This window comes from Qipengyuania marincola (genome assembly GCF_029688625.1).
Classification (GTDB): Bacteria; Pseudomonadota; Alphaproteobacteria; order Sphingomonadales; family Sphingomonadaceae; genus Qipengyuania.
Genome location: NZ_JARULC010000002.1, coordinates 1 through 57,671 on the forward strand (window position 1 = coordinate 1; position 57,671 = coordinate 57,671).

The following is a 57,671-nucleotide window of genomic DNA, read 5'->3' on the forward strand; positions in this document are numbered from 1 at the left end:
GTGTTGTTCAACAGCGGTGAGTTCGCAGGCAATCCCATGCGCAAGCACATCGAGATTACTGGTCTGGAAGAGCACCACTTCACCCGTTGGCTGGACCACTTCTACGCCACGCTCCGCACGCTCTCGAGCCAACCGGAGTCGATCCGACTGGTTGCCGACCGAGCCCGCGCAATCGCGGACAGTCTCCTGACAGGCATCGCGATCGACAAAACCGGAATTTCGGGGTCAACAGCAGGAAGGAACCTCCCCCATGTTTGAACAACAGACTTTAATTGCGGAAAGCGAGGTTTGTGCAGAAGCGGAAATCAGGGCTCTCGAAGGCCTTCTGCAGCCGCTCTCGGTTGCACCAGTAGCTCCCGCGAATGCGGGCTTTCAGCTCCCGGCCCGGGTCTGGCAGATCATGCTCTCATGCTACGGCATATTCTTCTTCGCGATATTCTTGGCGACTGGCGGCAGTACGGCGGCGCGCTTCGCGATCGTGGTTTCCGTCCTGTACACTGCAATGTATTTCGGGGTCGCACGCCTGGGTGCGCGTCAAGCGGGGCGTGAAGAGACTTCACCGCTCGATTGCGGTGGAAAGCTTCCAACCTGGACCGGCCCAATGGATCGCAAGGCGGTGTTTGCGCAGGTGCTCGTTGTACCGGCAACAGTCTCTCTGTTCGGGGTCGGCATATTGATCATCGTCCTAGCGGTTGGGCCCGGCGCGTGACACAGTCAGACGAGCTGCCACCAGATGTGGTCAAATACGCCGAAAGTCCGATGTTCACCGCAGCGACTGTTCCAGACAAGCTCACTTCCGAACACAATCTGAAACCTGATGTTTGGGGTCGACTGTGCGTAGGTGCTGGCTCGGTTGAATTTCACGTTACCGGACCGTCTCCCTCCAAAGCTACCGTCCGCGCAGGAGAAAGTTTGATAATCGAACCGGAGAAGATGCACTTTGTGCGACCGTCTGCTGACGCGCAATTCAAAGTGGATTTCTACCGCTAATTCCTTTTGGCGTTTCCTTTTCCGCGGCTTTAAGACGATGCGGCGTTCCTGCTGATCTGATGGGAACTTGCCGAAGAATAAACCGGCATGCGTGCCGCTAGGCGCTGGCGTCGACCAATGCGTTCGCCTCCCCCGACATTGCGGCGATCCATATGACAATGCAGGCGATCCACCCGGCATTGAACAGAATCAACGCTGTCCAAACAGCAGCTGGCGTGGCTCTTTTTCGCCCCGGTCCGCGTACCATCTCGCCCGGCCTATCGCCACGGAACAAACGAGCGAGATCGCGTAAATGGAGTAGCAACCAGATTCCGGAAGTTAGACTAATGACGGCGAAAAACGCGATTAGAGCAGGAAAGAACCACAGGGGCATCGAGAAAACTCCTTTAGGACCGCGTCATACGGCCGAACTGAAACGACGGACAGACTGCGGGCGATATGTATCGAACAAAGCAGCAATTACACGCGCATAGGGTAATCCGGAGGGTGTTATAGACAGAAGGCCTTCGTTGATTGTCGCAAGATCAAGATCGAGAAATGGTTGCAGAGCATCCAAGAGCTCCCGGTTCATAACTCGCCGGACTTCAGCACTGCCGCGGCACAAGAGTGACTCGATCATCTCCCCGCGATGGCGGTCGTCTTCGGTCCGAGTGATGCCAAACGCACTCGTCAGTCGGCTTTGCCCGGCCAGCATTCTGTAACGGCCGCTGTTCTTTTCGTTCTGCGCCAAGAGCTGCGGGAAGCTACTTACTGCCGAACTGCCAAGCCCGATCAGGACGGGCGACTGATCATCGGTGAAGCCCTGAAAATTTCGTCGCAACGTTCCCCCAACAGATGCCAGAGCGAGTGGGTCATCGGGCTTGGCGAAATGATCAAATCCGATCGATCGATATCCCTGCTCTGTAAGCAGAGCATGACCGAGTTGGGCCATCGCAAAGCGCTGCTCCGAACCTGGTAGCGCATTCCCATCGATGACACGCTGTCGCGCAATCAGATGCGGAACATGAGCATAGCCGAAGAGCGCGATGCGGTCCGGACCCATGGCGAGTGTGCGCTGCAGACTATCATTGAGATCTTCCTGCGACTGGTGCGGAAGGCCATACATCAAATCGAAATTGAGCGAAGAAACTCCGTATTTTCGGAGAAGATCGGTGCTGTGCTCGATAAGGCTCTCGGGTTGCACGCGTCCAATGGCTACTTGGCAGTGGGTAGCGAAAGTCTGCACGCCGAGGCTTGCGCGTTGGATGCCCACGCTCCCGATCGCCTCTGCCCATTCTTGCGAGAACGTTCGAGGATCAAGCTCGATCGAGAAGGTCGGATCATCGATGCTGAAGCATGCGATCAAGCGGTCGACTAGGGTGAGGAATTCGGTCGGGCTAATGGCATTTGGACTACCACCCCCGAATGCAATCCGACGCACTGATGCATCACGAGGCAAAATGCTTGATACGAGATCGATTTCGCAAGACAGGGCGTCGAGATAGGATTCGAGACGCTGTCGCTTTCCTGATTTGCCGGTGTTGCACCCGCAGTAGAAACATATTTTCTCGCAGAACGGGATATGGACGTAGAGCGAAATGGCGCCGAGCACGCCGCCAAGCGCCTCAGCATATTTGGTGGGCGACAGGGGAGCGAACTCGGCCGCTGTGGGATAGCTCGTGTAGCGGGGGACCGGAGTTGCCAGCAGGTCGGGATGATAGGGCCACATGGCGGACTCTCTGCTCGTATCTGGGACCGCATTCATTGCGCTGGATCAATTCGCTTGCGAGAGCAGAGTGCATGACAGCCCTTGCTATGACAGGGAGCGACAGGTGGAGACTCGCGCATCGGGATCGGAATGCTGATGACGCCGCCACCGCAAAGACGCGCTTCGACGGCCTTGGCAGATATGGGAACAGGCCCGAACGATGCCGGAAGTAGCGCTAAAAGGGAAAACATACCGGTCCTCATCGGGGAGGATCCTCACCCTCGCCTATCGCAGTCCGATCGTCTTCCTCGTCATCGATAAGAATGCGGTTTGCCGCACCGTCGAGATCCTCGAACTGGCCGTCGCGCATGGCCCAGAAAAACAGGACAAGCCCGGCGCCACCCAGAAATAGCGCGACCGGAATAAGGAAGACCAAGACGTTCACGGAGCGTGCCTGACCCGGGCAAGTCTTAGGGAATTGCCAACGACTACCAGCGAGCTGAGAGACATGGCGACCGCAGCGACGAGCGGGGTCACGAAACCCGCAAGTGCAAGCGGCACAGCAAGCACGTTATAGCCGATGGCAAATCCGAAATTCTCGCGGACGATGCGCATGGTTCGACGGGCGACAACGATGGCTAGGGCAACTGGCATGAGCCTCTTGCCCAGGAAGACCGCGTCTGCTGCCTGTTGGCTCACGTCGCTGGCAGTGCCGGGTGCGATGGAAGCATAAGCCGCAGCGAGGGCAGGACCATCGTTGATGCCGTCGCCAACCATCAGCGGGCGGCGTCCAGCGCCCTTCAACTCATCAAGCAGTGCTAGCTTGGTGTCGGGGCGCATTTCACTCTCGCCCTCAATGCCGAGTTCGCCTGCAAGTGCCAGAACCGGTAACTGGCGATCTCCTGACACGATTTTGCTTTCGACACCGAGCGCCCGAAGCTCCCCGAGGGTTTCAATCACATCGGTTCGCACCGGATCAGTGAACGCGATTGCGATGGTTTGCTCTGCGATATGCAGCGAGGACGCGAGGCCGGCTTGATCGATATCACCTCGCGCCAATGAAACCGGAGTTTCGCCATGCATCCCGCTGACGCCTCGTCCTCCTGTTTCCGTAATTGCGGTAAGCGATGCAGCGGAAACGCCTGCCTCTTCCAGGGCGGATGCGATACCTCTGCTCAAGGGATGCCGACTAGCCTGCGCTAATCCTAGTGCGATGGCTTTCTGTTCATCTGTCAGATGATCGAGGCTGGGGACCGGCTCTCCAAGCGTCAACGTGCCGGTCTTGTCGAACAATGCCATATCGACTTCCGCCAGCCGCTCGAGCGCACTTCCATCCTTAACCAGCACTCCCCTTTTTGCGAGCGCTCCTGACGCCACGACTTGAGCAGCCGGGACCGCCAGTCCCATTGCACAAGGACATGTGATGATGAGCACCGCGATAGCGATCACCAGCGACTGGTGCCAACCCGCCCCCGCGATCATCCATCCTACAAACGCCAGCAGCGCAAGCGTATGGACGGCAGGCGCATACAGACGGGACGCGCGGTCGGCGATGCGGACATATTGACTACGCGACTGACCCGCTTCATCCATCAGACGCGCGATCTCGGCAATCGCAGTATCGGACGAAGCGGCGGTCACCCTGACGCGGATCGGATCTCCGAGATTGATTGCCCCGGCGTAGACCGTGTTTCCCTCTGCCGCAGCCTCTGGCGTGCTTTCACCAGTAAGCATTGCATTGTCGATCGAAGTTTTTCCCTCTTCGATGACGCCATCGGCAGCCAGCGCTTCACCTGCAGCAACGAGCATGAGCATTCCAGGCTCGAGATCTTGCGCGGCAATGGTTTGGCTTGATCCATCAGCCTTCAGGACCCTCGCTGACTTGCCCATCCGCGAAAGGAGCGCGCCTATGCCTGCACGCGTTTTATTACGCATGGTTGCGTCGAGCGCGCGACCACAAAGCAGGAAGAAAAGCAGCATGACCGCGCTGTCGAAATAGGCATGCTCGCCGCCAGTTGTGGTCTCATAGACACTTAGCCCGGTCGCCAGCAGGACTCCGATCGAGATCGGCACATCCATGTTGGTCCGGCGATACCGCAGGGCCATGGCTGCGCTGGAAAAGAAGGGGCGCCCTGCATAGGCGACCACCGGCAATGCGATCAGAGCTGAGAGCCAGTGAAACAGTTCGCGCGTCACTCCGCCCGCGCCCGACCAGACGCTTACAGAAAGCAGCATGATATTCATCATGCCGAACCCTGCCACGGCAAGCGAGCGCAGGAGCATACGCCTTTCAGTATCGTCTTGGCCTAGTGGATTCGCCTCGGCGATTTGAGCCTCGAAACCGATCTTTCGAATGGCATCGACAAGATCGCCCGCATCGAGCGCCCTGTCGTGCCGGACAGCCACCCTCTTGGCGGACAAATTGACGCGCGCTGCCTCGATACCGTCGAGCTCTTGCAAACCGCGTTCTATCTTGGCGATGCAACCTGCGCAGCGCATACCGGGAACGGTGAACCGGCTATCGATCAGGCCAGGGCGCTCAGGAATATCTAGGGTTGCCGGGGCGTTCACGACAGGTGCTCTTCAGTCGCCCAAGTCTGGCCATCCTCGGACGAGATTCTCAAGCGGACAATCCAACGTCCCGCATCGAGCGGCTCGAGCGACACGTGATTGCCCGGGGTCGCCTCAATGAAACTCAGGGTCGTGGTTTCCGCCTGCCCAAGGGGCCGGCGAGCCACGGCGGTGACGGTGGCGCCAGCCGGCACCGAAGCAGTCTTGATCAAAAGATGCCCGTTCTCGCTCTGGGTCATCTCGACCATCCAACCCAGAGCTTCTTGCTTCTCCGCCGCGTCTAGCCAGTCGTTGAATTCCTGGCTTGCGACATAGGAGTTCTCGACGATTACGCCGCCAAAGCCGCGAACGGCAAGCGTGGCCATGAACAAGTTAACCGCGATGATGATGGCAAAGCCAGACACGATGATAGTCGCCGCATGCTTGCCGGTAAATTCGCGCTTCACTGCTCACCTCCGGGCGTATCGAACCGCGTTTCGGTTGTCGCCGACTCTTGCTGCTCGTCGCGCGAGGTCACTCTGAAATTGAACTCTTGCGTCGAAGTGCCCTCCGGCGCGATGACATAAGCGCGAACCGAGAGGACCTGATCGGCAGGGACCGTCTTGATCTGCGAGCGCGCGGCATCGTCTCGTCCGATCGTATCGGTCCACATAAGTGCGCCAGGCAGCCCCTCGACAGCGATCTCCATTTCGCGCGGGCGGCTCTCCATGTTGCGCAGTTTGAGCGTGTAGGAATTTCGCACCGACCCGTCGCTCATTAGGATGTAAGGCGGGTTACGGTCGGGCGAAACCGAGACACCGACATGGCTGCGCACACCTAAGGCAAACAGCATGGCAAGGCCGACACTGCCCCAGATCAGGAAGTAAGCTATGGTCCTTGGTCGAAAAATTGCCTTCCAAGGCGAACGCGTGGGTTCGCCGTTCGCCTCGTGTTCGCAATCTTCCAGCGTTGCATAGTCGATGAGGCCGCGTGGTCTGCCGATATCTGCCATAACCTTGTCGCACGCATCGATGCAGAGCGCGCAGGTGATGCAACCAATCTGTGGACCCTCGCGAATGTCGATGCCAGTGGGGCAGACAGCGACGCATTGCAGACAGTCGATGCAATCGCCGAACTTGCCGGGGTTCTTCTGCGCCTTCTTGACGCTGCCGCGTGGTTCGCCGCGCCAGTCCTTGTAAGTCACCAGCAGCGACTTCTCATCCATCATCGCGGTCTGGATGCGGGGCCAGGGGCACATGTAAATACAGACCTGCTCGCGCATGAAGCCGCCGAGCGTAAAGGTGGTAAGGGTCAGGATGGCGACAGTGATGTATGCGGTCGGCGCAGCCTCGCCCGCCCAGAAGTCTCGCACCAATGTTGGGGCATCGGCGAAATACATGATCCATGCACCGCCCGTCCAAAAGCTGATGATGAGATAGATGGTGTATTTGAACGTGCGCTTCGAAAATTTCTTCGGTCCCAGTGGCGCGGCATCGAGCCTCATGCGCGCGTTACGATCGCCGTCGACGAAACGATCCACATGTTGGAACAGGTCTGTCCAGACAGTCTGCGGGCAAGCGTATCCGCACCAGGCGCGTCCAACCGCACTCGTCACGAGGAACAGGCCAAGTGCGGCCATGATCAGAAGACCGGCGACGTAGTAGAACTCGTGTGGCCAGATCTCGATGCCGAACATGTAGAAACGACGATTCGCCAGATCGACAAGCACCGCTTGGTCGGGTGCATAAGGACCACGATCCCAGCGGATCCAGGGCGTGCCGTAGTAGACCGCCAAAGTAACTAACATGACGAACCATTTGAAACGCCGGAAAGGCCCGTCGATCCGCTTGTTGTGGACCTTTGTGCGCTTCTCGAACAGTTTCGTCGGCAGGTGCTGTCGCGGCGGCTCGTGCGGTTCGTGGCGTAGAGTCGTTGCTTCCGGTTCGGCTACGGCGCTCGATACCGGCTCGTTCGTCTTCGCCCGTCCGTCCTCAACGACAACCGACCAGTCACGCTCCTCGCCCTCGCGGCGAGGAGGAACGCTCGACGCGCGACTGGGATCACGGCTCTTCATCGACCTCCACCGCAGGATCTTCAGCGACCTCGACGAATTCTTCGCCGCCGCCGAGAGACCACACATAGGCCGATAGCATCTTGATCGTGACCGGATCGAGACGTCCACTCCAGTGCGGCATGCGACCCATTTTCGGGTTGAGAATTTGAGTGCGCAACTGCTCTGGTGAGCTCCCATAGAGCCAGATGGCATCGTTAAGGCGCGGCGCACCAAGCTCACGATTTCCCTCACCTGAAGGTCCGTGACAAACGGAGCAGTTGTCTTGGTATAGCTGAGCTCCGGAAGCGGTCGACGTCGCCTTCCCGCTTAAGGAAAGAACGTGATTTGTGACTGCAGTGAGCTGGTCTGAATCAAACGCTCCTTCGAATGGAGGCATAACGCTCATTCTTGTATCGTCGACGCCGGGTGCGCGAATGCCGTTTACGAGCGTGTATTCGATGGCTTTAATATCTCCGCCCCAGAGCCAGTCATCATCGTTGAGATTGGGATAGCCAAGGGTCTGGCTGCCGGCCGCTCCCGAGCCGTGGCATTGCGAACAATGGACCTGAAAAGCAGACCGGCCACCAGCCACTGCCTGCCCAAACAGTTCGCTGTTCTCTGGCAAGCGTTCGATCGGAATGCGCGCGAGCTCTTCGCGCACGGTGGCCCGCGCTTGATCGACAACGCTCATCTCTTCGGCGAGCTCTCCGCGGCTGCTCCAGCCGAGCACGCCTTCGGTTGCTTTGTTGACCAGCGGCCATGCAGGATAGAGGATCACGTAGATCACCCCCCAGACAATCGTCGCGTAGAGGGACCAGAGCCACCAGCGCGGCATCGGCGTATCGAGTTCTTCGATGCCGTCCCATTCGTGTCCGACAAATTCCGTGCCGGTTGGCTCGTCGATGCGCTTATTTGCCATCTGGGCGCTCCCCGGTTTCTCCATCATTGAATATCGAACGCGCCGCTTCCTGATTGCGTTGCTTTGCGCCGGGACGAAACACCCAGAGGCAAAGGCCGAGAAACAGAAACAGTAGGGCGACGAGGCCGTAGCTATCGGCGAAGTGGCGCAACTGGTCGTAGAGGCTCATCGGCCTTTCTCCTCGGCCAGCCGCTCTTGTGCTGCCGCACTATCGACGTCGACCAGCGTGCCAAGCATCTGCAAATACGCGACGAGCGCGTCCATTTCGGTAAGCTTGCTCGGATCACCATCAAAATCGCGAACCTGCGCCTTGGGGTAGCGCTGCTGGAAATCCTCGACATCGCCGCCGCTATCGGGATCGGCCTGAAGGATCATGTCCGCCATCGCCTCGCCAATATCGCGATCCGAGTAGGGCACGCCCACTCGGCGCAAGGCTACCAGCATATCAAAGGCGTTGTCGGTATTGAGCGGTGTTTCACCAAGGAACGAGTACTTCGGCATGATGCTTTCCGGCACCACGCTTTGCGGATCCTCGAGATGCTGGACGTGCCATTCGTCCGAATACCGGCCGCCGACGCGCGCCAAGTCAGGCCCGGTGCGCTTCGATCCCCATTGGAAGGGGTGATCATACATGCTCTCGGCGGCCAGGCTGTAATGCCCGTAGCGCTCCACCTCGTCGCGGAACGGACGGATCATCTGGCTGTGGCAGGCATAGCAGCCTTCACGCACGTAAATGTTGCGCCCCGCTTGCTCCAGCGGCGTGTAGGGTCGCATTCCTTCTACTTCCTCGATCGTATTGTCGATCCAGAACAAAGGCGCAATCTCAACGATGCCCCCGATCGACACTGCGATAAAGGAGAAGATCGCGAGTAGGTTAATGTTCTTTTCCAGCTTCTTATGCTGGGTAGCGAGGCCCATGACGATCTATCCTATTCTGCAGGTTCGGGCGAAGCCGAGCCTGCAATGGGTCGGTCTTTATCGGGGTCATAAGCGGGCATGGCTCCCATCGGCTTTTCCTCGCGGAGCCTGCCGCCGATGGTCATCCAGACATTGTAGCCCATGATGATCGCTCCGCTGAGATACATGACGCCTCCCAATGCGCGGATGATATAAAGCTCATGCAGCGCGGCGACCGTCTCTGCAAAGCTGTTCACGAGATAACCGTCAGGCCCGTATTCACGCCACATCAGCCCTTGCGTAATGCCCGCCACCCACATGCTTGCCGCATAGAAAACGATGCCGAGCGTCGCGAGCCAGAAGTGCCAATTGATCAGCCGCAGCGAATACATGCGCTCCCGCTTCCACAGACGCGGAACAAGGAAGTAGACCGCCGCGAAACTGATGAGCCCATTCCAACCCAGCGCTCCGGAATGCACATGGCCAACGGTCCAGTCAGTATAGTGCGACAGCGAGTTCACTGCCTTGATACTGAGCATAGGTCCTTCGAAGGTCGCCATGCCGTAGAATGCCATCGCCATGACCATCATGCGAATGATCGGATCGGTGCGGACTTTGTCCCATGCCCCGTTAAGGGTCATCAGGCCGTTTATCATGCCCCCCCAGCTCGGCATCCACAGGATCACGGAGAAGACCATGCCGAGCGTCTGCGCCCAATCGGGCAGTGCCGTGTAGTGGAGATGGTGGGGTCCAGCCCAGATGTAGAGAAAGATCAGCGACCAGAAGTGAATGATCGAGAGACGATAGCTATAGACCGGTCGCTCGGCCTGCTTCGGCACGAAGTAATACATCATCGCGAGGAATGGCACGGTGAGGAAGAACGCGACCGCGTTATGACCATACCACCACTGCGTCAGCGCGTCCTGGACCCCAGCAAAGGCCGAGAAGGACAGCGACCCGTTCCAAGCAACGGGCACTGCGAGGTTGTTAACGATGTGCAACATAGCGATGGTGATGATGAACGAGAGGTAGAACCAGTTCGCGACGTAGATGTGCGGTTCTTTCCGGCGAGCCAGCGTGCCTACGAAGACGATCAAGTAGGCGACCCAGACAATAGTGAGCCAAAGGTCTACGTACCATTCGGGCTCGGCATATTCGCGGCTCTGGGTGACGCCAAAAAGATAGCCCGATGCCGCCAGGACGATAAACAGTTGGTAGCCCCAGAACACGAACCGAGCGAGCGCCGGAAACGCCAGCTGAGCGCGACAGGTGCGCTGGACGACGTAGAAGCTGCTTGCGATGAGAATGTTACCCCCGAAAGCGAAGATCACCGCAGATGTATGGAGTGGGCGCACACGGCCGAAATTGAAGTAGGGCTCGATATTGAGCTGCGGGAACGCCAACTGCGACGCGATGAAGACACCCGCGAGAAGGCCAACGAGAGCCCAGAACATCGTAGCCAGAACACCCCAGCGGACAGGGTCATCGTCGTATCTTGATGGTCCTTCGGGCATTTTGAAGAACCCCTGCGCCTTACCCAGTGGATCAAAACGTGAGGCGGTCACCCAAATCATCACGAAAGCTAGAATACCCAGAATTGTCGCATGCGCGGCGAAGCCGGTGTCACGGGCAGTCCCTGCGAGAATGACGGAAAGGACTAGGACGACGAACCAAAGAGCAACGCGTCCAAGGGCGGCTTCTGCCTGCATGTAATGCTCCGAAAAATTTTCGGGCAGCCTTATTCGGACGACTCGGATCGTGCATTGATCTGAGTCAATTTTCGAAAACTTTCTGCTTTTCCAGATTTTAGCTTCGCCAGGTCACGGAGGCGATGGGGCGAGAGTATCGAGACTTCCGATCTGCCCTTGGTGTCGATGACCCCTTGCTCCCGAAGCTCGGTAAACTGACGACTTACGGTCTCAAGCGTCAGTCCCAGACTGTCGGCTATCTCGCGCCGGGACATCGGTAGATCGATAGATGTGACGCCCGCCTGCTCGTTGCCGATGCGCTGTCCCATCGACTCGAGAAAACTTGCGACGCGCTCAAACGCTGTCTTGCGACCCAAAAGAACGGACATCTCATTACAGTAGTCGAGGGCGGCGAGCGCGCGGTCGAAAATGACCATTATGGCATCGCTATCCGAAGCAATAGTCCGAACGAGATCATCTATCGGGAATGCAAGGATCTTGGTGTCGGTGAGACCGCTCAGATAATATTGCACTGTGCGGCCATCCGGAAGCAGCAGAATATCGCCCTTCAGTGCGAAAGCTACGATCTGTTCTCGATCGGAACCGGCATGGCCGACCAGTTTCGCCGCCCCATCCGCAACGAAAATGACCCATCGATGTGTTTCGGAAGCAAACTCGGTATTGACACCGCGCGGAAGTTCGAGCTCGCGCCCGGATGATTTCAGGTGCGACATCTTTGATTGCGTTAGGCTAGATGGCAGGATCGCGGTGAAGAAGCGATGCAGATCGTTGTCCGACAAGGTCCAGGCTCCGGGGAAATATTGCCGGCTACCGTGGGAGAGTTCATGGCTGCAGTCTTTGAGGCAGATCAAATTGGTTCGAATTAGCGACCGTTAAACGGTTTCAAACGACTGGATCGAGCCTAGAGTCATTTTGCGAGCGCCTCGAGCACCTCGCGACGTCTTACGGTGACTCTTCTACGTCCTGACATTGCGATCACGCCTTCGTCGCGGAACTTGGTGAATTGGCGACTCACCGTCTCGATTGTGAGACCCAGAATATCCGCAATTTGCTGTCGGGACATGGGAAGCTCGAAATGATCATTATCCTGCGGAGACGCATAGCCGCACATTGGCGCGGTATTTCGAGAGAAGATTTCAAGGAGCAACGTGGCGAGTCTTTCCTCGGCGTTTAAGCGCCCGAGAAGCAACATCCAGCGTCTGGTCTTATCGAGTTCGCTTAAAGTGCGTTCTAACAATTTGCGTTCCAGACGGGGATGTTCGTGCGCAAAGCGTTCGAAATCCATGCGCCGGAAGACACAGACCACGACCTCTCCAAGGGCATCCGCACTGTATGGAGAGGTCTCACCGAACGGCCGACCGATGAAATCCGAAGGATAGGCCAGTCCGAGTATCTGTTCGCGACCATCGCTCGTCTGGGTCGAAAGTTTCATTACGCCTGAAACGACGTTCGCGACAAATATTGCCTCTTCGCCTTCCCATAAAAGCGTTTCGCCCGGGTCTAGGTGCCTTCTGCGCCCGATCCCGTTAAGAAGCTCAACCTCATGATCATCAAGGTCGGCACAGATCGCCCGGTTCCGAACGGAACAGGCCTGACAGAAATTAAGGTCATTTCGCTGCTCTGCGTTTTCTGACAGGACCGATACAGCTTCGTCCGGTGATCTTTCCGAGATATTCGCCATACTGTGATCACTCTGCAATTGAGATATCCGCAACGCGCGGGGCGGACCTAAGCCACCCGATCAGTCCTGAGCGGCTGTCGCACGTCGACGATCCGCAGGCAGCGTTCTCTACCAGAACGATCGGGCCAGTCGATCGCTGACCCTGCTCGCATTCCGATGAGACCGGCGCCCACGAGGGTCAGCACGGAGAGACGGTTCTCGTCCATGTTCGCATCGCGCGGCCATACCAGTTGAACCTTGCGCCGGCCGCCTGATCGCTCATCGACGAATTCGACCTCCGAATCCATGGTCACAATGTCCGGAGGCAAGTCTTCGGCTGCCACCACATCAGCGCGGTCCAGTTCCTCGCAGAGCTTTCCCGCTACATCGGGACTGCGCTCTTCGATAGACATCGCCAAGTCGTAGAGTGCGTCAGCTTCAGAATCGATAACGTGAATGGTCGGCTTCTCGCCGAGTTGAGAGGTAGTCATTTTTCGTAACTCGCTTGGGAGCCGCACGAAGTTCGCGGCAGGGCTGTCGATCGTCCGGGAGCCTCGCCCCGGACCGGATCACGGCCGTAGAGACGAGGCGTGCGCCCGTGCGGGCAGCTGACCTGCGTGCGCGAGATGTCGGTCAAAGTGTAGCGAAAAGACCATGCCGTACATGTGGGCGCGAACTTTGGTTTAGTCAAATGACAACTGACCGATCGTCTCGTCGACAATTGCGAGACTTTCGTGTCAGGGACGCCTATCAATGGGAAATGATGAACTTTCCTTCCTTTGGATCCAAGCGCGGACCAGACCTCGCTATCGATCTCGGCACTGCCAACATGCGTATCATGGTGCGAGGCGAAGGTGTGGTCTTCGACGAACCATCCTTGTGCTATTACGACAAGGCTGGCGGCCAGATGAAGCTGATTGCAGCGGGTCGGGATGTTTTGGCGATGGTTGATCGGGCTCCCGGAACTCATGTGGTCCGCCGTCCTCTCGCCCGCGGCGTTCTGCAGGATATGGAAGCCGCCGCCGCATTGCTTGCGCATGGATTGTCTTCTGTGGTTGGCAAGAAGCGCAGAGGGGGTCTTCCAGCCATGATCGGTATTCCGGCGGATGCCACGAAGGCGGAAGCAAATGCATTGATCGCTGCCGCGGACGATGCCGGCTTCGGGAGGATCGAACTGGTGCGCGAGCCTTTTGCAGCGGCTATCGGGGCAGAACTTCCCGTCCGCGAAGCGCGCGCGTCCATGGTCGTCGAATGCGGCGCCGGAACGACCGAGGTTGCGGTCTTCTCGATCGACGGACAATGCCGTTCGCGCTCCGTGCGTTTGGGCGGTCTCGGCCTCGACGAGGCGATTACCGAACACCTTCATCTGAGGCATCACTTTCTCATAGGCAAAATCACCGCCGAGACGTTGAAGAAGCATCTCGCTCAAGATTGTGCCGAGGACGCGGAAGTGGAAATCAGAGGCCGATCACTGCACAATGGTCTTCCAGGAACGTTGACCTTGCCGGTTTCCGAGTTCCATCCCGTGTTGAAGCGACACTTCGGTCGTTTCGCTGATGCCGCCCGGCTGGTGGTGGGTGAGATATCTCCCGATCTTGCCGCCGACCTGCTGAGCGAGCGCGTTGTCGCCACGGGCGGCGGGATCTGCGCAAAGTTCTTGGCTGAAGCGATCACCGCGGAGTGCGGTGTTCCGGTCACCATCGCCAACGATCCTTCCGGTTGTGTTTCGCGCGGCCTGATGCAGTTATTGGAGGAGCGCGCTGCCTAACTCTCGGCGGCAGTGTTTCGACAGGGTTACTCTTGCAGAACAGTTCTCGCTTTTTTGGAAGCATGTGGTCGCGCGCCTACGTGCTCCTTACCTTCACCGCTCTGTTCTGGGCTGGTAACGCAATCGTTGCGCGTGCGGCGCGCGAACTAGTCCCTCCCGTCGCCCTGGCGTTCTGGAGATGGACGATTGCCCTGGCTATCATTCTGCCATTCGCATGGGGCCATTTGCGGCGGGATGCTCCTGTCATTCGGGCGAACTGGAAAATGCTGCTTGTGCTTGGCGCTCTCGGCATTGGTGCCTTCAACACGCTGCTTTACACCGGCTTGCAGGAGACCACCGCGCTCAACGCCATGTTGCTGCAGTCGGGCCAGCCTGCCCTCATTCTGTTTCTTGGCGCGATCTTCATGGGCGACAGAACGACGCTGCGCCAGATCGTCGGCGCCGCCATCGCTCTGACCGGCGTGCTTTGGATCATCGCTCGGGGTAACGTCGACGTTCTCGGTACCCTGAGCTTCAACGAAGGCGACCTCGTCATCGGCCTCGCAGTGTGCTTTTGGGCGATCTACGCAGTAATGCTACGTCATCGCCCGACGATCCATCCCCTCAGCCTTTTCGCAGTGACCTTGGTCATCGGTATAGCCGAAATTGCGCCGTTCTATGCGCTGGAACTCAGTTCCGACCGACATATCGTTTTGCAGCAGGAAAGCCTGCTGGCGATCGGATATGTTTCGATTTTTCCGTCTATCCTTGCCTACCTCTTCTTCAACAGGGGCGTGGAACTTATCGGGTCCGCCGGAACCGGAATGTATATGAACATCATGCCGATCATGGGAGCTGGTCTTGCGATCGTCTTCCTAGGCGAACATCTGCGAGGCTTGCGCTCTAGAAAAGGGCGTTCGATCGTCGTCGCCTTCGATCAGATACTGTCGAATTTCCGGCCTGATTTTTTCGAAGGCCCAGCGCAGGCGACCGATGATGGGATAGTTGCGGCGCACAGCATGTTTTGTTTGCGTAAGGTCGATGACACCCAAAACGCAGATTAGGGCAAGAAGCAGAAAAACTGGCAATGCCCACGCATCGTCAAGCCTCATGAGGCAAAGATCGAGCCCGCCAGGCTGATGCCGAGCACGGTAAAACGGGAAAAGAACACAAATGGCTCCGGTCTCGCAAATAAAGCGAGAATGCCCTGAGCATGTTCATGCATCGGGCTAGAAAATTGTCGATGCAACGAGCGGCATCACGGCGCATACCCCTAGAGCGCCATACGCGCTCTAGGCATGCAGGCGTGCGGTGCTGCTGGCGGCCGGAACCATCACCCCGAGACCATGATCGACTTGAGCCATGAGTGTGTAATGCGACTTTGATATGACTAATTCAATAGGCGAGCAGTCGAACTCATCGAAACTCGAAAATAAACTTCGTTGTCGTGTTTCCAGTATCTTGTAGATCAGCATTCCTCGATGCCTTCGTCGACAATCAGAAGCTTTGTCACCAAGATCCAAATCGCAGCCCGCACGGTTTCGAAAAGCCACCCTGCCTAACATCAGTGGCAAGTGAACACCCAAGGCCAAGCGTGAGATCCCGATATGTGAGTTTGCAAAATGTGGGAATTGTCAGAACGCCGCGAGCACTTACGTCTTAGCAGCGGATGTTGCGTGACCAGTTTTTTGATTCCCGGCCTTGCGACGTCTTGCTGCATGATAATCTACGCGGCGAACGATCAGTTCTAGGTCATCTGCTCCTATGTCAAACGTTTCCCCCAAATCAGCTAATGCAGCTACTATGTCTTGAGTGTGGGGAGGCGCCAGGTCTCGTTCGAGCAGAAAATGTCCAGCAAGCGGTTGAGGCTTATGGGGATAACTGTGCCCTGACCCCCGGTGAAAAACGATACCGACTATGACAAGGCAGACTGCATTTAGAGCGACTGGCAGAAATGCAAACGCAAATCCTACTGCCGCAACCTGTTGTCCTCCAATAACAGCTGTCAGTGCGGCTGCCCCTCCCGGCGGATGCAAACTACGAGTCAGCGACATACCGAGGATCGCGAGACCGACCGCCAGTCCCGCTGCGACATGCGGGATCGCTATGACTTGAGCGCAAGCCACGCCGATCAAGGCTGAAAGCGTATTTCCTCCGATAACCGGCCAAGGTTGCGCGAGTGGACTAGCTGGCACCGCAAACACCAATACTGCCGATGCGCCCATAGGCGCCACCAAGAAAAGCAGGGCGAGGCTGTCAGGCAAAAAAATCCAAGAAATCAGGCTGGTTAGGGAAATCCCTGCGATACCTCCAACGCATGCGATAAGACGATCGCGCAGAGTGGCTCCTGCAAGGATGGGAGTAAAGAAACGGCTGTAAAACATGGTGTAACCTGGCTCACTGAACGGTGCCAATGAACCTCAGATGTGACAAGTTCGACAAAGAAGGAATTGTCCAGCCCAAAGCGCGAGCTAGACAAATCTCATCGAGAGCTTGCGCAAGGTTTTCATGGAGCACCATATACCGCGCGGACTGATGGAATACCGCGGGGAGAAGGTGGACTTCGCTTCCGTCAAAGGGATGCGAGTTCTGACCGTGGAGGGCGCAAATGACCACCTTTGCCCGCCTGGCCAGACAGAAGCGGCACACGGTATTTCTCGGGGATCCCGGCGAAAGATAAGCACAACCACATCCAGGGAGGACTTGGGCACTACGGTGTCTTCTCCGGATCGAAGTTCGCCGCTGGAATCCTCCCGGAAATTCGAACCCATATCGAAGGCCAAGTGTCGCCTATGGGGCCGATAGCGGAATGTCCGCTCAAAAGTGCAAACGGGTTGGAAATGCCTTTCCGCCACGGCCCATAGCACTCGCGCAACGCGCTCTAAACGCAGCGCATCACTCGACTGGGAGCTGAGAAACACTCGTTTCGATTGTCGTTCGGGTCTGTTTCACCCAAAGCAGCGACGATATGATCGTCAGCAAACATACCGACCAGAAGATTGCGACGAACTGCGCATCGTTGCCAAGTGTCAGGCGTGCAACAAGTGTGGCTGTCATGCCCGCGGGAACGCCTACGACAAAGCCCCACCAACTTGCCCGCAGATAAGCGAATGGCTTGCCGGCCCTGTCACGCTTGTCGAGCCAGATGAACGTCCCGGTCGCCACCACGGTGGTCATCGCCAGGCCGAACAGGATGTAGGCGATTTTGACCGGTAGCCCACCATAGTTGCCGAAATGCAAATTGTAGGTGGAAGCCGCTAGTTGCTGGCCGACGGTACCGTCCGCCATGCCCGCCGTGCCGCGGAAATCGCCGTCACCGGAGAATGCGTAATACTCGCCGAAGATCAGCCGGCGCGGATGTTCGGCAACGATCTGGATGTGCTGTCCCGCCGTGCCGGGGTCGTGCAGGATGACATAATAGGGGCGAGTCTCGGGATATTCGCGCTCCATGTAGGAAAGCGTCGGCGCCACATCCGGAAACGGCGCGGGTGAAGCGTCGCCTTCGGGCTCGCCGCCGAAGACCGGAGCAAGCGCGGCTTCGCTGTCGCCGCCATAGGCGCTTGCTGCAAGACCCGACCCCGAAATGTAGAACAGACCGATCATGGTGCCCGTCAGCGCAATCGCCAGGGCGAAGGGTATCGTCCAGACAGCCAGCCGGTTGTGCCAGTCCAGCGTGGCGACATCGTCGCCTCGCCGCGCGCGAAGGCGAAAGGCGTCGCGAAAGATGCGCGGATGCGCCGCGATGCCGGAGATCGTTAGGGCGACCAGCATCGCGCCGAACAGTCCGACTAACGACATGCCGACTACGGCTGGCAGGTTCAGCCGGTAATGCAGTGCCAGCAGGAATTCGGCCCAGGCATTCTCTTCCGGCATCGCGATACTGCCGCTTTCGTCGATGTGTACCGCCTGCGTATCGGTGGTGATCGTCGTGCGCGGCAGATCTTCCGTCGGCAGATGGACGTAGAGGTGGGTCGTGGTCGGCCTGTCGCTTTCTGTCGCAAGCACGTTCTCGATTCCGCGCTGGATGGCGGCGGGCGCAATTGCCGTCATCTCGGGCGCATCGCGCTGTTCGAACCGCTGCCATTCTTCGTACAGCACGATAGCCGTGCCGGTAGCGCAGATCAGGTAGAGCAGAGCGCAGCACACAAGCCCTAGGGCCGAATGCGCGGAGATCGCCTTACGTACCGTTCCCTTGGAGAGTGCTATGGTCATGCCGGGCCGCCTTGCAGCAAGAGTAAGGACGCCGATAGTGCCGCAATGCCCGCAATCCAGGCAACTTGCCGGGTGCGCCGCGTCATCATCAGAAGGGCGAAAGTAAGGACGGGCCATGCCACCGGAACGGTGGCCAGCACGGCGACGTTGCCGTCCGCCTCCGCGCCCCCGGTCGTCAGGATGACGGCCCTGATGGCTAGCGCGAGAAGTAGGCTCGCAACCAAAGCGAGCGGGCCGGCGATGAGGAAGGTTACCCAGCCGGATCGCTGGGCCACGGTAATCTCGCTGCTTCCCCGATGGCTCGTCCTGATCGTTTTCGCGCGTGCTTTGCGGGCTGGTTTCGCCGCCGCGAAGGCCAGCGCCACGCTGGCCGCGAAGGTTGCGACAAGCACGATCACAGCTACGCCCCATTCGCCCGCCGCGCTGTCACCCACGACTAGCGCCGCCAGCAGGGTAACCCAGCCAGCGATGTTCAGTATCGTCGAACGTTGGGGCTTTCCCCAAGACAGCCGGAGCACGGCCACACCGGCGATCGCCAGCGTAGCCGCTATCCAGATTGACGTATCGCCATCCATCAGAAGCTGACCGTCACCGAACCGTTGATGCTGCGCTTCTCGCCAGGAAAGCAGTCGCCGCGGACCAGGCAGACTGCATAATACTCCTCGTTCGTGACATTGCGCGCGGTGAGCCTGAATTCGAACCGGTCGAAGTCGTAGCCGAGCGACAGATCGCCCACCGTGCGCCCATCCACCCGGTAGGTGAGCAGGTTGCCATCGATCGCCGAGATACCGTTGCTCTCGTTCCCACCGACATAGCGCAGCCCGCCGCCCAGACTGAGCCCGTCGAGCGCGCCCCGGAAATTGTACAGGGCGAACAGCGAGGCCTGCCAGTCGGCGATCGAGGTCAGCGCAAAGCCGTTCGGATCTTCGGCATCGAGATAGCTGACATTGGCATCAAGCCGCAGCCCGCCAACCAGCGCGTTGCCTTCGAACTCGATACCGCGGATCTTCGAGATGCCTTCCTGCTGGCTGTTGCCGCCCACCAGTGCATTGGGATTGGGCAAGTTGGACACTTCGATGTCGAACGCCGACAGTGTGACAAGGGCATTGATGCCGGTCGGCTGCCACTTGATCCCGGCCTCGTACTGACGCCCTTCCTGCGGCAGCAATTGCTGGTTGGTAATCGTGTCGATGCCGACCACCGGCTCGAAACTCTCGGCATAGCTGACATAGGGAGAAATGCCTGCCGGGCCGCGCCACAGTAATCCGAAGCTGAGGCTGGTGGCGTCGTCCTTCTGCGTGGAGCCGTTTTCCACCCGATTGTCGACGCTGTCGAAACGCACACCGGCGTTGGCGACCAGCGAACCCCAGCTCATCTGGTTCGAGATGTAGAACCCCGTCGAGTCCACGTAATTGCGCGGACCGTTGCCCTGGAATTGCCGAACCTCCTCGACGCTCAGCACATCCTGGTACTGTGGATCGAAGGCGTTCAACGTGCCGCCGTTGAAGATGTAGGCGGTGTCGGAATCGGTAAAGACGTCCTGGCGCTGCACCCCGACAAGCAATTCGTGTTCGATCGGCCCGGTGGAGAATTCGCCGCGCAGGCGTGCGTCGAGCGCAAGCTGTTCGCTGCGGTTGTCGGCCAGATAATATGTCCACGCCCCGTCCCCGTTTTCGTCGATGCGCGGCACGCCATTACCCTGAAAGGCGATCCACGCCTGCCGATAATCGGCCTGTGAATCGACGTAGCGACCAACCGCCTCGAACGAGAACGTATCGTTGAATTGCTGTTCGAGAAGCAGGGTAAGCGCGAAGCTTTCCGTATCGTAAGCGTTGAAACCCGGCGCTCCGTGATATGCGTATGGATCGATCTCCTGACCCTCGGCGGTCGGGAAAAGTGTTCCCGTCACTGGCAGGAACTGATGCGCGGTATCGGATCGCTGTTCCGAATAATTGGCAAGGATCGTCACCTCGGTGCCGGTCGCGGGCCGCAGGGTAAGCGCGGGCGCGATGACAAGCTTGTCGTCGCTTACCTGTTCGATCTGCGTATCAGCATCGCGCAGGATGCCTACAAATCGGAACTGCGCCTGATCTTCCGCACCGGGGATAGCGATATTGATATCGGTCGCGATCTGCGCGCGAGCGAAGCTGCCGTAGTCGAGCCGGACCTCTCCTTGTGTGACGCTATGCGGCCGCTTGGTCACGACGTTGATGATGCCACCGGGCGAGCCTGCGCCGTAGAGCACCGATGCCGGACCCTTCAGGACTTCCACTTGCTCGAGCGTATAAATGTCCTGCCGGGTCGTATTGTAGAACCCGAACAGGTACTGAAGATTGTCGCGATATTCGGGCGCATCGAGACCGCGAACCTGTGCGAAATCGCCGCGAGTAGAAAACCCGAAGGGTTCGGCCGTGACGCCCGCCGAATAGGTCAGCGCATCGTCCAGCGACTGGGCGCCCTTTTCCTCGAAATCCTGCTCGGTTTCGATCGAAATCGAACGAGCTGTCTCCACTATCGGCGTATCGGATTTTGTTGCCCCGAAGTCCGTGAGCGCGCCAGTGACGACGATTGTTTGCTCGTCCGCTTCGTCGGTGGGGTCGCCGGTTTGTGCCGAACGATCCTGCGCGTAGGCAGGCGATGCAATTATCAGCGCTAACGTGGCGGTGGCCGTAAGAAAAATAGGTTTCAAAATTCGCTCCATGGACGCAATCGGAGAGCTCGCTAATGCGAGTCATTCTCATTTGCAAGTGTTGTGGGAAATTGGGCGCATTGGGATTCGAAGATCAGGTAGGTAGGAAGAGAGTATCGATGGTTCCTGGAAGCGAGCTGCGAGGTCATGGACCTCTCAGAAAATCGATTGCAGGACCGCTCTCGTGCAATAGCTGATATTGAAACGTCGAAGGTTGGGTGGTTGGCACGCCGACATGAACTGGGCTGGTTGCCGACAGGCCGGTATCGGTCAAAGTGCTGCTCAAAGCAGACTTAGGTCAGCAGCGGATCAAGATTGCTCGCGTGATAAAACTTGACGCCCGTCGCACTCTTCCATATTTCGATATTTATCGAATTGTTGGAGTGAGCGATGGAAGCCGACCGCGTCATCCGCGCACTGTCTGCCCTGGCACAGGAGCATCGCCTTGCCGCGTTCCGCTTGCTGGTGCAGGCGGGCGAGCAAGGCGTTGCTGCCGGGGTGCTGGCTGAAAAACTAAATGTTCCCCCATCGTCGATGAGCTTCCACCTAGGCCAGCTCGCCAATGCGGGATTGGTAACCCAGCGGCGCGAAAGCCGCTCTATCATCTATTCGGCGGACTATGCCGCGATGAACGGCCTGATGGGCTACCTCACCGAAAACTGCTGCGGCGGCATGTCCTGTTCCGAGGACGCTGCCTGCCTTCCTTCACCTCAACGAAAGAGTGCCTGATGAAGAGATTCCACGTGCATGTTGGCGTGACCGACATCGACAAGTCTGTCGCCTTCTATTCGAGCCTGTTCGGAACCGAACCTACAGTGGTGAAGGCGGATTACGCCAAGTGGATGCTCGACGATCCCCGCATCAATTTTGCGATCTCGATGCGCGAGGATGCGGCCAAGGGCATCGAGCACGTCGGCTTGCAGGTCGAGGACAAGACCGAACTCGAAGAGGTCTATGGCCGCCTAAGAGCTGCAGACCGTCCCGTGCTCGAAGAAGGTGCAACGACTTGTTGCTATGCGCAATCGGAAAAGAGCTGGATCGCCGATCCCGATGGCGTGGTGTGGGAAGCCTTTCTTACCGATGGCGAGAGCACGACCTACGGCGGCAATCCTGATCTCCATCAACTTGCCTCCGCCGACGCCGCGTCGAGCGCTTGCTGTGCACCGCAGCTGACTCCCGCCAAGACCTCCTGCTGCTGAGGTTACCAAATGTCCGATCAACCGCTGAACGTGCTGTTCCTGTGCACGGGCAATTCCGCTCGCTCGATCTTGGGCGAAGTTATCCTCAACCATGACGGCGAAGGCCGATTCAAAGCCTACAGCGCCGGGAGCAATCCAACTGGCACCGTCAACCCTTGGGCGATCCACACGCTCAAGGCTTTGGGCTATCCGGCAGACGGCTATTCCTCAAAGAGTTGGAGCGACTTTGCTCATGGGCCAGAGTTCGATCTGATCTTTACCGTCTGCGACAGCGCAGCGGCGGAGACGTGTCCGATTTGGCCTGGGCGTCCGACCTCGGCACACTGGGGTATTCCCGATCCGGCGGCGGCAGAGGGCAGCGATGCTGAGAAAGCAGCGGCCTTCCTCGATGCCTTTCGCATGCTCAAGCGGCGCATCGACCTGATGCTGGCGCTCCCGATTGCCAGCCTTGAGCAAATTGCCCTGTGCGAAAGGCTGCAGGCCATCGGAAAGGACGCTGACAAGCAATGACCTCTGCAACTGCTGACTTGGATGCCCGCGTAGCGGGTTTGGGCCTGTTCGAGAAATGGCTCTCGGTATGGGTCGGCGCTGCGATCCTCGCTGGAATTACGCTTGGCAATGCCGGGCCAGAGTTGTTCGCGTCGCTAGCGGCTATCGAATACGCCTCGGTCAACCTCGTCGTCGCGGTGCTGATCTGGGCGATGATATTCCCGATGATGGTCTCAGTCGATTTTGGCGCGGTGCGCCGCGTCGGCGACAAACCCAAGGGGCTGATCATCACGCTGGTGGCCAACTGGCTGATCAAACCATTCACGATGGCGGCGCTGGGCGTGCTGTTCTTCGAGGTAGTCTTTGCCGACCTGATCGCACCTGCCGACGCGCAGCAGTATATCGCCGGGCTGATCCTACTGGGTGCGGCCCCTTGCACCGCGATGGTGTTTGTGTGGTCGCATCTCACCAAGGGTGATCCAACTTATACGTTGGTGCAGGTGGCGGCGAACGATCTCATCATGATCGTCGCATTTGCACCCATCGTCGCGCTATTGCTCGGCGTTACCGACATTGCTGTGCCGTGGGACACCTTGCTGCTCTCGGTCGCACTGTATGTCGTCGTACCGCTCGTGGCGGGGGCCATCGTGCGGCATCGGCTGCTTGCGACGCATGGCGGCGATCAGGCGGCAGTGTCAGAGTTCACTGGGCGCACCAAGCCGCTTTCGATCATTGGCCTGTTGCTGACCGTGTTGCTGCTGTTTGGCTTCCAGGCGGAAACCATCGTCGCACGTCCACTGCTCATCGCGCTGATCGCTGCACCAATTGTTGTCCAAAGCTACAGCATCTTCTTCATCGCTTATGGCTGGGCAAAGGCTTGGAAGGTCCCCCACGCAGTGGCTGCACCCTGCGCACTGATCGGCACATCGAATTTTTTCGAGCTGGCTGTGGCGGTAGCCATCGGCCTGTTCGGGCTAGGAAGCGGCGCTTCACTGGCAACGGTAGTAGGAGTGCTGGTCGAAGTACCGGTCATGCTCTCGCTGGTCGCGATTGCGAACCGGACGCGAGGGGGCTTCCAGCAAGTCAGCTAGTCAGCCGCAACCGGATCACTGTCCGAAGGCCAAAGGCAGCCCCGAGAGCAAGCGAGGCCGAGAGCCAGTACAGCGGCGGCACAAAAGCTGCCAGCCCGAGGCATCCGGCAAGCCCCACCCAAGCGATCCAGCGCGGGAACAGTCGCTCTTCTCCTTGCAGCCGCAGAGCCGCCGCGTTCGTAATCGCGTAATAAACTAACACTGTCATTGCGCTAAAGGTCCAGGCAACACGAATATCGCCCAGAAGACAAAGCCCGCCAACCACCACCGCCATGCCGACGATGGCGGCAACAGGCTCTCCGCCGCGCAGTTTGCCAAACAGTGCCGGTGCATCGCCGCGTCGCCCCATAGCGAGCAGGACCCGCGACAGCCCGAGGATGAGGTTGAGCAGGACGCCGATCATCGCGAGCATCGCGGCAGCCGCGACGACGATGACGAGCCATTCGGGCCCAAAGGCGCGTGAGGCGGCCTCCAGCGGCGTGGCAGCATCCGTGAGCGACCCCGCGTGCAGAGTGAGTACGTGGCCAACGCCTAGATAGAGTATGGTAGTGACGGCGATGGTTGCGAGGATGGCAGGCGGAATAGTGCGTTTGGGATCGCGGACTTCCTCGGCCATGGTGGCAACGCGCCCATAACCGGTGAAGGCCACGAACAGCAGCGCACAGGCATGGAGGAAATTCGGCGCAGACGCTTGCACGGAATTTAAGGGTTCCGCATCCTGGCTCACACCGCCCAGCACTACGAAGACAGCAAGTGCGGCAACGACCAGCAAAACGATGGCGGCATTCAGCCAGTTGGCGCGGCGGAGACCAGCCAAGACCAGGGCGGTCAGCGCGACGATCAGCGTCAGCGCAACCGGAACCAGCGTCAGATCGGTTCCAATCAATGCGTCGAGGTAAGCCGCAAAAGCTAGGGCCGCTGTGGCCGCAGACGCCGACTTTGCCAGCAGGAACATCGTGCCCGCCGTGAACCCTGCGGCCGGAAACAGGAAAACGTAGCCATATTCGTAAGTCCCTCCCGCCCTCGCGTGACTTGCTGCGAGCTGCGCGCTCGAAAGGGCATTGCAGCTTGCCACGAGAGCAGCCAGAAGGATCGCCGGAAGCACCCACCATCCGACCATGTTCTCGGCAAGTCCAATACTGACGAAAACGCCCGATCCCAGCATAGAGCCAAGCCCGAGCAGAACAGCTCCGACAAGCCCAATCTCCCGCTCGAGTTTCGTGGTCATCTCAGCGACCCACGAACAAGAAGCCGACAGCGGCCATGATGCATCCGAACGCGGCAAAATGTCGCCAAGATAAGGCTTCGCCAAGCACAAGCACCATGAAGCCGCCGAAGATTGTGAGCGCGATGGCTTCCTGCATGATCTTGAGCTGGCCCGCTGTAAAGCCTGAGGCATAGCCAATGCGGTTGGCAGGGACCGCGAAGCAGTATTCGACAAAGGCGATTGCCCAGCTGATCATGATGACCGTAAACAGCGGCTTCGACATGCCGCCCTTGAGATGCCAATACCAGGCTACGGTCATGAAAATGTTAGAGACGATTAACAGGATGATAGTGGGCATCAGAGAACTCCGCGCTACTTGAAGTAGGGCTTGCTAGCCTCTTCCGACGTTTGGGCTTCATCGACAAGATCTTAGTCCTCGTTCCCTCATCGAGATTGGGCTCCGAGTGGAATGTCCGCTTTAAGAGCGCGCCGACAATCCGGAGAGTGACCGATTTGGGGGCGCAAAGCTGCCGTAGGACGCTCGTTAAATTCGCGGCTGCTCTCTACCGTGAAGACAAGTAGAAATGTCATTTGAGAAGTCTGGTGGCTGACGCCGGAAGGTGAAAATTCCACCATAGGTGCGCAGACTTCAGCCAGCTGCGCCCCGCCTAGAGACTCCCATGACAAAGAAACAAGTGAAGGGCACAGCGTCCTATGAAGGCGCTCTGCTTATGTGCCAGAACCTCGCCGAACTGACCGCCTACGAACTCGCAGGTGACCAGGTTCTGATCCCCGACAGTGTCGGTAGCTCATCCGACATTTCGCGATCGCTAGTCCTCATGCCTGGGCTCAGGCTAGCCTCTACCGAGATGGCAAGAGGCATCGCGATGCTGGGGACGAGCGCCCTTGGCGTGAGATGCCTGCACTATCCTGACGGCGAATGCATCGGCGACTTCACCGTGCTGTTCGCAGAGAACGGCGGTGCCGAGCGCTTTGCATCAATGCGCGCATGGGTGGATCGAGATCGCGGACTCTACCTCATCCCCGATGAGGTCGTCGCCGAAGCGGCAGAGGCTTTCTTCAAGTTCGATCGCGGCCTTCGAAAGGTCGAGCGGCCCTGGGCTGACGAGGCCGATCGACAGCGCGGTCTCGCAGAAGCGATGAACCTGCTCCTGGCTAAAGGGCCCGCTAGCCGGGCCGACTGATCCCGGAATGAAGGGAATGCTCGGCGTGTAGGCCGAGAGAGTTATGAAAATAGAAGGGGGAGGTCGCGCTCGGCCAGAGCGGCCTCCCTCGAAGGAATTCCAATGAACGCAATATCTTTGCACCGCCCTCTGGAGGGCGAACCCTTGCTGCGGCCTATTACCCATCGCACGGGTGGCCGCTTCGCCTCGCTCCTGATCTCCTGCTGCCTCGCCACTGTGGAGACCGCCCGCATCGACGAGCGCATCAGAAGCGGCTTCTTCGAGAACGAAGAGGCCGGAGTTGTGGTTACCGCCACCAGCTGCGATCGCCCGCTTTTTTATCACGAGTGCGAGGTTCTGGCGCACTTCTCCCACAAGGACCTTGCCCTTCTACGCTTCGATCCACTCGAAGGGGCCTCCTTCGATGTCCTGCTCGAAGGGAGCCAGACTTGGCAGTGCAACTATTTCGCCTGGCGCCGCGAAGGCGACCGTCTCTGGCTCATTCCCGCTCATACCGAGGGTCCTTTCTTCCGACTGAGCGAGACGGGGCTCGAGACCTATCAGAGTGCTCCCTACGAAAACGGCCACCAGCGCTATGCCGGCATCATCCGCGCCATCGAAACTCCCTCGTTCGACGGGAGGTTCTGATCATGCCGAAGGCAAAATCCCAGAAGGCCGAAGTCGCTAGGGCCGCAGAAGTGCAGTCCAAGGTCAAGATGAAGGTCTTCACGCACGATCCGTGCGACGACCATCCCGACTTCGGCTGGTTCCGGTATTGGTACGAGACCGAGTTCGACCGGCCGACCGTGACCGACTGGATCGAGAAGAAATGCTCGCCAGGCGACGATCCGAAGTTCGGTCGCGCGGCGCGGATCGAGGTCCTCCTCCCACCCAGCGCCCCGGCGGATTATACCAACATTGAGTTCCTAACCCTGCGCTTCGACGAGACCTTGCCGCCCTTCGAGAAGCACGCGCTGGTCCAGGCGAAGATCCTGCTAGACGACGATGAAGCCTGGCACATCGGCTATGAGCGGGTTCGCAGCTTTGCTCGGTCCCACTTCGCCCACCGGTTTGTGGTCATTTTGATCGCGCATATTCCGGGGACGGCCGGGCTAAAGGGGCAGGGCAATCACATCCATTGCGCGGTCCTTTCCAGGACGATCAACATCAATGGGTTTGGCGGTGCCTGCACGGCTCTGTGCAGCGATCGCGGCTACGAAGCGGCGGTCGCTGCATGGCAGGAGCATAAGGATAACTGGGACGTAAAGGGATGAGTGGAGAAGAGAGCTATGAGACCGTCCATGCCTTGGCAGAGCACTGGGCCAGAAAGGGGCCCGGTGAAGTCGAAAAGATACAGGTAACCTTGAACCTTGCCCGCCAGCTTCTGGCGGGCGGGGAGGTTCAGCCATACGCGGACGGCGAGAATCCGTTCGAACCGGTACCCTATCCTTGGGAAACCACCGAGGTCACACCGAACATTCCACGGCGCATATTCCTAGGGACGGTAAGTGATCTCGCCACGGGCCAGGGGCATACGGTGTGGTTCGCGGCTGGCCTCGCTCGGGATGAAGATGAGTTCCGGCGCCAGCTGGCAACTCACATCGGCCAAATGCTTGCCAATGGCGCGACGGTAAAAGCGGTCATTGAGGACTTTCCGTTCGCGAAGACCTTCATCTCACCCTCACTTCGAAAGATGCTCCGGAAGTTCGACCAAGGCCGGAATGCGCCAGCGGGGTTCTTCTACCTCAGTCAGTGGCACGAAAATCGCTCGTGAAGGCTTGCCTGGTCCAGCAGGTCCGGGCGACGGCCCCCACGCATTTCCGTGAGATAAAAAAGAGACCAAGAGAAATGAAGAACATCCTGAACCGAAGCGACCGGCGCTTTGCGATCCTCGACGTCGAAGCATCAGCCCTAGAGACGGGAAGCTACCCGATCGAAGTGGGTGTGGCGCTCGTTCGCGGACCTTCAGAGGCGATTGGTGTCGGCGCTAAACTCATCCGGCCGACCAAGAAGTGGCTAGATACCGGCGTGTGGTCGAAATCGTCCGAAGCGGTGCACGGCATTCCTCTCGAGCGCGTGCAGAGTGAGGGTGAACCTGTTGAAGAGGTCTGCGACTGGCTGAATGAAATGCTCGGTATCGACACGATCGTTGCCACCGATGCTCCCCGATACGATCAGGATTGGCTCGATACGTTGTTCGCAGCTGCGGGGCGCGAGCAGGAGTTCAGGATCTTCGACTTCCAGGTGCTGACGAGGGACTTCAGCGCCGACCAGCATAGCCACCTAGCGTATCTGCTTGGGAAGGATGCTCCACCGCATCGTGCAGCTGAAGATGCTTTGCGTTTGGCTTCCAAGCTCATGGAGACCCCTTGGGGGCACCCGACGCTCGAAGGTCCGTTGCCCCTGTGATACTGCTCGGCCAGATTACCCGCACGAATTTGGGGGCACTAGCGGGGGCATCAAGCTACGCGATGCCTTGCAAAGCGCGCTATTTCAGGACCTGCAGTCAATTTCGTGGTTCCCTCCTGCTCCGCCACCCACCCCGAGCACCAGCCTCAAGTATCAGGCAGCTTCGTAAGTTCGGGATTGAGGCGGCTTCGCGGGATTTATCGGTAAGAGCCGGATCCTTCGATGAGTGTCTCGAACCATATTTGGAACGGCTGTCCGGCGACGTCGTCGCAGCGGACAAGATCGGATTCCGATAACGATCCGCTATCGGTCGAGTTTCAGACCATCAGATCGGCAATGCGATTCTTGGCAGATCAAGCAAGTTCCGAAGGCTTGATAACTCACTGCACCTTTCCAGCTGACCAGTCCTCATATCGATCACGCAGGAAGCGTTAGGTGCTTGGCACCGAATACCGATTGCCAACCTTCGATCTCCGCGACGATGATCTCATCGACCGACTGTACCAATTCGCTCGTCGCGCGATACGACATCTGCGCTTGATCGCCGGAGAGTAGCAGTTCGATGCGCGCCTCGACGCTGGAAAGCTTGCTCGCGGTGGCGAGCGAGATCGCGGAGAAGCGCTCAAAATCCCCGAAGTATCGGATTCCAGCCAGGTTGGCGCCAAGTGTCGGGAAGGCAACCCCCATGAAAGTGAACACTTTCGCGATCGAACGGGGCCACTCGGACGGGAGTAGGGAAAGCGCCGCACCAGCCTCGATCCCGAGATAGATCGCGACTGTGACCAGTGCGGTCAAAAAGCAGGTCTCGGCCGATCGGTCGATCCGATGGTGAACTCTCGCAAGCTGCGCAGATTTGGCCTCGTGGTATCGGCGTTGGCCCTTCACATGCGGCAATACGACGCCCTGCAGAACCTTGCGCATATAAGCGCGGTCAACCTTCACATCCGGCAGTCCGGCATCGCGCAGCGCATCCCTGGCAAATCGCTCGGGCCAGTCGTCCCCGTCTCCGCGTGGCCAGCGCCCTATGGGGCGAGCAACGCCCATGATGGCAATAGCCGGACCAAAACGAAGATATTCGGCAACCCTTCGCGTCTCAAACCACCTTCGGTGCCATGCAAATCTGTAGCCCGCATAGGTGATCAGCAAGATCGACAGAAGCAGGCCGAATTCGATCGATGCGAATATCCATTTGTATTCGGCAAGATCCAGCGGAAGGTAAGCGATCCCGGCGATAATCGCAAAAGCAGACAGGGCGAAGCTTACCGTCATGCCGCTGCGATAGGCGTCGGAAAGGCGGCTGGAGACGCCATCAGCCCAGGCGAAGGCTGGCAGCAATTCATCCCGAAGGCTGGTATAGACACGGCCCTCCTCGTCGAGAACCGACCGCGCGGTTTCGAGCAATTGTCGGGCGCTGCCCTCCGCGATTTTGTCCGGAGACTCGTATACCGCCTGGATCGTGCCCGACTTCGTCGTGCGCCCGCCGAACACGGTCTCGATGTGGCGATAGATGCCAAAACCGAAGGGACTGCGCCGCCGCCATTTTTCCCGGCTCATCGCCTGAACAGCGGGGCTGATCGGCGCGAGCGTGGTTTCGACAAGGGCACGCAGGCGTGTGGTCTCAGCTTCGCCTTTTTCTCCCCGCGCAAGGTGTCCGAGTTCCTCAGATCGGGAGAGAATTGTCCAGCCCACCGGATCAGCAAGATCGACTACCAAGACAGGGGTGCCATTTTGCAGCGCGGACACGACTGTATGGCCCGTCCCGCCTGCCAGATCGGTGCGCTTGCAGTCCCACACGGCAATCAGCAAATCCGACCGCTCGATCATGATCCGCCCGGCGAGCGCAACATTGTCCGATGTCAGCGCCTGCAAACGGTGCCCGACACTCTCATCATCAGGGCCCGCCATCTTTCTTAGCAGGAGGTCGCGGATCTCTGCGTCACGGTCGGCGATTTGGAAAACGTCCGCATGGGCAAGCAAGCGGCGAATTTCGGCAGCACGGTCCCTGACCGCTGGATCCCGGGCTTCCTGCCCGTCGCACAAGGCCGTCAGATCGTCGGGCGTGGCCGGAGCTGCGTTTATTGCAAGGTTCAAGTCCTTGCCGAAGGGGAGCGGGGCGACAATTTGCCAACCCTTCTCGAGAGCGAAATTGGCCGCGACCTGATCAATGCCTTCGGCCATCAGACTGTGCAGGCGGATTTCCCCTGGGTGATCAAGAGCGATCTCGCTTCGGATGCCCTCAATCGTCTCGAAGATATCCAGCAATGCCGCTTCCACTGCCTGAGCGTTGGCTGCAAAGGCGGGATTGTCGGGGCGATGACCGGTTATTCCGAGCGCAAGGTGCGGCTTCCAATTAGAAAGGGGGTTCTGAACCATGTGTTCTGTGTGCCCCCTCCTGCACCGCACTCGGTGCGCTTTTCATAACCGCACGTCTCGTCGGCCTACAAGCCCCCGGTCCACAAGCGCAAGACACTGGCGACAGCGTCGGAAGAGCATTTCCGGAAACCGCATGCGGCGGCCTCTGATCGGTATGCCCAAATTGGTTTGACATCTGGCAGCGGGAGTGGGAGCAAACCCAATGGGGAATATGAGGCGAAATTACCGCCACACCTTGGACAAGCACCGGGAATGAACGCCCGGCCCATCAAGGTCGCCATAGTGGGCGGCGGCTGCGCCTCCATGACGACTGCCTGGGAACTGTCAAAAGCCGAACACGCCGGCAAATTCGACATCACTATCTACCAAGAAGGCTGGCGCCTTGGTGGCAAAGGCGCGTCCGGCAGGGGAGCAAACGGCCGGATCGAAGAGCACGGCCTGCATATCTGGCTTGGCTTTTACGACAACAGCTTTCGCATGATGCGTGCGTGCCACGCCGAGCTGGAAGCGAAGGGTATGGGCGACCTCTACGGAGACTGGCGCGATGCGTGGACGCCAAAGAACGATATTGCCCTGTGCTCGCAATCCCCGGAGGGCGGCTTTACCAATTGGCGCGCGCACTTGCCGCCCCGCCCCGGCCTTCCGGGTGACCCGCTCGACCAGGACCAGGGCTTTTCGCTCGCACATTACTGCGCAAGCGCCTTCGACCTTTTTCGTGCCCTGATACTCGATACTAGCGTCAACGGTCATGGTGTCGCCACAGCCAGCGAAAGCACGGGCGACCCGGACCAGTTGGCTCGGCGATTGACCTCGCTGGTCAAGCTCGGTGCCTTCGCAACCACCGCCGGTCTTGCACAGGTGCTGGGCCTGCTCGCTTCCCTCAGCCGATCGGCAACGCCCGAGAACGCGGACGCGCTTTTCGGAGGGATCGAACGCATTTGCTCGGCGATGCGGCAGTGGCTGGAAGATCAGTGGCTGGCCGACAGCGAAAATCGCTATCTGTGGGAGATCGCCGACCTGACGCTCGCCACAATCGTCGGGATGACCCGCCACCGTGTGTGGTTCGATCCGCGCGGTCTCGATGCGCTTGAAGACTACGAATGCCGCGAGTTCCTGCACATGCACGGGGCTTCCCTGCGCTCGTTGCAGTCCCCCTTTATTCGCGGCCTCTACGATCTTTCGATGGGCTATGAAGACGGGGACATGACCAAGCCCGCGCTTTCCGCCGGACAAGGCCTGCGCGGCACGATGCGTACGTTCTTCAGCTACCGCGGCGCGTTCATGTGGAAGATGCGGGCCGGCATGGGCGATGTCGTCTTTGCGCCGCTCTACACGGCGATGAAGGAACGCGGCGTCAAATTCGAGTTCTTCCATCGCCTGACCAATATGGGTCTCGCCAACAGCGCAGATCATGTCGACAGCCTGACTTTCGACGTGCAGGCGAAGGTCAAGCGCGGGCGCGCATATGATCCGCTGGTCCCGGTCGCCGGCAAACCCTGCTGGCCCTCGCAACCCGTATGGGAACAGCTCGTCGGCGCGAGGAAGATGCAGCAGCAGGACTGGAACCTGGAATCCCACTGGGACCGGCGCCGCGCAGATACCAAGACCTTGGCCGTCGGCGAGGATTTCGATCTGGTCGTGCTCGGTGTCGGGATCGGCGCAATACCGTATGTCGCCAGCGAATTTGTCGAACGCGACCCGCGCTGGAAGAGCATGTGCGACAACGTGAAGACTGTCGCATCTCAAGCGTTCCAGGTCTGGCTCGATAAAGACTTGCCCGATCTTGGCTGGCCTGGTCCGGCCTACATCACCGGCGCCTTTGCCAAGCCGTTCGATACCTGGTGCGACATGGCTCACGTGGTCCCGGAGGAAGGCTGGAAGACCCGCCCGAAGACGTCTGTCTATTTCTGTGCGGTGTTGCCCGACCCACCGCAGCCTCCGGCCGACGACGATCGGGACTATCCGGCACGGCGCAACGCAGAGGTTCGCATCAACGCAGAGGAATTCCTGCAAGGGCCCGTGCGCGAGGTGTGGCCGGGCGCCTATGACGACAATGGCGGCTTCCGGTGGGATATCCTCAAGGCGGACGAAGAGAATCCGGCAAGCCTGAAACTGAAGGGTCGGGCACGCTTTGCTAGCCAGTACTGGCGAGCCAACGTCAATCCATCGGATCGCTATGTAATCCATACGCCTGGTAGCCACCGGCACCGGATCTCGCCGCTCGACATGACATACGACAATTTGACAATCTGCGGCGACTGGACCGATAGTGGCTTTCCCTCGGGTTGCGTCGAAGGTGCCGTGATGTCGGGCCTGCTTGCCGCGCATGCGCTTAGCGGGTCTCCCAAGCTCGAGGATATAACCGCCTATGACCACCCGTAAAGGGCCCGAGACCAAGGGCAAGGCAGGCGAACGAAGGTCTCGCGTAAAGCGGAAGGCTCCGGCGCGTTCCGGTCCGATACGAACTGGCTCGCACCTGCCGCTAACAGGCCAGCACCAACCGCCTTATTCGAACCATTCCGGCCATGCCGATCAACATGGCCATTCGCAGCACCCGGGCCATTTTGAATCCATGTCGCCGAGCGCCCGCGCCGATGGCAATCTCGACGAGGGCATGATCAATAAGGGCGTCGCAGACAGCGTGCGCCTTGCTTACAAAGTCTTCAGTGACACGGTCGCTCAAGGCCGGCTGGCTGCGGAGCAATTCCGCCATGGCAATTACAACATGCGCGACGTGCCGGTGGATGTGCAAATTCTCGGCAATCGCATGATCCGGCTCACCCGTGAGCTGACCGAAACCACTCTGAACATCCTTGAGCGATTGCTCAAGCAGGTCGGCGAGGTGCCTCAGACCCCACCTCAGCGCTTGCGAGGCACCGTGCCACCTTTTCCGACGGGCGGACATTCGAACGGGCAGGCGCCACCGACGAGTGAGCCCCCTTCTCAAGCTGCGCCGCCCACTGGACAGCAACCTCCTTCCGATGACCAGGCGCCTCCCTCTTCGCACTCGGGCTCGGCGACCGGCCTCCGCAACGAGCTGGACCTGACCGTAAGGTTCAAGGGCAAGGAGACGGCGAAAATGCGCTCTTCACCGCTCGTGCGCCCGTCGACGCCGACGCTCCCGAGTGAGCTTTCCATCACTCCGATGCAGCCCATCCAGGGCAAAGCGGCGCCGATTGCCGACGTTTCATTTGAGGCCGACCTCAACGGCAAACTTATCGCAACGGTCACGATCCCTGCTAAACAGGCGCCCGGCATTTATTCCGGCATCGTCGTTCCGAAACACACCGAGATTCCGCTCGGCGTACTGACGATCGAGATCGTCAAATAACATGGGAATGGACGCGCAGCCCTTGTTTGCTCCGGCGGAACCTCCGGCGGGCAGCCTTGTCGCGCGGTATGCCACATCGACCCGCGCCGAGCTCGACCGCTATCTCGCAATTGAGAAGAATGCCCCGTACCTTGGCGAGCTGATGGCCGAATATCCGGGCCGCGGCGGCAAGATGATGCGGCCAGCGATCTGTATCGCAAACGCGCGCATATTCGGCGATGATCTGGGCGAAGACTATGCCCCTGCCATACGATGTGCCGCGGCAATCGAAATGCTGCACAATGCGTTGCTGATCCATGACGATGTGCAGGATGGAAGCGAGGAACGCCGCGGACGGCCTACCCTTCACGCGATCCACGGAATACCCCTGGCGATAAACGCTGGCGATGCCCTAATGTTCAGCGCATTCCAACCCTTGCTTGATGCCGTAAGGCCGCTTGGCTCAGAAGTGACGCGGCAGGTGCTCGCGGTGACCATGACCATGGCCCGGCAAACGGCAGAGGGGCAGGCGCTCGAACTGGGCTGGCGCGATCGCAATATCACCGACCTGACCGAGGCCGACTATCTGCAAATGGCACTGAAAAAAACGGCCTGGATGGGGATGATCTGGCCTGCCCAGCTCGGTGTGATCGTGGGCTCCGCCGGCTATGTCGATCCAGAGCATGTTATGCGTTTTGGATACTTTCTTGGCCTGGCCTTCCAGATCGAAGACGACTTGCGCAATCTCTCCGACGATCCGGGATACGGCAAGGAGCGCAACGGCGATTTGTTCGAGGGCAAGCGAACGCTCATGCTGATCCATGTCCGGCAGGCTGCGAGCAGCTCCGAGAAAAAGCGGATCGACTCCTTCATGGCAATGCCGCGCGAGGAGAGATCGATGAAGGACGTGGACTGGCTGGCCAAACTCATGCGAGATCGCGGCTCAATCGATCATGCTCGCGAAGTTGCCCACGCAATGGCAGGCGCCGCGTTGCATGAATTCTCGATGGTTTATGCAGGCAAGCCTCCCTCGGAGGATCTCGACTATCTTTCCGGTCTCGCAAACTGGGTATTCGCGAGGCCATGAGCGGGCGTGTCCTCCTTTACGGAGCGACAGGCTTCACCGGCGCTGAAATCGCGGCAATGCTTGCGGGCAAGGTTGATCTCGTCATCGCCGGCAGAAGTGAAGCAAGGGTTAGCGCCTTGGGCGCCGAGCTCCGCACGCCGTGGCGATCATTCGATCTCAGCGATGAACGCGCTATCGATATCGCGCTCGAGGACATCGATCTCGTCCTCCATGCCGCTGGACCCTTCGGTACGACGGCGCGTCCGATGATGCACGGCTGCCTGCGAAACAGTGTCGATTACATCGATCTGGGCGGAGAATGGCCGGTATTCGTCGAAGCGATGGGTCTCGATGCCGCGGCGCGAGAGGCCGGCACCATGATCCTGCCCGGGATCGGCCTTACGGTTGCCGCCTCCGATTGCCTGATGGCGACCGCGATGCAGCGCTGGCCGGAGACGACCCGGCTATGCCTTGGAATTTCCCGCGCGCAGATCATTTCGCGCGGCAGCGTGGAGAGTGCGGCTGCAATGATGAGCCCCAACGTCATCGTCCGAAAGGACGGGGCTCTCGCAACCATACCCGCAGGAAGCCTGGTGCGCGCATTCGACTTTGGAGAGGGGCTTAGCGAAGCAACCGCGATGAGCTGGGCGGATGTCGTGACCGCTGGTTTGATGACCGGGGTTGATGCGATCGAAGTCTATTCGGAAATGCGCTGGGCCGAACGCGCAAGCTATCGACTCTCGGGCATGACAATGGACGTGTTCGGAGCGGAACCGGCCAAATTGGTGGGCAAGGCGCTGGCACAGGTCTGGCCGGAAGGGCCGAGCATGGAAGACCGCGGTCAGGCAAGTTTCGTAATGGAAGTGCATGCCATCGATCCCTGGCGACGAGAGCGTCGGCTTTCGATGCGCACCCGTGACGGCTATAGCTTCAGCGTCCTGACCGCTGTCGATGCGGTGCACCGCGTGCTCGCTGGCGAAGGCGCTGCCGGGTTCCAGACACCCGCTCTTGCCTTTGGAGCCGACTTCATTTTTGAAGCCGACGCGGCGCGGCTCGAACCGGTGCATCGCCCCGACGGAAGCGTGGGCGCATGAGGACGTTGCGATGATCCTGAACCGCCAGGACATTCCTTTCGCGCAGAGTTCCAGCAGCGAACAGGTGCCGCCGCCCTATCACTTTCCCAATGTGAGCGTGCACACATTCGTGTGGCCGATCGATATCAGCCGGGTGCAAGCCTATTGCGACCAGAATTTCAATCTCGGCTCTGAGGAGGAGCGTGGCTTCACATATCGGCCGGCCGCCCTGTGGCCGTATGCGACGCTGATGTTCCTCGACTACCCTGTTATGACCAGCTCCAACCCCTACCCCTTGTCGCTCGATGATGAGGTGCCTTACACGGACCGGGGGATTATCAAGCAAAGAGAGGTCTTCGTCGCGCTCCCGGTCATCCGGTTTGGCACTAATCCCAAGACCCTGGTCACCGAAACGTCGCTGGAATGGGCCTTGCCGTTCATCGTCGTGAACAATCCCGTCTCGAGCGTCTGCGGGCGTGAGATGCTTGGGCTGGGGAAGCTGCTTTCCGATATCGACATCGGCGAAGGCAAGTATCACGGCAGTTTCGATGGCTCGGTAAAGCTCCCGGGATGGTCATCACTTGAGTCCAGCACTCCGATGGAAATACTGGAAATTGTTCGTGTTCAGACGAACCCGGCGCTGCCTACCTTTCGCACCACGCGTTCGCCCAAGACATCCTTGTCGACGCTTTTCGAAAGCCGGGAAGCGAGCGTTGCGATCGAAGAGTTCGCCAATTTCTCCAACTTCGTATCGGACATGTCCCTTGGCATGATCCCGACCAACATGCGTACGATCGGCCTGAAACAATATCGCGACGCAAAGGACCCCGAGCGCGCCGTCTACCAGGCGCTCGTCACGTGCCGATCGCGCTACTCGAATCTCTCGGACTTCAAGATGTACGATGAGGCCGATATCCATATCCAGTTCAATGATATCGGCACCTTCAACGAGATCCTGCAGGTCTTCCTGGAAGTCGGTGGGGAGCCTTCAGGCAGTCCGTTCTACCTCCAGCCGGTCGCAGGATGTCGCTTCACCGCCGATATCGACTTCGACCAGATGCGAGTGATCCACTCATTTGCGATTGATCGGGACAATGGCCTCCCTCCGATCCCCGCACAAAGTGATCTGACGGCCCCATGGGCACGGCCGCTCAAGGGCTTCTTCGGACCTCTTACGCATCCGAAGAGGAATGTCGAATGACCCGCTTTGTCCCTAACTTCTCAACGCAGCAATTGCCGCCGCCTTGGGTTTCCCTGGGGGCACGCAACTGGGTGTTCGCCATCAAGGTGCCGCAGAAATGCCTGCAGGACTTTCTCGACACGCATTTTAACTGCCCCGCGCCCGATTACGCACCCTATTTCTATGAAGCCTACGACTATCCTTATGGGCTCCTGCGCGTCACCAAGCACGACAACTTTTCAAGCGATTACGGCGGAGCCGCCGGGATGCGGACCCTTCGGAAAATCGATGTTGATTGGTCCTATCCGGTCACGCGCTGGCAGGTGTCGCCCGAAAACATCCGGTTCAATCCCCAAGTCGTGTGGGTTGAGCCAATGTCATTCGACAACAACAGCTATTCGATGTTCTCCAGCCGCGAGATCTGGGGGACCGAGTCCGAAATGGCGCGAATTGCTGCCGATGAGGAGACGGACCCGCCCCGCATGCATATCGATGTCGCAGTTCAAGGCGTGAAATACTTCAGGCCGAAGTCGATCAGTCACCTGATAGGTGTCCTGCACATCGAAATGAACCCGGAGGTCGAGTCCGAGCTGGAAAAGGAGCTCTCGAAACATCCGGGACTTGCGAGCTTTGTCGGGGTACTGTTTTCCAGCGTGCGCCTGAGCGGGCAGGCGGATTTCAACCACAACAGCGAAGTCAACACGCTCAAGCAGTTCCGCGACGTCTTCAATATGCGGGTCGCGGTCTATCGGGCGATTATCGCCTCGCGCACCGATCACACCGAAGTCGCGGACATGAAGTTCTATGACGGAAGCAAGGTCGAGCTCGACTTTATGTGGTCACAGACGATGGCCGAAGCGCTGCACGACTATTTCGGCTTTCCCAAAACCCCGCCGATGCAATCAGAAGAAGGCCATCCGGGAGGAGCGGACCAGATCGACAGCAAAGAGATCGATTGGAACCTGCCGCGACTTGGGAAGGAGGTTGTGCTTGCAGCATCCTTCACCTCGAACATCAGGTACGATATTCTCGATACACTGCACACCTACGGGTCCTAGGCCACTTCGCTGGCCTTTCCTTCGCTGATCCGGCGCCTGACTTCACTCTTGAAATCGTACGGCACCCATTCTGCGCAGGCCGGCCACACATCCATCGCCATCCAGTAATCGCAGAGCCCCAATCGGTAGCAAAGGTCGATGAAGCGAGGTGAGCGGTTGAGGCTGCTCCACCGGGCCATGCAGGTGCCGGGATAGATCCCTTCTGCCCGGTGGCCTTCGGGATCCAGGACGTCGTCGAAATTTGCCCGCTCGGCCAAGGCGAAGGCCTCGTCGACCAGGCCGTATTGCGAAATGCCCTCGATCAGATTGAGTGCTATCGTCCCTGTTCGCTCAACGAAGCGAGAATAGGACTCCAGCCTCTCCAGCTTCATATCCATGTCGTCTTGCCTGATCGGCTCGGCAAATCGGACGGTGGCGTTGAGCGCGTCACGCGGCCACCCCTCGAACCGCTCGATGGACGGCAATGCAGCCTCATAGATATCCCATCGCCGAAAGACCGCCGCCTCGTTCAGCAATGACAGCAGAATGCCGATGTTGTCGGGCCATATGCGATGCAGTTCCTGGTGCGCGCGAACCGAACCTTCGTAGTCACCGACGTACGCGCGCAATTCCGCGACATGGAGCCGGGCTGAGGGCATCATCGGGTTCAAGGTGCAGGCCTTCTCCGCCAATCGCAGCGCTTCCTCAAAGCGTCCGACGCTCCAGTAGAGCGCACTCATATCGTTCAGCGCCTCGGCATTGTGCGGAGCGACGGCAAGCGCTTTCCGGAGAAATTCCTCGCGCTTCGCATACGCACCCCAGGGCTCGAGCCGCGCCATCGCAACGTAAGCACCGGAGCACTTGGGATCGAGCTCCAATGCTCTTTTCGCGGCATGCATGACATCGGCGCTTGCTCGCGCGAAGTTCCGCTTTTCGACTGCATAGCGCCAAACATCAGCACGGGCACTGGCAAGCAATTCCCACCCAACGGCAAAATCGGGCGCTCCTTTGACGACGCGCTCAAGGATCGGGACCGCACGGCGAGCGGAATCGTCGAATTGCGGGTCACCTTCGGCAAGGATGGCCCGCGCGCGCAGGAATTCTTCGTAAACTGCCGCTTCCAACTCGACGCTCTGCGGGGGAGTCGCCAACTTGACCTGAAGCGCTTCCGCAACTGCCAGGGCAATCGTTTCCTGAAGGGTGAAGACATCGTCAAGGTCGCCGTCGAAACGGTCGGCCCACAACGCACTCTGCGTCGCGCAGTCGACAAGCTCAGCCGAAATGCGCACGTGCGAGCCGCTCCGACGGACAGTGCCATCGAGCAAGTGACTGGTGCCGAGCGCCGCGGTCACCTTGGGAATGGACTTGTCCGTGCCACGGAACTGGAAGCTGGAAGATCGCGCGACCACCCGCAGATTGGCAGAGCTGGCGACTGTGCGCTGTATTTCTTCGGAAACCCCGTCGCAAAAATAGGTCAGCTCTTCATCTGACGAGAGATTGTCGAACGGCAGCACGCCGAGCAACGGCGTGCGATCGGCCTCTGCAATCGGCGCCGGGTCTGGCTCGGGGCTCGCCGTTCGGCTCTCGATCGCCTTTGCAGGCTTTGCGTGCCGAGATGGCTTGTTCACGAATTTCGCGACGTCTTCGACGAAGGCAAGCCAGGCTCTATCGTCGGGCTCGCCCTTCCAATGGCCAAGTTCAGCGGTTTGAGTGAGCTCAAACATGATCGGCCTTTCGCATGGCTCGATCATGGCCGGGACCAGCGTGTTGTTGCGGTCCGCTATGGTTGCTTCGGAACGAACCCAGCGAGAGACCACCGAGCGCTGCGACCACAGGACGACGACGGCCTTGGCATTTCTCAGCGCAGCTTCGGTAACTTCGTCATACGCCTCGCCTGACCTGAGCGCCTGGTCCCACCAAACTGTGAACCCTTCACGCTCTAGCCCCTCGGCAAAGCGGCGAGCGATTTCGGCATCCTGCCGATTGTAAGAAAGGAATATCTCGGAAATGCGTTCAATTCCCTGACGTGTTGCCTGTCCATATGGCCAAAGCGACCGATAGCCTGCCATTGCAGGATCGATCAACAAGGCAAAGCACCGCCTCCGATCCGTAGTGCCAGTGAGACGGGCTTCAATGAAGCCGCGAGCGGTGGTGCGATCTTAGCCTCGAACGTCGAGCGCATAGCGCATAGCGCATAGCGCATAGCGCATAGCGCATAGCGCAGCCGCGCATTGCGATTGTCGTAGCTTCGATTGCAAGCGTGCGTTGCCTCGACATCTTGGAGCGACGCGTCAGCTCTTCCACCCGCCCGATGGGCTCGCTCGTCCTCGGTTTGCATTGACAAGCTGCGCCCCTATGGTGGCTTGGCCGACACAGCTTGCGGCGGCGGTCCATATCGGACCGGGCCTCGCATCTCCTCACCAGCACCAACAGCGCAGGATCAATGACCTCAGAGACCAACGCACCGATTGATCCTCCCCTCATTGAATTGCCGATCGAGACCGCCGACCGCGGGTTCTACGACGGTTTCAGCAGAGCCGTCACGATCCCGTCGAAAATCATCGTCTCGCTGCTGATTATGTGGGCGATATTTTTCCCCGTCAGCGCCAACGAAACGCTTTCGGCGGCGAATTCGACAATCATCCGGTCTTTCTCGGGCTGGTACGTCTACCTCGTCGCCTTTCTGATGCTGACCTGTTTCGTGGTCGCAATTATTCCGCAATCGGGCCGGCTCCGGATCGGCGGGCAGGACGAGAAGCCGGAATTCGGGCGCTTCTCTTGGTTCGCCATGCTGTTCGGAGCAGGGATCGGCATCGGCATGCTGACCTATTCGACCGGTGAGCCGCTCGCGCATTTTTCCAACAACCCCGACATCATTCGCGGGACGATCGAGGCGCGTTCGCCGGAGGCAGTGCGCCCCGCCTATATCTATACCTTCCTTCATTGGGGGTTCGCGGCCTGGGGATCCTATGCCCTGGTCGGCTTGGCGATCGGCTATGTCGCTTATCGCCGCGGCCTGCCGCTGACGATCCGGTCCGCGCTCGCCCCGCTGTTCGGCAAGGTGTTGTCCGGCCTGTCGGGTCACCTCGTCGATATCGTTGCGGTGGTGGCGACCATTCTCGGAGTCTCGGTAACGATGGGCCTCGGTGTCGAACAATTCGTCAACGGGCTGGCTCGGCTGGGGCTTGGCGACTGGCTTCTCGATGCGGACGGCTCATCGTCCACGCCGGCCGTCATAATCGCCCTTGTCCTGCTGGTTGGTGCCTCGACACTCAGCGCGCTTTCGGGAGTAGGCAAGGGGATCAAGTGGCTCTCGAACCTGAACATGGGTCTATCGTTTCTGCTGCTTGCACTGTTTCTTGTGGTCGGCTCGGGCCTCTATGGCCTTTCGTTGCTGGGCACGGGGCTGGTCGACTATGTGATCACACTCGTCCCGAATTCGCTCACGCTCTATCCGGAAGCGGGTAGCGAAATGGCGCAAGCGCTCGTCCAGTGGCAGCTCGACTGGTCAGTCTTCTATTGGGCGTGGTGGATCGCCTTTGCCCCCTTCGTCGGCATGTTTATTGCCCGCATCTCGCGCGGACGGACCGTGCGCGAATATGTGTTCGGCGTCGTGCTGGTACCCTCACTGATGTGTTTCGTGTGGATGGCCGTTGTCGGTGGCACGGCGATCCATTTGGAACTGAGCGGCGCCGCGGGCGGATCGATTGTCGATGCGGGCATATCCGATCAGCTCTATGCAACGCTGGCGGTGCTCCTGGATCCTGCGCTGGCCGCAGTCGTCTCCGGCCTCGTGGTCATTCTGCTGATGACCTATCTGATTACGTCGGCAGACAGCGCGATACTGATCGTCAACACCATCAACGGCGCGGGCGAAACCGAAGGAGAGCGGCGTCACCACATCCTTTTCTGGGGTGCGGCCCTGGCCTTCGTGGTCGGCAGCATGCTGATCCTGGGCGGTATCGATGCGATCCGGATCACGATGATTATCGGGGCGCTGCCCTTCTCACTCGTCGTCGCCCTGATGGCAGTTTCGATCCTCAAGGCGATCGCCTTCGACCTTTTTCGAAAGCGGCATGGCGTGCCGACCACTGCCGAAGGTTGCGCCGCTGTCGCCCAAAGCAAGTAACGGATTCCCATCCGTTTTTCGCATGGACTTCGCGAGTTAAAATAAAAAATTCACTATAGTGAATTATATTTGCAGATACTTGGGTGTGATATAAATCCGCTAAGAGTAAAATAGTCTATCGATTTTAATTCCGAGTTCGGCACTTGAAGAACACATCTTAAGCTCTTCAAGTGCGGACTCTTTGCCACAGGACTCCTGCCGATCCCGTTTTTGCCACTCGCCCCGGTGGCCGCCGGGTTTTTCGGTTGCTATCGCCGTTCGGCTGTCCCGGTTATTTTCGGGAAGCACGAACTGTTCGAGCGATGCTTCATTCTGGAGCACCCGCAACCACGGTTCGCAATCGAGAGCAAGGGCATTCCCATCATGAGAAAATTCGTAAGCGGCGCATCGGCCGGGGCGTTGGCTGTTGCGCTGGCATCGCCTGCCATGGCGCAAGACGCTGCACCTGCCGCGCAGGAGCGCCGAGGTGGCGTCGACGTCATCATCGTGACCGCGCAAAAGCGCAGCGAGGATTTGCAGGACGTCCCCGTCTCGGTTCAGGCGCTGGGCGAAGAGGGCCTCGAAGAGCTCAACATCGACACATTCGAGGATTACCTCGACCAGCTTCCGACCGTGACCGCCGGCGGTAGTGGCCCGGGCCAGAGCACGATCTATATTCGCGGCCTCGCGTCGACCACGCCAAACCTCACGACAGCCGGCGTGGCGGGCCTCGCGCCCAACGTCGCGCTCTATCTCGACGAGCAACCGCTGGCACAGCCGGGCCGGAATCTCGATGTCTATGCCGCCGACCTGGCGCGGATCGAGGTCCTTTCAGGGCCGCAGGGCACGCTCTTCGGTGCAAGTTCGCAGGCTGGCGTGGTGCGCCTGATTACCAACAAGCCCGATCTTGGCGGTTTCGATGCTGCGGCCAGCGCGGGTGTCTCCTTCACCAAGGGTGGCGAGACGAGCTACAAGGCGGAAGCCATGCTCAACGTTCCGGTGACCGACAGCCTTGCGGTGCGCGGCGTGGTCTATCTCGACGATCAGGGCGGCTACATCGACAATGTGGCCGGCACGCAGAATCTCAGGGAGAGCGCGCGTTTCCGCCCGGCCGGTACCGTGCGCTCGAACGGCGTCCCGGTCAGCGACCTTCGCGCCGGCTTTCAGTCCACTGCCGATCTCGACGACGTCACGTTCCTCGATGCCGACAATGCCGGCCTCGTCGAAGACGATTTCAACGACACGCAATACTCTGGTTTCCGCGCGACCGCGTTGTGGGAAATCACGCCCGACTGGCGCGTGACGCTCGCGCATTCGCGGCAGAGTATCGAGAGCGACGGTGTCTTCTTCGCCGATCCCGAACTCGGCGGCCTCGATGATCTGGAAATCCAGCGCGACGAGGACGACCGGCTGGAGGACGACTTTTCGAATACCAGCTGGACGGTCGAAGGTCGGCTGGCCATGCTCGATATCGTCTACACGGGGGCCTACACCGATCGCGAGACAGAGCAGCGGGTCGACTACACCGACTACCTATTCGTGGGTCAGTACCTTCCTTACTACATCTGCGACGGCTCGGTGAGCTATCCGGGTGCTGCCGATCCCAGCGGCACCTGCCAGGCGCCGAACCTCTATGTGACGTCGGACAGCAAGACGACGGTCTTCACGCAGGAACTGCGCTTCAGCACCCCGGCCGAGAACCGCTGGCGCGTGACCGCGGGCGGCTTCTATTCCGACCTCGAGCTCGAAGAACGGAACGACTTCGCCTATCCCGGTAATGTCATCGCGCAGCCCTTCGGCCCGTTTGCGCCAAATTTCCCGCAGGAAGGCTACACCAGCCAGCCTGGGCCGTTCCCGGCCGACACGATCTTCCGCAACGACATCCGCCGCACGGATGAACAGTTCGGCATCTTCGGCGAAGCGGCATTCGATATCGTCCCCGACCTGCTGACAGTCACGCTGGGCGCCCGCTATTACGACATTGAGGTGGATTTCGAAGGCAGCGCCAATGGCAGCTTCTGCAACAGCGGTGCGGCCGAGGACGCCAATGCGTTCGGCACGGACCTCAACGATCTCTACGATGGCGATGGCAGCTTCACATTCATCGGATCGTGCAACGCGGCTCTGCGCCAGACGTTCACGCTGAGCGACAGCCTGCAGGATATCCAAGATTCGGGTCTCAGCGCTACCCAGGCGCAACAGGTGTTCAATGCGGTCCGCGCGCCCGACACGGCTTCGACCGACGGATTGATCTATAAGGGCACGCTGACGCTTACCCCGAACGAGGACCTGCTGTTCTACGCGACCTATTCGGAAGGTTTCCGTCCCGGTTTGCTGAACCGTCCGGGTGGTGCAACCAATGGCGCGGGCTTCACGGTCCCGTTCGAGTTGGAGACCGACGAGGTCAAGAACTACGAAATCGGATGGAAGACCGACCTCTTCGATGGCCAGTTCCGATTCAACGGCAGCGCCTTCTATGTCGACATCAGCCGCTTGCAGACGACGATCTTCGATCCTTCGATCACCAACCTGTTCTTCTCGGCCAATGCTGCCGATGCGGAAATCAGGGGCATCGAGGCCGACTTCACTGTCGCGCCATTCTCTGCTCCCGGCCTGACGGTCGCCGGCGCCTTCTCGATCCTCGACACGGAAATCACGGAAGTGCTGATCCCGACCGACGATGTCGTAGCAGGGTCCGACCTCGCCTTTGCGCCGTCCTTCCAAGGCAATATCCGGGTGCGGTATGAATGGGATCTCAGCGATACGCTGGGCGCCTATTTCCAGCCGCAGGTGACGCACTCCGCCTCGAAGTTCACCGACGTGATCGAGATCAACAAGCTCAAGCTCGATGGCTACACGCTGTTCGACCTTGCGGCCGGCATCACCTCGGCCAACTGGAGGTTCGAACTCTTCGGCGAGAATCTGTTCGACACCCGCGCCGAAATCTCGGGCAACTATGTCAACGACCGTCCGCGGATCGCGACGAACCGGCCGCTGACCGTCGGCCTCAGGGCCTCGTACAACTATTGATCCGATAGACCGGACAACGCGCGGCGGGAGCGAAGGACGACTTCGCCCCCGCCGTTCGTTTTGGTAGGGCCCTCGCATGAGCGATCGCGCAGCACAGTTGGCATCGGCCCAGAGGGCTTTGCAGGCGAGCGACTTCGCACGCGGTCTCGCAATCGCAGAGACTCTGCTTCAGCAAGACCCGGACGACGGTGAAGCCCTCTACATGGCGGCCGTCGCGGCGCGCTATCTCGACCGTTTCGACGATGCTGTCCATTTGCTGGCAAGGCTGCATGCGGCCATGCCCGAATACGGGCGCGCATGGCAGGAGGCAGGCCACCTCGCCCGCGCTCGCGGTGACGTCGGGCAAGCGCTCGAAGCCTATGCGCGTGCGGTGCGATTCAATCCGGCGCTCGATGCAAGCTGGCGGGCGCTCGCCGAGCTCGAACAGGCCCGCGGCCGACTGGCCGAAGCGCAGGCTGCCTCTGCACAGGCGCAACGCATCGCCGCTCTGCCCAAGGAGCTGGTGGCGGTTACCCACCACCTTCACGAAGGACGCATCCTGCGGGCCGAAGAAATCTGTCGCCACTTCCTTCGTACCAATCCGCGCGATGTCGAGGGCATGCGCCTGCTCGCACAGATCGGCATCAAGCTGGGCATTCTCGACGACGCCGAATTCCTCCTCGAAAGCGCCACCGCGTTCGCACCTGACAATCTCCAGCTCCGTCTGGACTATATCGATGCCTTGCGCAGGCGGCAGAAGTTCGACCGCGCTCGCGAAGAGGCAGAGGCCCTGCACGCGCGCGATCCGGACAATCCGCTGTTCCAGTCGCACCTCGCAATCGAGAGCATGCAGACGGGCAATTACGACCGCGCCTTCGAACTCTTTGATGCGATCCTCGATCGTCTGCCGGGCGACGTCGCCACGCTGACCAGTCGCGGCCACGCGCTCAAGACGACCGGCAGACAGGAGGCTGCAGTCGAGAGCTACCGCGCGGCGGTGGCTGCCAGGCCAGCCCATGGCGATGCATGGTACGCGCTCGCAAATCTGAAGACCTATCGCTTCGGCGACGACGAAATCGCGACCATGCGCGATCAGGCCGGGCGACCCGATCTCGCTTTCATGGACCGTGTCCACTTGTCTTTCGCACTTGGCAAGGCGCTGGAAGATCGCGCGAATTACGAAGAAAGCTTCGGCTTCTACCGGACCGGCAATGATCTCAAACGCGCCCAGACCCGCTACAAGGCGGATACCATGAGCGCAGAGCTCGCACGACAGCGCGAGGTCTGCACGCCGGAGCTGTTCGCTAGGCATGCTGGATCGGGACACCCCGCCACCGACCCGATCTTCATACTCGGCCTGCCGCGGGCCGGTTCGACATTGCTCGAACAGATCCTCGCCAGTCATAGCCAGGTCGACGGCACGCTGGAATTGCCCAACATCCTCGCGCTCGCGCACCGCTTGCGCGGGCGCAGGGCTGGCCAGTCACGCTACCCCGAGGTCCTGCACGAGCTCACTCCGGACCAGCTGACAGCGTTCGGCGAGAAGTTCATCGAGGACACAAAGATCCACCGGCAAGGCGCGCCGTTCTTTATCGACAAGATGCCGAACAACTTCCGCCACATCGGCCTCATCCAGCTGATCCTGCCCAATGCAAAAATCATCGATGCGCGCAGGGCGCCGATGGATTGCTGTTTTTCGGGCTTCAAGCAGCTTTTCGCCGAGGGGCAGGAATTCACTTACGGCCTGACCGAAATCGGACGGTACTATTCCGACTATGTGGCGCTGATGGACCACTGGGACGCGGTGCTGCCGGGCAAGGTCTTGCGCGTGCAGCACGAAGATGTGCTTGACGATCTCGAAGGACAGGTCCGGCGCATGCTCGACTATCTGGAGCTTCCGTTCGAAGAGGCATGCCTGAATTTTCACAAGACCGATCGCGCCGTGCGAACTGCGAGCAGCGAACAGGTCCGCCAGCCGATCAACCGTAGCGGGCAGGATGCGTGGAAATGCTACGAACCGTGGCTAGGTGATTTGAAAAACGCGCTGGGCCCACTGGCACCTTAGGCGAGGCGCGATCCGTTCGGGACGTTGCCCGGATCCGCGAGTACAATCGCGCCTTGCGCGTCCGGGAAACCGAGCACCAGTACCTCGGACAGGAATGGTCCGATCTGGCGTGGCGGAAAATTGACGACAGCCATCACCTGGCGCCCGATCAGTCCCGTCGGCGTGTAATTCTCGGTGATCTGGGCGGAACTTTTCCGGATGCCGATCTCGGGGCCGAAGTCGACGCGCAACTTGATCGCTGGCTTGCGCGCTTCTGGGAATTCGCTGGCTTCCACCACAGTACCGCAGCGTATGTCCACTTTGAGGAAGTCGGCGAATTCGATCTGATCCATAGCCCTGGCCTAAAGCGTGCACCAAAGCCTGTCGACAGTGCGCTCCTGCGGCCTTAGGCGGATTCGCGATGCTGGCACCGCTTCAATCCGTCCGCACTCTTCTGATCGCCATCTTCATGCTCATGGCAGGGAGCGGCTTTCTCTCGACCCTTATCGCGGTCCGGCTCGAGATCGCCGGCGCCAATGCCTTCACCATCGGCATGGTGGGGACTGCATATTTCGGGGGCCTGATGGTCGGATCGTTTCGCGTTCCCGCACTGATCGGACGCATCGGCCACATCCGCGCATTCGCGGCCTTCGTCACGATCTTTTCCGCGAGCAGCCTAGCCTACGCGCTCGCAATGGACCCGCTGGCATGGACGGCGTTGCGCTTTGTCGACGGCATCGCAATGGCAGGCGTATTTGTGTGCCTGGAAAGCTGGCTCAACCGCCAGGCCGCGCCGCAATCGCGCAGCACGATCCTGGCTGCCTATATGGTGTTTCTCTATGGCGGCCAGGCAGCGGGGCAGTTCCTCCTCAATCTGGGCGAGGATCGTCCGGACCTGCCGTTCATGTTTTCGGCCATTCTGCTTTCGCTGGCGCTCCTGCCGGTCGTGCTTACGCGGATGGAACAGCCCCGGGTTGAAACGATTGCCGCATTTTCCCTGCGCCGCCTCTACGACGCGTCGCCGCTCGGCGTGGTCGGTGTCGTTCTGACAGGTGCGATCCTCGGTGCGTTTTACGGACTGGGCGCAGTCTACGTACAGCGGATCGGTTTGGGGCTTTCCCAGGTTGCGCTGTTCACCAGTTGCGTCATCGCGGGAGGCGTCGCCCTGCAGACGCCGCTCGGCATGCTTTCCGATCGGTTCGACCGCCGCAAGGTGATCGTCGGCTGCCTTCTCGCGGTAGTTTTGATATCCGCAGCAATTGCCTTCCTGCCGCTTGCTCGCCTCGCGCTCTTCGCATGCGGCGGGCTCTTCGGCGGATTTGCATTCGCACTCTACCCGCTCTGTGTGGCGCATTCCAACGATCACCTCGGAGAGGATGAGCGCCTTGAAGCGAGCAGCGGCCTCGTGCTCGCCTACTCCGCAGGAGCGGTTGCGGGCCCGCTGCTGGCCTCGCTGTCTCTATCAAGCCTTGGCGCGCCCGGGTTGTTCGTCCTGACAGGCGGCCTTGCACTTACCGGGGCGATGTTCGGACTTGCCCGCATGGTTGTTGCGGCGCCCGTCAGTGCGGATGATCAGCAGTCCTTCAGGGGCCTTCCCCGAACGACGCCGATGGTCGCCGTACTTGAGACCGAAGCAGAGCGCGGCTCGAACACGGAGCATTAGCCCGCCCAGTCGTCCCGCTGCATCCTGGCTACAGCGGCTATCGCCAAGCGCGCCACCCGAAATCAGCCCGTTGAATTGCCGCCTGGGCATGGGCAAGCCTCATCGGCGACCGCAGCCTAGCCCATCCGATAGAGGATTAAGCTTTATGGCTTAGCCCCGGACACCTTGTGGCCAATAGTAACCGCCTCGCAATGCGGTACAAATCGTATCCTCGAACCATGCTCATAGAGCACGCGAACCCGGGGGCGGTCGATGACCTCAATGTCGAAAATCGAAGCGCGGCGTGATCGTCTGGCTGATCGCGATTTGCTGACGCTCGAACAGAGCTTGGCCTTGACCAATCAGGAAGCGATGCCGCTCTACGAAAGGCATCTCAACAAATACCTGCTGCAGGTTTACGACATTCTCGGGCTCAAGGACATGGATGTCCGCAGCGCCCAGGGCTTGTGTCTCAATCTCGCAGACGGCCGCACCATTCTCGATTTCTCGGGCGGCTTCGGCGTGCTCGGCCTGGGGCACAACCACCCGCGCATCCTCGCAGCCGAGAAACGGTGCCACGAGGAAAAGCTGCTCGATTGCATCAAGATCGCGCCGCACAAGCTGCAAGGTGCGCTGGCTTACAATATCTCGCGCTTCCTGCCCGAACCGCTCGATGTCAGTTTCCTGGCGGTATCGGGCGCCGAAGCGAACGAGGCGGCGATGAAGCTGTGTGAGCGCGTGCAGACGCCGCGAGGCAAGACCAAGTTCCTGTGCATGCAAGGCGCCTTTCACGGCAAGACTCACGGCGCCCTGTCCATGACCACGGCGACCGACGTGCAGACCGGGTTCCTGCTCGGGGTGCCGAAAGAAAACATGATCTACGCCGGATACGGCAATATCGACAGTGTGCGTCACGCCATCGAGCGCGAAAGCCGTAATGGCACGAACTCGATCATCGCCTGTTTCATCGAAACCCTGCGCGGAACCAGCTGCGAATCCCCACCGCCCGGCTATTTCGAAGAGCTTGTCCGCATTTGCCGAAGCGCCGACATTCTGACCGTCTTCGACGAAATCAAGGTCGGTATGGGCCGCACCGGGCGGTTCTGCGCGTTCCAGCACGAGGATGCAGTTCCGGATGTGGTGACCATGGCTAAGACGCTTGGCGGGGGGAAGCGCGAAATCGGCGCGATGGTCACCTCGCAGGCGCTGTTCGACAAGGCTTACGGTAACAAGCAGGACTGCAATCTGCACAGCTCCAGCTTCAGTGGCATGGGCGGCACCTGTGCGATCGCAATCGAAACGCTCAACATTCTCGACGACGAAGACCTGATTGGCCGCGCCGGCGCGATGGGCGATTACATGGACGCGCGCTTCCGGGAATTGCAGGACAAATACCCGCGTACGATCCTCGAGGTGCGTGGAAAGGGCTGCTTCAAGGCAATCCGGTTCAATTTCGGGCAATCGCTTGCGGAAAAGCTGGTCGATATCCGCACCAACCCGCTGTTCACTACCTACCAGACCGTGCTTATCGGGTCGCTGACACGCGAACTGTACGAACGTCACGACATACTGTGCCACTTTCAGCCGGGCGCTCGCGACCTGCTGCACTTCATGCCGCCCTTCATTGTCGAGAAGCGGGAGATCGACCGGCTGGTCGATGCGCTCGACGATATCCTGGCGCGCGGCCTGCCCGATGCGACGGTTCGCTTCGTGGCCAAGAACATCAAACGCGTCTTTGCGCGGAGCGGATGATGCGATCCCTAGCCGCAGACCCGACCGAACTCACCCTGCGGCACATGCCTCTGGTTCAGCGTCGCGATGCGCAGATCGCCTGTATCGCCATTCTCGCGTTCGCACTTGGCTTCTACCTGCTCAACACCGCGCAGGGCATCGGGATCTTCACCGACAGCACACGCTACATGGGGATCAGCGCTCGCCCTTACGATGCGCCGCTCTATCACTGGGCGCTGACCGGCGGGGTCTGGCTGGGCCTCAATTTTTCGACCACCGCATGGATCATCGGCCTCGCTACCCTGGTTGCGAATGTCGTGCTGGTCTTCACCTTGCTTGCGCGGGTGGTCGCCGGGTGGCTCGTGCCTGCCATCGGCACCGCGTTGGTCGTCCTGTCACCGCAATTCGTAACGCTGCAGTCCAGCGCAATGTCGGAGCCGCCATTCCTGGCCTTCCTGTTGCTCACCATGCACGCCGCGCTGTCCTATTTCCAGTCGCGCAGTGCGGCTGCCCTCATCGCCTGTTCGGTCTTTCTGGGTCTCGCGACGCTGACCCGCTTTTCCGCTCCGCCGCTCGGCGCAGCTATTGCCGTGCTAATTCTTGCCACGCCCGCCATGGACCGCAAGGACAAGCTACGCGACGTCATGCTCCTCTTCGGAATTGGTGGTGCCCTGTTCCTTGGCTGGATGGCGTACAGTCAGCTGACCGCAGGGCGCTCGATCGGGCGTGACCTGTGGTTCTACGGCAATATGGGACCGGAGGAATGGCTCTCGAGCCTGGAGGTCATGACGGCATGGATCCTGCCGGACCAATTCCCGCTCGCGGTCCGGATCGCGGCGCTGATAGGCGTTCTGTGGTTTGGCCTTTCCCACGGGATCGTTGCCATGCGGGCCTTCGCTTCGCCCGAAGGGCACAGAACAAACATCGCATGGAGCAGTCTGAGCGCTATGCTTGCGCTGTTCTTTATCTTCTACATGATCTTCATCGTCCTGTCGGTGTCGATCGAAGCGAACCTGACACTCACGGGGCGCTATGCCTTTCCGGCCTATGCCATACTGGCCATGCTTGTGGCCCTCGGCATCGCACGGTCTCGCGTCACGCCTTCGGCCATTCGGCATGGCCCGGCGATCCTGATCGGTGTGGCGCTGTGCATCGGCGCCCTGCATAGCGCGCGCAGCGCGGCCCGCACGCCCGAAGTCTATCGCGAGGGCTACGGATACCAGCATGTCAGCTGGCGCACCTCCCCCACCTTGCTGGCAATCGACGCCTTGCCGCAACACGCTGTGATCTATTCCAACGGGCCCGATATCATTTCCTTCCACACCGGCCGAACCACGCAGTTCACGCCGCACGAATATCTCCTGCGCACGCATCTGCCAGAGGTCGGCAATCCCGTGTCGAAACAAATCGACCGAATTCGCGGCATCGCGGACCATTACCCGACCTATGTCGTCATGTTCGATCGCGTCGACTGGCGTCATTACCTTGCAGAGGAAAACGAACTCGTGAGTGAGCTGGCACTGGATAAGCCGGCCGCCTTCCGTGACGGGCGCATCTACCAAGTTCCTCGCTCTCCCCAGCCCCCGGCCGAAGGAAACTGACATCGTGAAGACCGACACCGAGCGGCGCGACGCCTCATATGCGTCCCAGGCGGAATCCGGCGGACTTGCTGATTACCTGTCGCTGGCGCGCTTCGATCATATCACGAAGCACGTCTTCATTCTTCCGGGCCTCATCATGGCCTACGCCTTGCGCGAGCCTCCGCTGGGCGACCTCTGGTTCTCCATTCTCATCGGCTTCGCCAGCGCGATTGCCGTCGCTTCGGCCAATTATGTGATCAATGAATGGCTCGATCGGGAATTTGACGCCCATCACCCGAGCAAGTCGTCGCGCGCATCGGTTTCCGCCAGCCTGTCCGCCCCAGTGGTCTATGGCGAATATGTCGTGCTTGCAGTCGCGGGGATTGCCCTGGCCAGCCTGCTGGGCACGATGTTCCTGCTGGTATCCTTCCTGTTCCTGGCATCGGGCTGGATCTACAATATCGAGCCGGTGCGCTCGAAGGACAAACCCTTCGTCGATGTCATATCGGAGTCGGTCAACAACCCGATCCGGCTGACGCTTGGCTGGCTGATGGTCGATCCGGCCAGCCTCCCGCCGCTGAGCCTTCTCCTTGCCTACTGGTTCGGCGGAGCCTTCCTGATGGGGGCCAAGCGCCTGTCAGAATACCGCGACATCGTCGCGGAAACGGGACGCGAAACCTTGGTGCGCTATCGCAAGTCCTTCGCCGGCTACACGGCGGAAAGCCTGACGGTCAGTTGTTTTCTCTACGCCATCATCTCCTCTTTTTTCCTAGGCGTGTTTCTGATCCGCTACCGTCTGGAATACATTCTTGCTTTCCCGCTCATTGCCGGCCTGTTCGGCTGCTACCTGTGGCTGTCGATGATCAAGAATTCGATCGCGCAGCGTCCCGAGCGCATGTTTCGCTCGCGGCGCCTGATGGCATCGCTCACCGCGGCCAGCGTGGCCTTGCTGGTGCTGTCCTTCGTCGACATTCCAGAGCTTGCCGATTTAATGGAACGCAGTTTCGTGCCGGTTGATATGCAGCGGCCCCGCACATCGGGATGAGCATCGACTGGTCGAACACCGCCCTTGTCGTGTTCGATCTCGACGGGACGCTTTATGACCAGCGTCCTGTCAGGGCGGCGATGGCGCGAGCCCTGCTGGCCGAAACCTTGCGGGAAGGCAGTCTGAGGACAGCCCGCATCCTGCGTGTTTACAGGCAGTCGGGCGAAAGACATCCCGACCCCATGCCGGACGATTTTTGTGCGTGGCGGATCAATCATACCGCGCGGCGATGCGCAGTCGAGCCGGCGACTGTACGCACAACGGTCGATCAATGGATGCATAAACGCCCGCTCCCGCTGCTTCGACGGCACAGGGTCGAAGGGCTGGAAAATGTATTTGCCGGCTTGCGCAGAACGGGACGGCGGATCGCCATATGGTCAGACTATCCGGTCGGCAGGAAACTGGCAGCGCTGGGATTGACCGCCGACTTCGAGTTGTGGACGGGCCAGCCACTCATGCAACGCCCGAAACCCGATCCCGAGGGATTGCGACATGTACTGGACAGCATGGGCACATCGCCTCGCGAGGCGCTCGTGATCGGCGATCGGTTCGACAGGGATTGGGAAGCGGCGCAGCGCCTCTCCATTCCGGTGTTCATGCGCTCGCGCAAGCGCGATCCGCGAGCGCCCACCTTCTGGCGATATACCGACCCAGCCTTTTCGCCCATCGTGCAGGAGCGATAGCATGGCGCGCATGGTCGAAACTACGGTTATCGCTTTGGTTGACAGTCTGATCGACGAAGCCGGTATCCCGGCGACCGCCGCGCAGCGGGCGCATGCGGCCGGATATGTGCTGGAGACTATCGCCAGGATGCCCGACCATTTCGGTTTGGGGTTTCGCGCACTCGCACTGCTCTTTTCGTGGTCCAGCGTAGCCCGGTACGGGCGCAGGTTCCATCTGCTTGCAAACGACCAGCGACACGAACAATTGCGCGCGTGGCGCGGATCGGGTCTCTCCTTCCGCCGATCGATGCTGGCATTCTACGATGCCTTCGCGACCTTCGGGGTCTATTCGGCTGCCTATCGCGATACGGATACCCCGCGACCGTGACGGGCCACAGCGTCCTCGACACCGATATCCTCGTAATCGGGTCAGGCCCGGGAGGAAGCGTGGCGGCGACAAAATTCGCCGAGGCGGGCCGGTCGGTCCTGATGGTCGAGGAAGGTGAGCATTTGCCGCTGGATGCCACACCGCATTTCTCATGCGAGGAGATGCTGCACAAATATCGCAGCGCAGGGGTCGGTGTCGCACTTGGAAAACGCAAACTCGCCTGGGTGGAAGGATCGTGCGTTGGCGGCGGGAGCGAGGTTAATCGCGGCCTCTACCACCGAACCCCGCCCTACGTGCTCGAGCGGTGGGCACGCGACTATGGCGTCGTCGATTTGAGCCCCGGAGAGATGACACAGCATTTCGAGGCTTGCGAAGCTGTCGCGACGGTTCAGCACATGCCGGGAAAGCCCTCGGAGTCATCACAGGCGCTCGAGCGCGGGGCGACGAAAAAGGGCTGGACCGCGATCGCTGCGCCGCGGCTGTACCGCTACGACACCGCCGATGGGCGTGGCAGCAAGCAATCCATGTCCGCAACCTTCGTGCCACGGTTCAAGGAGCTGGGCGGGAATCTGCTTGCCGATGTCCGTATCCAGCGCTTGCGCCGCACAAACCGCACGTGGGAGGCAAGCGGCGTGAGGACGTCAGGGGCGCAAAAAACACAGATCACCATTCGCGCCGATACCGTCTTCGTCGCCTGCGGGGCGGTGCAGACGCCGGCCCTCCTGCGCCGATCGGGGATCAGGCATAATGTCGGAAACAGCCTGCGCTTTCATCCCATGCTCAAGATCATTGCCGAATTCGATCACGAGGTTAACGCGCCCGGCGATTTCGATCCGGTACATCAAATCAAGGAATTCGAGCCGCGATTCGGGATGGGCTGTTCGATAGCCAAGCCGCCGCTGCTTGCCATGCTTCAGGCCGCGCGCCCCGGAAACTGGACGTCGATCGAACGCGACTGGCGCCGCATGGGGATATATTACGTGCAGACGAGCGGCGGCCGCGCGACGGTTCGCAACCTGCCCGGCTTCGCATCGCCGCTGGTGCGCATCCATTTTACGCCTGAAGAGCTTTCAACGCTGGCCGACGGGTTGCGCCATCTGGCCGACGTACTGCTGGCCGCCGGCAGCGTACGCCTGCGCCCCTGCATCGCTGGTTATCCAGACCTCGACAGGCAAACCGGCCTGGCCGGATTGCCCGAGGCGCTCGAAGCGCCGGACGGCAGCCTGACATCCGTCCATGTCTTCTCGTCCTGTCCGATGGGCGAAGACCGGGCGCGCACCGCCACCGACTCTTTTGGAAAGGTGCATGGCACGGACGGGCTGTATATCTGCGACGCATCGCTTTTGTGCACGCCGACCATTGCCAATCCGCAAGGGACGGTCATGGCGGTGGCGCATCGCAACGCCCTTGTCGCGCTCGATCGAAAATTCGGCTGATGCCTAGCGTCGTGTTGCAAACGCCTGCGTGCGCGCTTGTCCATGCAGCATCAGCCAGCCGATAGCGAAGAGCGCCGTCGGCAACCACAGGACGAGATGCGCCGTGAGGATGACGGCTGCCGCGAAATTGCGTTCAACCCCGACTGCATCGAACGCCAGCACGCCGAAATACTCGTAAGTGCCAAAATGGCCGGGTAGCGCCGGGACCAGCGTCCCGAGCGTCGATATGGCAAAGGCGAAGAAGGGTTTGACAAGTTCGCCACCCGATCCCCCGAGCCCGATCCAGGCACCGAGCACGACCGCGCTTTCGAGCAACCAGATGACGAGCGAGAAAGCGAAATATCCGCACACTCTGCGCACCGAGCGGAACTGACCGATCGCGTCCGCCACACTCTGAAGGAATGCAGCAAGCTGTTGCCAGAAGCTGCTCCGCCAGTGTGCAAGCCACCCGCTCGCCAGCCGCAGCAGGCGCGGCGCGAAGACGACCGAAAGACCGGCCGCCGCGGCCACGCCGAGCACGATCCGCAGCGTCGCGAGGACCGGTTCCTGCAGCGTCGCCCCGATCACCCACATTGCAATGGCCGCTAGGGCAAGAATGCTGACGAGGTCGAAGACCCGCTCGAGGATCATTGCGGCCAGCAATTTGCTGACCGGGAGATCGAACGCGCGATTGAACCAGTAGACCCGGAAGACGTCGCCCAGGCGTAAGGGCAGGATATCGCTGATCCCGAAGCTTGCGACAAAGGGCGCGACTGTGGACTGGAGAGGGACCTTCTTTCGCTCGTCCACGCCCAGCAACATCCAGAATCGTATCGCGCGCAGGATGAAGTCCAGCAGATAGGCCCCCAGCCCGATCAGGACCGGCCACCACGACAAATCGCCGATGATCGAAAGGGTGGCGCGCAGGTCGACCGAGCGGACGAAAAGCAGCATGAAGACCGCCCCGCACAGCACGCCGAACGCAATACGCAGCCAACGCAGCCGGCTTGCCCGTCGCTGCACGCCCTCGCCCGAACGCTGATGTTCGGTCGCTCCTATCCTTTCCTCCATCGAAAGCCCTCGCCGAGCGGAGAATGCTAGGCGAACCGGAGAGCAGCGACAATTTATCCATCGGTATAGCGCCGCAATTGCAAGACCCCGGATTGCGGGCGGATTGCCGGCTGCGCTAGGGCAGGTCCGTGGGGGATACGCTGACCTGGACGATCGCGAACTGCGGCCTGGTGATGGCGCTTGTCGCTTTTCTCAGCTGGCGAACCGCGCGCGGCGCTTCCGACAGCCGCGACAGCTATTTCCTC

At 59.9% G+C, this 57,671-nt stretch carries 54 protein-coding genes and 1 pseudogene (1 of these 55 running past the window's edge); 33 read left to right on the top strand and 22 right to left on the bottom strand.

The window, feature by feature from the left end; translation table 11 throughout:
* The 3 genes from P8Q88_RS05155 to P8Q88_RS15050 all read left to right on the top strand — a co-directional run.
* Positions 1-258: globin family protein (locus tag P8Q88_RS05155; protein ID WP_512700431.1), on the top strand; the 258-nt coding region annotated here is incomplete at its 5' end.
* Positions 251-709 carry a hypothetical protein gene (locus P8Q88_RS05160; RefSeq protein WP_278322780.1) on the top strand — a complete coding sequence of 153 codons (459 nt, stop codon included), beginning with the start codon at positions 251-253 and terminating at the stop codon, positions 707-709. The genes P8Q88_RS05155 and P8Q88_RS05160, both read left to right, overlap by 8 nt.
* A gap of 50 nt (positions 710-759) precedes the next feature.
* Positions 760-990 carry a TehB-like domain-containing protein gene (locus P8Q88_RS15050; RefSeq protein ID WP_446532545.1) on the top strand — a complete coding sequence of 77 codons (231 nt, stop codon included), beginning with the start codon at positions 760-762 and terminating at the stop codon, positions 988-990.
* A gap of 397 nt (positions 991-1,387) precedes the next feature.
* Here the strand turns inward: P8Q88_RS15050 and hemN are convergent, their stop codons facing one another.
* From hemN to rnk, 12 genes are all read right to left on the bottom strand, one after another.
* Entirely contained in the window at positions 1,388-2,698 is a 1,311-nt protein-coding gene (gene hemN, locus P8Q88_RS05165; RefSeq protein WP_278322781.1) for an oxygen-independent coproporphyrinogen III oxidase, read from the bottom strand.
* Positions 2,699-2,936: 238 nt separating this feature from the next.
* A complete protein-coding gene (gene ccoS, locus P8Q88_RS05170) occupies positions 2,937-3,122 on the bottom strand; it encodes a cbb3-type cytochrome oxidase assembly protein CcoS (RefSeq protein ID WP_221424238.1) in 186 nt (61 codons plus the stop codon).
* Positions 3,119-5,248 carry a heavy metal translocating P-type ATPase gene (locus P8Q88_RS05175; RefSeq protein ID WP_278322782.1) on the bottom strand — a complete coding sequence of 710 codons (2,130 nt, stop codon included), beginning with the start codon at positions 5,246-5,248 and terminating at the stop codon, positions 3,119-3,121. The genes ccoS and P8Q88_RS05175 overlap by 4 nt, the downstream gene beginning before the upstream one ends.
* Positions 5,245-5,694: a FixH family protein gene (locus P8Q88_RS05180; RefSeq protein WP_278322783.1), complete on the bottom strand. Its 450-nt coding sequence runs from the start codon at positions 5,692-5,694 to the stop codon at positions 5,245-5,247. Before P8Q88_RS05180 ends, P8Q88_RS05175 begins: the two co-directional genes overlap by 4 nt.
* Entirely contained in the window at positions 5,691-7,301 is a 1,611-nt protein-coding gene (gene ccoG / locus P8Q88_RS05185; RefSeq protein ID WP_278322785.1) for a cytochrome c oxidase accessory protein CcoG, read from the bottom strand. Before ccoG ends, P8Q88_RS05180 begins: the two co-directional genes overlap by 4 nt.
* Complete coding sequence (ccoP, locus tag P8Q88_RS05190) at positions 7,288-8,199, bottom strand: cytochrome-c oxidase, cbb3-type subunit III (RefSeq protein WP_278322786.1); 912 nt, start codon at positions 8,197-8,199, stop codon at positions 7,288-7,290. Before ccoP ends, ccoG begins: the two co-directional genes overlap by 14 nt.
* A complete protein-coding gene (locus P8Q88_RS05195) occupies positions 8,189-8,368 on the bottom strand; it encodes a CcoQ/FixQ family Cbb3-type cytochrome c oxidase assembly chaperone (RefSeq protein ID WP_278322787.1) in 180 nt (59 codons plus the stop codon). The genes ccoP and P8Q88_RS05195 overlap by 11 nt, the downstream gene beginning before the upstream one ends.
* Complete coding sequence (gene ccoO, locus P8Q88_RS05200; RefSeq protein WP_278322788.1) at positions 8,365-9,117, bottom strand: cytochrome-c oxidase, cbb3-type subunit II; 753 nt, start codon at positions 9,115-9,117, stop codon at positions 8,365-8,367. Before ccoO ends, P8Q88_RS05195 begins: the two co-directional genes overlap by 4 nt.
* 11 nt (positions 9,118-9,128) lie before the next feature.
* Positions 9,129-10,805 carry a cytochrome-c oxidase, cbb3-type subunit I gene (gene ccoN / locus P8Q88_RS05205; protein WP_278322789.1) on the bottom strand — a complete coding sequence of 559 codons (1,677 nt, stop codon included), beginning with the start codon at positions 10,803-10,805 and terminating at the stop codon, positions 9,129-9,131.
* A 29-nt stretch (positions 10,806-10,834) separates the two neighbouring features.
* A complete protein-coding gene (locus P8Q88_RS05210) occupies positions 10,835-11,584 on the bottom strand; it encodes a helix-turn-helix domain-containing protein (protein WP_278322790.1) in 750 nt (249 codons plus the stop codon).
* Between the two features lie 128 nt (positions 11,585-11,712).
* The gene (locus tag P8Q88_RS05215; protein WP_278322791.1) at positions 11,713-12,486 is read right to left on the bottom strand and encodes a Crp/Fnr family transcriptional regulator; all 774 of its coding nucleotides are present in this window, start codon (positions 12,484-12,486) and stop codon (positions 11,713-11,715) included.
* Between the two features lie 47 nt (positions 12,487-12,533).
* Complete coding sequence (gene rnk, locus P8Q88_RS05220) at positions 12,534-12,956, bottom strand: nucleoside diphosphate kinase regulator (protein WP_278322792.1); 423 nt, start codon at positions 12,954-12,956, stop codon at positions 12,534-12,536.
* A gap of 200 nt (positions 12,957-13,156) precedes the next feature.
* On the opposite strand from rnk, the gene P8Q88_RS05225 reads away from it, so the two are divergent.
* Complete coding sequence (locus P8Q88_RS05225) at positions 13,157-14,233, top strand: rod shape-determining protein (RefSeq protein WP_278322793.1); 1,077 nt, start codon at positions 13,157-13,159, stop codon at positions 14,231-14,233.
* 80 nt (positions 14,234-14,313) lie between these two features.
* Positions 14,314-15,276, top strand: a complete 963-nt coding sequence (locus tag P8Q88_RS05230) for a DMT family transporter (RefSeq protein ID WP_278322794.1) — start codon at positions 14,314-14,316, stop codon at positions 15,274-15,276.
* Positions 15,277-15,864: 588 nt separating this feature from the next.
* On the opposite strand, the gene P8Q88_RS05235 is transcribed toward P8Q88_RS05230, so the two are convergent.
* Entirely contained in the window at positions 15,865-16,596 is a 732-nt protein-coding gene (locus tag P8Q88_RS05235) for an HPP family protein (RefSeq protein WP_278322795.1), read from the bottom strand.
* 109 nt (positions 16,597-16,705) lie between these two features.
* On the opposite strand from P8Q88_RS05235, the pseudogene P8Q88_RS15055 reads away from it, so the two are divergent.
* Positions 16,706-17,076: pseudogene (locus P8Q88_RS15055) on the top strand (hypothetical protein).
* Positions 17,077-17,107: 31 nt separating this feature from the next.
* On the opposite strand, the gene P8Q88_RS05240 reads toward P8Q88_RS15055, so the two are convergent.
* The 3 genes from P8Q88_RS05240 to P8Q88_RS05250 are packed head-to-tail and all read right to left on the bottom strand — an operon-like array spanning position 17,108 to position 21,113.
* Positions 17,108-18,424 carry a PepSY-associated TM helix domain-containing protein gene (locus tag P8Q88_RS05240; RefSeq protein ID WP_278322796.1) on the bottom strand — a complete coding sequence of 439 codons (1,317 nt, stop codon included), beginning with the start codon at positions 18,422-18,424 and terminating at the stop codon, positions 17,108-17,110.
* The gene (locus tag P8Q88_RS05245; RefSeq protein WP_278322797.1) at positions 18,421-18,999 is read right to left on the bottom strand and encodes a hypothetical protein; all 579 of its coding nucleotides are present in this window, start codon (positions 18,997-18,999) and stop codon (positions 18,421-18,423) included. The genes P8Q88_RS05240 and P8Q88_RS05245 overlap by 4 nt, the downstream gene beginning before the upstream one ends.
* Positions 18,999-21,113, bottom strand: a complete 2,115-nt coding sequence (locus P8Q88_RS05250) for a TonB-dependent siderophore receptor (protein WP_278322798.1) — start codon at positions 21,111-21,113, stop codon at positions 18,999-19,001. The genes P8Q88_RS05245 and P8Q88_RS05250 overlap by 1 nt, the downstream gene beginning before the upstream one ends.
* A gap of 390 nt (positions 21,114-21,503) precedes the next feature.
* Here P8Q88_RS05250 and P8Q88_RS05255 point away from each other — a divergent pair, with 390 nt between their 5' ends.
* From P8Q88_RS05255 to arsB, 4 genes are read left to right on the top strand one after another with little or no spacing between them, the layout of a single operon-like run.
* Positions 21,504-21,842, top strand: coding sequence for an ArsR/SmtB family transcription factor (locus P8Q88_RS05255; protein ID WP_278322799.1), 339 nt, complete (start codon positions 21,504-21,506; stop codon positions 21,840-21,842).
* Positions 21,842-22,312 (top strand): ArsI/CadI family heavy metal resistance metalloenzyme, encoded by a 471-nt coding sequence (locus P8Q88_RS05260; RefSeq protein WP_278322800.1) that lies wholly within the window; start codon positions 21,842-21,844, stop codon positions 22,310-22,312. The genes P8Q88_RS05255 and P8Q88_RS05260 overlap by 1 nt, the downstream gene beginning before the upstream one ends.
* A 9-nt stretch (positions 22,313-22,321) precedes the next feature.
* Entirely contained in the window at positions 22,322-22,822 is a 501-nt protein-coding gene (locus P8Q88_RS05265) for an arsenate reductase ArsC (protein ID WP_278322801.1), read from the top strand.
* On the top strand, positions 22,819-23,892 hold the full coding sequence (gene arsB, locus P8Q88_RS05270; RefSeq protein WP_278322802.1) for an ACR3 family arsenite efflux transporter: 1,074 nt from the start codon (positions 22,819-22,821) through the stop codon (positions 23,890-23,892). Before P8Q88_RS05265 ends, arsB begins: the two co-directional genes overlap by 4 nt.
* On the opposite strand, the gene P8Q88_RS05275 is transcribed toward arsB, so the two are convergent.
* Entirely contained in the window at positions 23,885-25,204 is a 1,320-nt protein-coding gene (locus P8Q88_RS05275; RefSeq protein ID WP_278322803.1) for an APC family permease, read from the bottom strand. The genes arsB and P8Q88_RS05275 overlap by 8 nt on opposite strands.
* A complete protein-coding gene (locus tag P8Q88_RS05280) occupies positions 25,122-25,457 on the bottom strand; it encodes a DMT family protein (RefSeq protein WP_061921494.1) in 336 nt (111 codons plus the stop codon). Before P8Q88_RS05280 ends, P8Q88_RS05275 begins: the two co-directional genes overlap by 83 nt.
* 322 nt (positions 25,458-25,779) lie before the next feature.
* On the opposite strand from P8Q88_RS05280, the gene P8Q88_RS05285 reads away from it, so the two are divergent.
* From P8Q88_RS05285 to P8Q88_RS05305, 5 genes are all read left to right on the top strand, one after another.
* Positions 25,780-26,304 carry a hypothetical protein gene (locus P8Q88_RS05285; protein WP_278322804.1) on the top strand — a complete coding sequence of 175 codons (525 nt, stop codon included), beginning with the start codon at positions 25,780-25,782 and terminating at the stop codon, positions 26,302-26,304.
* 102 nt (positions 26,305-26,406) lie between these two features.
* Entirely contained in the window at positions 26,407-26,931 is a 525-nt protein-coding gene (locus P8Q88_RS05290; RefSeq protein WP_278322805.1) for a hypothetical protein, read from the top strand.
* A gap of 2 nt (positions 26,932-26,933) precedes the next feature.
* Positions 26,934-27,557: a hypothetical protein gene (locus tag P8Q88_RS05295; protein ID WP_278322806.1), complete on the top strand. Its 624-nt coding sequence runs from the start codon at positions 26,934-26,936 to the stop codon at positions 27,555-27,557.
* Complete coding sequence (locus P8Q88_RS05300; RefSeq protein WP_278322807.1) at positions 27,554-28,057, top strand: hypothetical protein; 504 nt, start codon at positions 27,554-27,556, stop codon at positions 28,055-28,057. The genes P8Q88_RS05295 and P8Q88_RS05300 overlap by 4 nt, the downstream gene beginning before the upstream one ends.
* A gap of 74 nt (positions 28,058-28,131) precedes the next feature.
* On the top strand, positions 28,132-28,692 hold the full coding sequence (locus tag P8Q88_RS05305; protein ID WP_278322808.1) for a 3'-5' exonuclease: 561 nt from the start codon (positions 28,132-28,134) through the stop codon (positions 28,690-28,692).
* Positions 28,693-29,109: 417 nt separating this feature from the next.
* On the opposite strand, the gene P8Q88_RS05310 is transcribed toward P8Q88_RS05305, so the two are convergent.
* A complete protein-coding gene (locus tag P8Q88_RS05310) occupies positions 29,110-30,597 on the bottom strand; it encodes a hypothetical protein (RefSeq protein ID WP_278322809.1) in 1,488 nt (495 codons plus the stop codon).
* A 60-nt stretch (positions 30,598-30,657) separates the two neighbouring features.
* Between P8Q88_RS05310 and P8Q88_RS05315 the strand changes: the two genes are divergently transcribed.
* The 7 genes from P8Q88_RS05315 (at position 30,658) to P8Q88_RS05345 (ending at position 38,752) form a co-directional block, all read left to right on the top strand.
* Entirely contained in the window at positions 30,658-31,113 is a 456-nt protein-coding gene (locus tag P8Q88_RS05315) for a hypothetical protein (RefSeq protein WP_278322810.1), read from the top strand.
* A 204-nt stretch (positions 31,114-31,317) separates the two neighbouring features.
* On the top strand, positions 31,318-33,447 hold the full coding sequence (locus P8Q88_RS05320) for an FAD-dependent oxidoreductase (protein ID WP_278322811.1): 2,130 nt from the start codon (positions 31,318-31,320) through the stop codon (positions 33,445-33,447).
* Positions 33,434-34,396 (top strand): alpha-amylase family protein, encoded by a 963-nt coding sequence (locus tag P8Q88_RS05325; protein WP_278322812.1) that lies wholly within the window; start codon positions 33,434-33,436, stop codon positions 34,394-34,396. Before P8Q88_RS05320 ends, P8Q88_RS05325 begins: the two co-directional genes overlap by 14 nt.
* A 7-nt stretch (positions 34,397-34,403) precedes the next feature.
* Entirely contained in the window at positions 34,404-35,462 is a 1,059-nt protein-coding gene (locus tag P8Q88_RS05330) for a polyprenyl synthetase family protein (RefSeq protein ID WP_278322813.1), read from the top strand.
* Positions 35,459-36,535, top strand: coding sequence for a saccharopine dehydrogenase family protein (locus P8Q88_RS05335; RefSeq protein ID WP_278322814.1), 1,077 nt, complete (start codon positions 35,459-35,461; stop codon positions 36,533-36,535). Before P8Q88_RS05330 ends, P8Q88_RS05335 begins: the two co-directional genes overlap by 4 nt.
* A gap of 10 nt (positions 36,536-36,545) precedes the next feature.
* Complete coding sequence (locus P8Q88_RS05340) at positions 36,546-37,715, top strand: acetoacetate decarboxylase family protein (protein WP_278322815.1); 1,170 nt, start codon at positions 36,546-36,548, stop codon at positions 37,713-37,715.
* Positions 37,712-38,752: a hypothetical protein gene (locus tag P8Q88_RS05345; RefSeq protein WP_278322816.1), complete on the top strand. Its 1,041-nt coding sequence runs from the start codon at positions 37,712-37,714 to the stop codon at positions 38,750-38,752. Before P8Q88_RS05340 ends, P8Q88_RS05345 begins: the two co-directional genes overlap by 4 nt.
* On the opposite strand, the gene P8Q88_RS05350 is transcribed toward P8Q88_RS05345, so the two are convergent.
* Positions 38,749-40,815: a TIR domain-containing protein gene (locus P8Q88_RS05350; RefSeq protein WP_278322817.1), complete on the bottom strand. Its 2,067-nt coding sequence runs from the start codon at positions 40,813-40,815 to the stop codon at positions 38,749-38,751. The two genes, P8Q88_RS05345 and P8Q88_RS05350, sit on opposite strands and share 4 nt — an antisense overlap.
* A gap of 359 nt (positions 40,816-41,174) precedes the next feature.
* Between P8Q88_RS05350 and P8Q88_RS05355 the strand changes: the two genes are divergently transcribed.
* The 3 genes from P8Q88_RS05355 (at position 41,175) to P8Q88_RS05365 (ending at position 47,913) form a co-directional block, all read left to right on the top strand.
* Positions 41,175-42,860: a BCCT family transporter gene (locus P8Q88_RS05355; protein WP_278322818.1), complete on the top strand. Its 1,686-nt coding sequence runs from the start codon at positions 41,175-41,177 to the stop codon at positions 42,858-42,860.
* Positions 42,861-43,223: 363 nt separating this feature from the next.
* Complete coding sequence (locus tag P8Q88_RS05360) at positions 43,224-45,869, top strand: TonB-dependent receptor (RefSeq protein WP_278322819.1); 2,646 nt, start codon at positions 43,224-43,226, stop codon at positions 45,867-45,869.
* Positions 45,870-45,945: 76 nt separating this feature from the next.
* Positions 45,946-47,913, top strand: a complete 1,968-nt coding sequence (locus P8Q88_RS05365) for a tetratricopeptide repeat-containing sulfotransferase family protein (RefSeq protein WP_278322820.1) — start codon at positions 45,946-45,948, stop codon at positions 47,911-47,913.
* Here P8Q88_RS05365 and P8Q88_RS05370 read toward each other — a convergent pair.
* Complete coding sequence (locus P8Q88_RS05370; RefSeq protein WP_278322821.1) at positions 47,910-48,245, bottom strand: tRNA-binding protein; 336 nt, start codon at positions 48,243-48,245, stop codon at positions 47,910-47,912. The two genes, P8Q88_RS05365 and P8Q88_RS05370, sit on opposite strands and share 4 nt — an antisense overlap.
* A gap of 68 nt (positions 48,246-48,313) precedes the next feature.
* On the opposite strand from P8Q88_RS05370, the gene P8Q88_RS05375 reads away from it, so the two are divergent.
* From P8Q88_RS05375 to P8Q88_RS05405, 7 genes are all read left to right on the top strand, one after another.
* Positions 48,314-49,555 (top strand): MFS transporter, encoded by a 1,242-nt coding sequence (locus tag P8Q88_RS05375; RefSeq protein WP_278322822.1) that lies wholly within the window; start codon positions 48,314-48,316, stop codon positions 49,553-49,555.
* Positions 49,556-49,816: 261 nt separating this feature from the next.
* Positions 49,817-51,286, top strand: coding sequence for an aspartate aminotransferase family protein (locus P8Q88_RS05380; RefSeq protein WP_278322823.1), 1,470 nt, complete (start codon positions 49,817-49,819; stop codon positions 51,284-51,286).
* On the top strand, positions 51,283-52,866 hold the full coding sequence (locus tag P8Q88_RS05385; protein WP_278322824.1) for a glycosyltransferase family protein: 1,584 nt from the start codon (positions 51,283-51,285) through the stop codon (positions 52,864-52,866). Before P8Q88_RS05380 ends, P8Q88_RS05385 begins: the two co-directional genes overlap by 4 nt.
* Entirely contained in the window at positions 52,775-53,890 is a 1,116-nt protein-coding gene (locus P8Q88_RS05390) for a UbiA family prenyltransferase (protein ID WP_278322825.1), read from the top strand. Before P8Q88_RS05385 ends, P8Q88_RS05390 begins: the two co-directional genes overlap by 92 nt.
* Positions 53,887-54,573 carry an HAD family hydrolase gene (locus P8Q88_RS05395; protein ID WP_278322826.1) on the top strand — a complete coding sequence of 229 codons (687 nt, stop codon included), beginning with the start codon at positions 53,887-53,889 and terminating at the stop codon, positions 54,571-54,573. The genes P8Q88_RS05390 and P8Q88_RS05395 overlap by 4 nt, the downstream gene beginning before the upstream one ends.
* 1 nt (position 54,574) lies before the next feature.
* Positions 54,575-54,940 (top strand): hypothetical protein, encoded by a 366-nt coding sequence (locus P8Q88_RS05400; RefSeq protein WP_278322827.1) that lies wholly within the window; start codon positions 54,575-54,577, stop codon positions 54,938-54,940.
* Positions 54,937-56,376, top strand: coding sequence for a GMC family oxidoreductase N-terminal domain-containing protein (locus tag P8Q88_RS05405; protein ID WP_278322828.1), 1,440 nt, complete (start codon positions 54,937-54,939; stop codon positions 56,374-56,376). Before P8Q88_RS05400 ends, P8Q88_RS05405 begins: the two co-directional genes overlap by 4 nt.
* 3 nt (positions 56,377-56,379) lie before the next feature.
* Here P8Q88_RS05405 and P8Q88_RS05410 read toward each other — a convergent pair whose 3' ends face one another.
* Complete coding sequence (locus P8Q88_RS05410) at positions 56,380-57,426, bottom strand: lysylphosphatidylglycerol synthase transmembrane domain-containing protein (protein WP_278322829.1); 1,047 nt, start codon at positions 57,424-57,426, stop codon at positions 56,380-56,382.
* A gap of 128 nt (positions 57,427-57,554) precedes the next feature.
* On the opposite strand from P8Q88_RS05410, the gene P8Q88_RS05415 reads away from it, so the two are divergent.
* Positions 57,555-57,671, top strand: partial view of a solute:sodium symporter family transporter gene (locus P8Q88_RS05415; RefSeq protein ID WP_278322830.1) — the start only. The gene runs 1,590 nt beyond the window's last position; 117 of the gene's 1,707 nt are visible here — the first part of the coding sequence; the start codon lies at positions 57,555-57,557; the stop codon falls past the right edge of the window.

Coding starts and splice junctions, on each gene's coding strand:
- P8Q88_RS05160 (WP_278322780.1), top strand. CDS start 251: ATGTTTGAACAACAGACTTTAATTGCGGAAAGCGAGGTTTGTGCAGAA.
- P8Q88_RS15050 (WP_446532545.1), top strand. CDS start 760: ATGTTCACCGCAGCGACTGTTCCAGACAAGCTCACTTCCGAACACAAT.
- hemN (WP_278322781.1), bottom strand. CDS start 2,698: ATGTGGCCCTATCATCCCGACCTGCTGGCAACTCCGGTCCCCCGCTAC.
- ccoG (WP_278322785.1), bottom strand. CDS start 7,301: ATGAAGAGCCGTGATCCCAGTCGCGCGTCGAGCGTTCCTCCTCGCCGC.
- ccoP (WP_278322786.1), bottom strand. CDS start 8,199: ATGGCAAATAAGCGCATCGACGAGCCAACCGGCACGGAATTTGTCGGA.
- P8Q88_RS05195 (WP_278322787.1), bottom strand. CDS start 8,368: ATGAGCCTCTACGACCAGTTGCGCCACTTCGCCGATAGCTACGGCCTC.
- ccoO (WP_278322788.1), bottom strand. CDS start 9,117: ATGGGCCTCGCTACCCAGCATAAGAAGCTGGAAAAGAACATTAACCTA.
- ccoN (WP_278322789.1), bottom strand. CDS start 10,805: ATGCAGGCAGAAGCCGCCCTTGGACGCGTTGCTCTTTGGTTCGTCGTC.
- P8Q88_RS05215 (WP_278322791.1), bottom strand. CDS start 12,486: ATGGCGAATATCTCGGAAAGATCACCGGACGAAGCTGTATCGGTCCTG.
- rnk (WP_278322792.1), bottom strand. CDS start 12,956: ATGACTACCTCTCAACTCGGCGAGAAGCCGACCATTCACGTTATCGAT.
- P8Q88_RS05225 (WP_278322793.1), top strand. CDS start 13,157: ATGACAACTGACCGATCGTCTCGTCGACAATTGCGAGACTTTCGTGTC.
- P8Q88_RS05235 (WP_278322795.1), bottom strand. CDS start 16,596: ATGTTTTACAGCCGTTTCTTTACTCCCATCCTTGCAGGAGCCACTCTG.
- P8Q88_RS05240 (WP_278322796.1), bottom strand. CDS start 18,424: ATGACCATAGCACTCTCCAAGGGAACGGTACGTAAGGCGATCTCCGCG.
- P8Q88_RS05245 (WP_278322797.1), bottom strand. CDS start 18,999: ATGGATGGCGATACGTCAATCTGGATAGCGGCTACGCTGGCGATCGCC.
- P8Q88_RS05255 (WP_278322799.1), top strand. CDS start 21,504: ATGGAAGCCGACCGCGTCATCCGCGCACTGTCTGCCCTGGCACAGGAG.
- P8Q88_RS05260 (WP_278322800.1), top strand. CDS start 21,842: ATGAAGAGATTCCACGTGCATGTTGGCGTGACCGACATCGACAAGTCT.
- P8Q88_RS05265 (WP_278322801.1), top strand. CDS start 22,322: ATGTCCGATCAACCGCTGAACGTGCTGTTCCTGTGCACGGGCAATTCC.
- arsB (WP_278322802.1), top strand. CDS start 22,819: ATGACCTCTGCAACTGCTGACTTGGATGCCCGCGTAGCGGGTTTGGGC.
- P8Q88_RS05280 (WP_061921494.1), bottom strand. CDS start 25,457: ATGCCCACTATCATCCTGTTAATCGTCTCTAACATTTTCATGACCGTA.
- P8Q88_RS05285 (WP_278322804.1), top strand. CDS start 25,780: ATGACAAAGAAACAAGTGAAGGGCACAGCGTCCTATGAAGGCGCTCTG.
- P8Q88_RS05290 (WP_278322805.1), top strand. CDS start 26,407: ATGAACGCAATATCTTTGCACCGCCCTCTGGAGGGCGAACCCTTGCTG.
- P8Q88_RS05295 (WP_278322806.1), top strand. CDS start 26,934: ATGCCGAAGGCAAAATCCCAGAAGGCCGAAGTCGCTAGGGCCGCAGAA.
- P8Q88_RS05300 (WP_278322807.1), top strand. CDS start 27,554: ATGAGTGGAGAAGAGAGCTATGAGACCGTCCATGCCTTGGCAGAGCAC.
- P8Q88_RS05305 (WP_278322808.1), top strand. CDS start 28,132: ATGAAGAACATCCTGAACCGAAGCGACCGGCGCTTTGCGATCCTCGAC.
- P8Q88_RS05310 (WP_278322809.1), bottom strand. CDS start 30,597: ATGGCGGGCCCTGATGATGAGAGTGTCGGGCACCGTTTGCAGGCGCTG.
- P8Q88_RS05315 (WP_278322810.1), top strand. CDS start 30,658: ATGGGCAAGCAAGCGGCGAATTTCGGCAGCACGGTCCCTGACCGCTGG.
- P8Q88_RS05320 (WP_278322811.1), top strand. CDS start 31,318: ATGAACGCCCGGCCCATCAAGGTCGCCATAGTGGGCGGCGGCTGCGCC.
- P8Q88_RS05325 (WP_278322812.1), top strand. CDS start 33,434: ATGACCACCCGTAAAGGGCCCGAGACCAAGGGCAAGGCAGGCGAACGA.
- P8Q88_RS05330 (WP_278322813.1), top strand. CDS start 34,404: ATGGACGCGCAGCCCTTGTTTGCTCCGGCGGAACCTCCGGCGGGCAGC.
- P8Q88_RS05335 (WP_278322814.1), top strand. CDS start 35,459: ATGAGCGGGCGTGTCCTCCTTTACGGAGCGACAGGCTTCACCGGCGCT.
- P8Q88_RS05340 (WP_278322815.1), top strand. CDS start 36,546: ATGATCCTGAACCGCCAGGACATTCCTTTCGCGCAGAGTTCCAGCAGC.
- P8Q88_RS05345 (WP_278322816.1), top strand. CDS start 37,712: ATGACCCGCTTTGTCCCTAACTTCTCAACGCAGCAATTGCCGCCGCCT.
- P8Q88_RS05355 (WP_278322818.1), top strand. CDS start 41,175: ATGACCTCAGAGACCAACGCACCGATTGATCCTCCCCTCATTGAATTG.
- P8Q88_RS05360 (WP_278322819.1), top strand. CDS start 43,224: ATGAGAAAATTCGTAAGCGGCGCATCGGCCGGGGCGTTGGCTGTTGCG.
- P8Q88_RS05365 (WP_278322820.1), top strand. CDS start 45,946: ATGAGCGATCGCGCAGCACAGTTGGCATCGGCCCAGAGGGCTTTGCAG.
- P8Q88_RS05370 (WP_278322821.1), bottom strand. CDS start 48,245: ATGGATCAGATCGAATTCGCCGACTTCCTCAAAGTGGACATACGCTGC.
- P8Q88_RS05375 (WP_278322822.1), top strand. CDS start 48,314: ATGCTGGCACCGCTTCAATCCGTCCGCACTCTTCTGATCGCCATCTTC.
- P8Q88_RS05380 (WP_278322823.1), top strand. CDS start 49,817: ATGTCGAAAATCGAAGCGCGGCGTGATCGTCTGGCTGATCGCGATTTG.
- P8Q88_RS05385 (WP_278322824.1), top strand. CDS start 51,283: ATGATGCGATCCCTAGCCGCAGACCCGACCGAACTCACCCTGCGGCAC.
- P8Q88_RS05395 (WP_278322826.1), top strand. CDS start 53,887: ATGAGCATCGACTGGTCGAACACCGCCCTTGTCGTGTTCGATCTCGAC.
- P8Q88_RS05400 (WP_278322827.1), top strand. CDS start 54,575: ATGGCGCGCATGGTCGAAACTACGGTTATCGCTTTGGTTGACAGTCTG.
- P8Q88_RS05410 (WP_278322829.1), bottom strand. CDS start 57,426: ATGGAGGAAAGGATAGGAGCGACCGAACATCAGCGTTCGGGCGAGGGC.